Origin of the sequence: Yersinia similis (genome assembly GCF_001053095.1) — a bacterium.
Taxonomy (GTDB): Bacteria; Pseudomonadota; Gammaproteobacteria; order Enterobacterales; family Enterobacteriaceae; genus Yersinia; species Yersinia similis.
The window spans coordinates 57,672-115,342 of record NZ_CGBP01000009.1 but is presented as its reverse complement, the minus strand read 5'-3'; the positions used below and the strand labels follow the sequence as shown (position 1 = coordinate 115,342).

The window sequence follows — 57,671 nt, the reverse complement described above, 5'->3', positions numbered from 1 at the left end:
CTCATCTTTAAGATAAGGGAGTTGGTGGCGAATAATGTCGTCATCTTCAAGCTCAATACCGCTTTTAATGATCTCCAGTCGTTTAATGAGTTTTTTCATAAATATAGGATTTGCTGATAACGTAGACAGAATACAGACATACTAAACAACGGTTTCACATTGTTCCAGATGAATGAAGGGTGAGCCCGCAAGGATGGTGAGATAGTTGAGCCATATAACGATTTCTTGTCCGGTAACATGATTCTTCTGACCCATGATGATGTTTGCCGGTTACTCAGGATCTCGTGGTAGTGCGGTGTTTTTTATGTCAGTACCGGTGTCATAGGCACAAAAAAACCTGCACGGAGGCAGGTTCTTTTTATTCGGTATGAGTTTATTGCTTTGGGCTATCACCTTCATCGCGATTGAAAGTCACACCGAGATATTATTGACTCTTATAGAGCAATAACATTGGCTGCTGAGGGGCCTTTAGCGCCGTTCTCGATAGAGAACTCTACATTTTGGCCTTCATCCAGAGTTTTGAAATCATTGCTTTGGATAGCAGAGAAGTGAACGAACACATCTTTGCTGCCATCAGCCGGAGAGATGAAACCAAAACCTTTACCAGCGTCAAACCATTTTACTAAACCAGTCATTTTATTAGACATAGAGATACTTCCTTCAATAATTTTTAATTGCCGCCACAGGCGACCAGATGGGCTTGGGTAGAACTTATGGGGCACTTAGAAGGAATTTCACGGAGAAGAGGTATCTGTCTGATAACGCTAATACGGGGAACTGCTTTACTAAAACTGCGGACATAAATGTTACGGTCAACCGGGTATAACTTTTTTACGTGGGTGCTGGCAACACTGCTCGGGGTAACCCGTCATCGCTGTCGGTTGCCAACTCCCAGAATCACACTGAATTACAGGGCGATTACATTTACTGCTGAGGGGCCTTTAGCGCCGTTCTCGATAGAGAACTCTACATTTTGGCCTTCATCCAGAGTTTTGAAATCATTGCTTTGGATAGCAGAGAAGTGAACGAACACATCTTTGCTGCCATCAGCCGGAGAGATGAAACCAAAACCTTTACCAGCGTCAAACCATTTTACTAAACCAGTCATTTTATTAGACATAGAGATACTTCCTTCAATTATTTTTGCCACAATAGTGTAGCGAACGTGGTCTGTCTTTCAGAGGATTTCTTACTTGGGCACTTAGGAGGAGACTCACGGAGAAGGGATATCTATGATAACGCTTGAACTGAGAACTGCTTTACTAAAACTGCTTTCATAAGGTCTGTGTTCCAAACCGATGAAGCTATTTAACCACAATACATTCCTTATGGCAACCCCATTCTTGACTAACATAGGTGGTGTGAATGGTTTTTTCATCTGATTTTCTACATTAAAGATCATCTTTAATGTTGTTAAACAGCTTGTTACACCAATTAAATACCTGTGGAAATTTGTGCGATATTTTTAGCGGTGTTGTAAATTACGTTCAGTTGTCAGCCTCCTTCAGGGCGACGCACTTGGTGAATAAGGTGTATCTGATGAATCTCTGAGCCAATCACGCTGCTCAGGGGCCTATTGGCATCTGTGCCTTCTCTTGTACCATCCATACCGCAGCTTCAACCCGTGATTTGAGTTTCATTTTTTTCAGCAGATGTTTGACATGAACTTTGACAGTGTTTTCTGCAATCATTAACTTACGGGCAATGATTTTATTCGGTAATCCTTTGGCGATGAGCTTTAGGATATCGCGTTCACGTGGCGTGAGGGCGTTGATATCACGTGCTGTATCAGGTCGATTCTCTCGTAAGTTAGTCGCCAGTATCGACATCAGCGCATCGCTGAGAACCATCTGTCCTGCCGCCGCATCATATAGCGCGACTAACAAATCTTCTGGATCCATATCTTTCAATAGATAACCATCCGCACCACGCTTTAATGCGCTGATAACATCATCTTGATGATCAGAAACAGTAAAGACCACAACCCGTCCAGATAGCGGTTGTTGACGCAATCGGTCCAGTGTTTCCAGACCATTCATCCCAGGCATATTTAAATCCAGCATGATCAGATCAGGATCAAGTTCGGCGGCCAGAATGACACCTTGTGCGCCGTTACTGGCTTCACCTGCTACGGATAACCCCGGTGCCATACTAATTAACTGTTTAATGCCGTGTCTAAGCATAGGGTGATCATCAATCAGCAGGACGGTTGCAGCTTCTTGTTCACTCATGGCTAATTCCTGTGACAGAGAGGAGAGAAAATATCCCGAATGAGAGGGGGTGATCCGTATTCTTCATCATCCTTGGCAATTACCCCATAACCAATAGGGAGTAATCCCTAATAGCTGGCGGGGGAATAACACGACTCTGGTTAAAAAGAAATAATTATAACTGATTGATAAAAAACTATTTTTTACTAAAAATAGTGATACCCATAAGTGATGCGTGGGTATTGTTGGCTGAAAGTTAACTTCACATCCGCTTGATGTAAATCAACTTTGAAATGACCTCGGGTGCCTAGGGTGGCACATGACTCTCCATTTATGCTCACCCTGACTGAGGTATTAATGCCACACTCTTCAGCCCCATTAACCCACGCCAAATCTCCCACTATCCCGGCAAAATTACCGGGTGGCAGGTCAATACAGCAGTGGCTGCCAGAAGATCCACAATTCTGGCAGCAAGTGGGCTACCGCGTTGCCCAGCGCAATTTGTGGATATCCGTACCGGCGCTGTTACTCAGCTTCTGTGTCTGGATGTTGTTCAGTGCGGTGGCGGTGAATCTGAATAAAGTCGGGTTTAACTTCACCACCGATCAACTGTTTATGCTGACGGCACTGCCTTCGGTATCGGGTGCTTTGCTACGTGTTCCCTACTCCTTTGTCATTCCGGTCTTCGGTGGCCGCCGCTGGACAGCCATCAGCACACTGTTTCTGATCGTTCCCTGCCTGTGGTTAGGCATCGTGGTACAGGACAGCACAACCTCTTACGGCACATTTGTGTTGATTTCGTTGCTGTGTGGTTTTGCTGGTGCGAACTTTGCGTCCAGTATGGCCAATATCAGTTTCTTCTTTCCAAAAGCGAAACAGGGGGGCGCACTGGGCCTCAATGGGGGATTAGGCAACCTTGGCGTCAGTGTGATGCAATTTATTGCACCTATTGCTATCTCTGTGGGCATGTTCGGTGCGTTTGTGGGGAGTGGCTATCCGCAAGCCGATGGTAGCCAGCTCTGGTTACAAAATGCCGCTTATATCTGGATCCCATTCCTGCTGATTTTCAGTGTGGTGGCCTGGTTTGGTATGAATGACCTGTCTGCCTCAAAAGCCTCTATTGCTCAGCAATTACCGGTATTGATGCGGGGCCACTTGTGGATTCTGGCGGTGCTGTATCTGGCCACATTCGGTTCATTTATTGGTTTCTCCGCGGGTTTTGCCATGCTGGCAAAAACGCAATTTCCTGATGTGATTATTCTGCATTACGCCTTCTTCGGCCCGTTGCTCGGGGCATTGGCGCGTCCAGTGGGCGGCGCACTGGCTGATCGCTTCGGCGGAATCCGCGTCACCTTAATCAATTTTATCCTGATGGCAATATTTGCGGTCTTGCTCTTCTTTACCTTACCGGGAGCGAACTCTAACGGCGTTTTCTTGGCCTTCTTTGGCATCTTTATGATGCTGTTTTTGACCGCAGGATTAGGCAGCGGCTCGACATTTCAGATGATCGCGGTGATTTTCCGCAAACTGACTCTCGACCGGGTGATCAACGCTGGCGGCAGTGATAAACAGGCGCAGCAGGATGCCGCCAGAGAGTCGGCAGCGGCGTTGGGCTTTATCTCCGCCATTGGGGCCATCGGCGGTTTCTTCATTCCTAAATCATTTGGTACGTCATTGGCCCTGACCGGTTCACCGGCCGGTGCGATGAAGCTCTTCGTGATTTTCTATGTGGTCTGCGTGTTGATCACCTGGTTTGTGTATGGCCGCAAGCTCCATCGTGGGATGGCGACAAAAAACACGTAATCAGTAGGGTTCGATAAATAAACAACAGCATTGAGCAATGTTAATCCACTTATAAAAATGAACAGGGCCGTTATGTCCCACAATCAGGAGATCTCCGGATGAGCAAATTTCTTGACCGGTTTCGTTATTTTAAACAACTTGCCGAACCTTTCGCGCAGGGCCACGGCCAGACTCTGGATACTAATCGAGATTGGGAGGATGGCTATCGTAGCCGTTGGCAGCACGATAAGGTGGTACGTTCTACCCATGGCGTTAATTGTACTGGCTCCTGTAGCTGGAAGATTTATGTCAAGAATGGTTTGGTGACCTGGGAAACCCAGCAAACCGATTACCCCCGCACCCGCCCGGACTTACCTAATCATGAGCCTCGTGGCTGCCCACGTGGTGCCAGTTATTCTTGGTATCTGTACAGTGCTAACCGCTTGAAATACCCGATGATGCGTAAGAGCTTGATTCAGTTGTGGCGTGCGGCCAAAGCGCAGTATCGTGATCCCGTCGATGCATGGGCTTCAATCGTCGGTGATAGCGTTCAGGCAAAAAGCTACAAACAAGCGCGTGGTCGTGGTGGTTTTGTCCGCTCAAGCTGGCAGGAAGTGAATGAACTGATTGCAGCGGCGAATGTGTATACCGCGAAACAGTATGGCCCGGACCGCATTATTGGCTTCTCGCCGATCCCAGCGATGTCGATGGTTTCTTATGCCGCAGGAGCACGTTACCTTTCGCTGATTGGCGGTGTTTGCCTCAGTTTCTATGATTGGTATTGTGACCTGCCCCCCGCTTCACCGATGACGTGGGGCGAGCAAACTGACGTCCCAGAATCTGCTGATTGGTATAACTCCTCCTATATTATTGCCTGGGGTTCGAATGTTCCTCAGACCCGGACGCCCGATGCCCACTTCTTTACTGAGGTCCGTTATAAAGGCACCAAGACCGTCGCGGTGACCCCTGATTACGCGGAAGTGGCGAAACTGTGCGACCAGTGGCTGAATCCAAAACAAGGAACAGACAGCGCCATGGCGATGGCGATGGGCCATGTGATCCTCAATGAATTCCATCTACAGCGGCAAAGCCATTATTTTGTTGAATACATGCGGCAGTACACCGATATGCCGATGTTGGTATTGCTCGAGCCACGTGACGGAGGTTACTACGCCGCTGGGCGCTTGCTGCGTGCCGCTGATCTGGTTGGTAACTTGGGAGAAGCTAATAATCCTGAATGGAAAACCATTGCCATAGAGGGAAACAGCGGGCAATTGGTTGCGCCACAGGGGTCTATCGGCTATCGCTGGGGTGAAAAAGGCAAATGGAATCTTGAACAGCGTGATAGTCAAACCCACCAGGAAATCTCCTTACAACTGAGCTTGCTAGGGCAACACGATGATATCGCCAGCGTTGGCTTCCCATACTTTGGCGGTGAAATCAGTGAGAATTTCCAAAGTGTGGTACTGGAAGAAGTGCTGCAACATAAGTTACCGGTTAAGCGGCTGCAATTGGCCGATGGCAGTGAGGCTCTGGTTACCAGCGTTTATGACCTGATGATGGCTAACTATGGTCTGGATCGTGGTTTAGATGATGAAAATACCGCCAGCAGTTATGACGATATTAAAGCTTATACCCCGGCATGGGCTGAAAAAATTACCGGTGTCGCGCGTCAGGATATTATCCGCATTGCTCGTGAGTTTGCCGATAATGCCGAGAAAACCCATGGTCGTTCGATGATTATCGTCGGTGCCGGTATCAACCACTGGTACCACATGGATATGACGTACCGCGCCCTGATCAACATGCTGATTTTCTGCGGTTGTGTCGGGCAAAGTGGCGGGGGCTGGGCGCACTATGTGGGGCAGGAGAAACTGCGGCCACAGACCGGTTGGTTGCCATTGGCATTTGGCCTCGACTGGCAGCGTCCACCGCGTCATATGAACGGCACGTCATTTTTCTACAACCACTCTAGCCAGTGGCGTTATGAAACGGTCAGCACCACCCAGTTATTATCGCCGTTGGCAGATAGCACGCGCTTTAGCCCGAGCTTGATTGATCTAAATGTTCGCGCCGAGCGGATGGGGTGGTTGCCCTCCGCGCCTCAACTGAATTGTAACCCGCTGACACTGGCTGCCCGTGCGCAACAAGCGGGTCAAACGCCGATGGACTATACCGTCGATAGTCTTAAAAGTGGGGCGTTGAGATTTGCTGCCGAGCAGCCTGATGACCCACAAAACTTCCCCCGAAATCTGTTTGTCTGGCGCTCCAACTTACTGGGGTCTTCCGGTAAAGGGCATGAGTACATGCTCAAATACTTACTGGGTACGGAAAATGGGATTCAGGGTAAAGATCTCGGCCAGCAGGGCGGGGTGAAGCCGGAAGAGGTGGAATGGCAAGATCAGGGCGGTGAAGGCAAGTTAGATTTGGTGGTGACATTGGATTTCCGCATGTCCAGCACCTGCCTCTATTCAGACATCATTCTGCCCACGGCGACCTGGTATGAAAAAGACGACATGAATACCTCGGATATGCATCCGTTTATTCACCCCTTGTCTGCGGCAGTGGATCCGGCATGGGAATCCAAAAGTGATTGGGATATCTACAAAGGTATCGCCGAAACCTTCTCACGGGTTTGTGTCGGGCATTTAGGTCAGGAAACCGATGTGGTGACCTTGCCCATCCAACATGACTCACCGGCAGAATTGGCGCAGCCGTATGGTGTGAAGGACTGGAAGAAAGGAGAGTGTGAGCTGATACCGGGTCAAACTGCGCCTCACATCATGGTGGTCGAACGTGATTATCCCGCGACTTATGCCCGTTTTACTGCTCTGGGACCGTTGCTGGATAAATTGGGTAACGGCGGAAAGGGGATCAATTGGAATACCCAAACTGAAATCGATTTCCTTAAACAACTGAATCATACCCATGCTGACGGCCCTGCTGCCGGACGGCCGAAAATTGATACGGCGATTGACGCCGCAGAGGTGATTTTATCGCTGGCACCAGAGACTAACGGGCAGGTTGCCGTCAAAGCCTGGCAGGCGTTGGAACAACTGACGGGCCGCGAACATGCACATTTGGCACTGAATAAAGAAGATGAAAAGATTCGTTTTCGTGATATTCAGGCCCAACCACGCAAAATTATCTCCAGCCCAACCTGGTCCGGCCTGGAAGATGAACATGTTTCTTACAATGCCTGTTACACCAATGTTCATGAGCTGATCCCATGGCGCACCCTGTCTGGCCGCCAGCAACTTTATCAGGACCATGAATGGATGCGTGCTTTTGGTGAGAGTCTGCTGTGCTATCGGCCGCCGATCGATACCCGTGCGGCGCAACCATTACTCAACAAAAAGCCGAACGGCAACCCGGAGAAAGCGCTCAACTTCCTGACACCTCATCAGAAGTGGGGTATTCACTCAACGTACAGTGACAACCTGTTGATGCTGACGTTGTCGCGGGGAGGGCCGATTGTCTGGCTGAGTGAAGAGGATGCCAAAGCGCTATTAATCGAAGATAACGACTGGATTGAGGCGTTTAACAACAATGGTGCCTTAACGGCCCGTGCCGTGGTTAGCCAGCGTATTCCATCGGGTATGACCATGATGTACCACGCACAGGAACGCATTGTTAATATCCCCGGTTCTGAAATTACCGGTCAGCGTGGCGGTATCCATAACTCGGTCACTCGTATCAGCCCAAAACCGACTCACATGATTGGCGGCTACGCGCAATTAGCCTACGGCTTTAACTACTACGGCACGGTAGGGTCCAATCGCGATGAATTCGTGGTGGTACGCAAGATGAATAACATTGATTGGCTGGATGACGAGCAGCAGAACGCGGGTAACACCGGGGGTAAACTATGAAAATCCGCTCACAGGTCGGCATGGTCCTGAATCTCGATAAATGCATTGGTTGCCATACCTGTTCGATAACCTGCAAAAATGTGTGGACCAGCCGTGAAGGTATGGAATATGCCTGGTTTAACAACGTCGAGAGCAAGCCAGGGCTGGGTTATCCGCACGATTGGGAAAATCAGAATAAATGGAAGGGCGGGTGGATCCGCAAGATTAGTGGCAAGCTGGCCCCACGTATGGGCAGCCGGGTGGGCGTTCTCTCCAAGATTTTTGCCAACCCGGATGTGCCGGCATTGGATGACTACTACGAACCCTTTGATTTTGATTACCAGCATTTGCATAACGCACCGGCTGGTAAACACCAGCCAGTTGCTCGCCCACGTTCGCTTATTACCGGGCAACGGATGGAGAAAATTGAGAATGGCCCTAACTGGGAAGAGATCCTGGGCGGGGAGTTTTCTAAACGCTCCAAAGACCAGAACTTCGCCCATATCCAAAAAGAGATGTATGGGCAATTTGAACATACTTTCATGATGTATTTGCCGCGTTTATGTGAACACTGCCTTAATCCAGCGTGTGTTGCCACCTGCCCTAGTGGGGCGATTTATAAACGGGCTGAAGACGGTATTGTACTGATTGATCAGGACAAATGCCGAGGCTGGCGCATGTGCCTGACGGGCTGTCCGTATAAAAAAATCTATTTTAATTGGAAGAGTGGTAAATCAGAGAAGTGCATTTTTTGTTATCCACGCATTGAATCTGGCGAACCGACAGTCTGTGCTGAGACCTGTGTGGGGCGCATTCGTTATCTGGGGGTGTTGCTGTATGACGCCGATGGCATCGAACAGGCCGCTTCTGCCATTGATGAGAAGAGCCTTTATCAACGGCAAATGGATATTTTCCTCGACCCCCATGATCCGGTCGTTATTGCTCAGGCAGAGAAAGATGGCATCCCATTGAGTGTGATTGAGGCGGCCCAGCGCTCTCCTGTTTACAAAATGGCGGTGGAATGGAAATTGGCCTTACCGCTGCACCCGGAGTATCGCACGTTGCCGATGGTATGGTATGTACCGCCATTGTCACCAATTCAGTCTGCGGCCGATTCCGGAATGCTGCCCCACAGCGGTGTGTTACCTGATGTGGAAAGCTTGCGTATTCCGGTTCAGTATCTGGCTAACTTATTGACCGCCGGTGATACCCAACCCGTAATCATGGCACTGAAACGGATGCTGGCAATGCGCCACTATAAGCGGGCTGAAACCGTTGATGGCAAAATTGATCTCAGTGCGCTGGAGGCGGTCGGGCTGACCGAAGCGCAGGCGCAGGAGATGTACCGCTATCTGGCGATTGCCAATTATGAAGATCGCTTTGTTATCCCATCCAGTCACCGTGAAATCGCCCGCGATGCTTTCCCTGAAAGCAAAGGGTGTGGTTTCAGTTTTGGTGATGGTTGCCATGGCAGTGATAGCCGCTTCAATTTGTTTAATAGCCGCCGTATTGATGCCGTTGATGTCACTAAGAAGACAGATCAGGGGGGCCAGTTATGATGAGTTTGCGGATCATTTCCCGCTTGCTGGAATACCCGGATGCTGATCTGTGGCAACACCAGCAAGAGCTTATTGAGGCACTGACTGAGGCCAGTGAACTCACGGCTGAACAGTGCCAGACGCTCAGGCAATTTATCAGCACGTTGTGTCATAGCGATCTGCTTGATTGTCAGGCGAGTTATTGCGGTTTGTTTGATCGTGGCCGTGCTACGTCGTTGTTGTTGTTCGAGCATGTGCATGGGGAATCACGGGATCGCGGCCAGGCGATGGTGGATTTAATGGCGCAATATCAGCGAGCCGGATTAGTCCTGGATTGCAAAGAACTGCCGGATTTCCTGCCGCTCTATCTCGAATATTTGGCTAACCAGCCGGTGAAAGAGGTCACCATGGGTTTGCAGGACATTGCACCCATTCTGGCGCTATTAGGTGCACGTCTACATCAGCGTGACAGCCAATATGCTCAGTTATTTGATCTGCTGTTAATCCTGTCAGGCAGCGATATTCGCAGTGAAAACCTTGGCGATAAAGTGGCTGTCGAAACCCGTGATGACACGCCAAAAGCCCTGGATGCTGTGTGGGAAGAGGAGCAGGTGAAATTCCTTGGTGCAGAGGGCTGTTCAACGGCTCAGCAAAATTGTTCATCCACTCAGCAAAGCACGCATCAAAAACGCTTTTCCGGTGCCGTGTTGCCGCAATATCTCAGTGTCCAGTCCGCATCAGAGGCAAAGCAAGCCGTTGTATCCCGTGGGTTAGCGGATAACAAAGGAGCCAGTTTATGATCTTCCTACATCAATTCTTTTTTGATATTTATCCTTATCTGGCATTAGTGATTTTCCTGTTAGGAAGCTGGCTACGCTACGATTACGGTCAATATAGCTGGCGGGCAGGTTCCAGCCAGATGTTGGATAAAAAAGGCGTGCGATTGGCGTCGAATTTATTCCACATAGGGATCTTGGGGATATTCTTTGGTCATGTATTGGGGATGTTGACCCCACACTGGATGTACGAATCCTTCTTACCGATAGACGTAAAACAAAAACTGGCGATGTTTGCTGGGGGGGCCTGCGGTGTCATGGTGTTGATCGGCGGGGCAATGCTGTTGCGCAGAAGGTTGACCAACCCACGGATCAGGGCGACCAGTACGACTGCGGATATCGTGATCCTGGTGTTACTGCTTGTACAGGTCAGCTTGGGGTTACTGAGTATCCCGTTCTCAGCGCAGCATATGGATGGTAGCGAGATGATGAAGTTGGTCGGTTGGGCGCAATCAATTGCCACTTTCCGTACCGGTGCATCAGCCTATCTGACCGATGTGGCATGGGTCTTCAAACTACATATCGTGTTAGGATTGACCTTATTTGTGCTATTCCCCTTCTCACGGTTGGTACACGTTTGGAGCGTGCCTCTTGAGTATTTGACCCGCCGATATCAGTTGGTACGTAATCGCCATTGATCACGAGAAAGGCCGTTTGTATGTTGAAAACCAGAGCGTAGGCGGAGAGGCAGTACGTAGAAAATCAGTCTGTAAGTTGATAGCCAGCACGTAGGCATGACTATCAGCCTACGGACTGGCGGCCGGGATCCACGTGCTCCCGGTGACTACGTTTAGCGCGGAGAAACGGTTACGGTACCGCTACGGTCACTGGCGATCATCACACGTTGGCCAGCACTGAAACGGGTGGGCCCCTGAGCCTGTACGACAACGATATTGCTGCCATCATCACGGCGAATTTCCAGTTGAACACCTTCACTGCGGTTCATCGCACTCTGGATACCCTGGCCTGCTACGCCACCCGCAACGGCACCACCAGCAGTTGCCAAACTATTACCACGGCCACCGCCGATAGTATTCCCCAGGAATCCACCCACCACGGCACCACCAATGGCACCGGCAACATTATTATTATTACCGCCCTGAATGGTGACCGGGCGGGCAGAAACTATCGAGCCGTAAGTGACGGTCTGTACTTGTCGTGCCTGAGAGGCAGTAAAAGTATCACCAGACGCAGTGTTATTGGCACACCCACTTAATACGGTGGTGGCAAGTGCTACGGCAATGACCAGCTTATTCATAATCAACCCCTATCCTCAGTGCAAGTCAGAATTCATTCAGCTTATATATCCGTCATATTTCAAGTCGCCTGTGCATTGGCTGTCTTCCTGCAACTCGAATTATTTGGGGTATAGATAGCTGTTAATAATGACTATAGCGTGATTGCAGTTAATCTGAAGAGATAAATATCATGTTGATACTTAATTCATTGAGACCACAAAGGTCGGGGGGAGCCCATTGGCTCACTTAATGTGGGGCTGATACACGAAAACGGAAGCGACTCCCTGAGGTCCCCCCGTCGCTTATCCCCCCTCAAATGTGGCTGAATATGTGGGTCATATCACTTTTTATATTATTGGTTGATTATATCATCATAGGTTATTTTTTAACCAAACCTATGGCTATAGGTGGATGTGAAGACGTGGCTGTAAAGCGTTATCGGTGAATATTACCCGCATTGGCAGGCATCGGTCGTTTGACATGGAGAACGACCGATGCCTGCATCCAATGATAATGCCCGGATTTTTGCTATCAAATACGCTCATCACCACCGGCTAGCCCGTGATAACTTTCTTGGTGGTGACCCACACGACGGGCCGATGCCGATTGGCTATTTTGTCTGGGCTATCGTAGGGGCTACACGCACGATTATGGTTGATACCGGATTTGATGCTGCCATGGCCCGTCAGCGTGGCCGGACAATCACGCATTGCATTGAAGACGGTCTGAGCCAACTTGGCATCGGATGCCACGCATTTCTACGCCAATATTCAGCAACGCCGGCCTTATCCAATCCTTTATAACGTTGGCGATGTCTTGGAAGGCTACAACATGCTCTATCGCTGGGCCGATTCATTCGACCATATTATTCCCGGACATGATCCGATGGTGTTGCAACGTTACCCTGCGGGTACGCCGGAAACGGCCGCATGGATCGCTCAGGTTGATGTTGCTCCCCTCACTCAATGGACGTGAAATGTATTTCAGCCGAACGGATTAAGCGAGTGCTCTGGCGACCAATAACGATTAAGGGGGTCAGATGAAACAACCGCAACGTATTGGTTTTATTGGTTTGGGGAAGATGGGAACCCCTATGGTGCAGCGCCTGGTAAAGGCGGGTTTTGAGCTGTATCTCTGTGATGCAGATATCACCAAGGTGCAAATACTGACGGCAGAACTCAACGCTGAACCACTCACGGTAGATAATGCGGCATCTTTAGATGCATTGATCACCATGTTGCCCAACTCTGAGGCTGTTGAACAGGCATTGCTGGGAAGTGACGGGATATCGGGATGGGTTGCACAGCTATCTAAAGCGGCAGTGGTGATCGACATGAGTTCCTCCGATCCTGAACGCTCACGTCGTCTGGCGATCTTGCTGGCTGTATGGGAACTGGATTATCTGGATGCCCCCGTCTCTGGTGGAGTAAAAAAAGCCCAGAGCGGGACATTATCGATCCTGACTGGGGGCGAGGATAGGGTACTTAAATCTTGTTATACCGCTTTGGCTGCAATGGGGGAACAGATCCTGTTTGTTGGCCCTGCGGGGAGTGGCCATGCGGCCAAGGCATTGAATAATTATGTATCAGCGACGGGGCTGTTGGCGACAATCGAAGCACTGCATATTGCCCAACGGTTTGGGATCGAACCCGAGGTGATGACCGATGTGCTCAATACCTCCACTGGCCGGAGTAATACTTCAGAAAGCACAGTGCGCCAATTTATGCTGAACGGCTCGTATGCCTCCGGCTTTGCGCTGCAATTGATGAATAAAGACCTGCATATCGCACGTAATTTGGCACAACGGCTTAATTACCCAATGAAACTGGGCACGCACTGTGTCGATGTTTGGAATGAAGTTTCTCGGCGTGCAACACCAATGACGGACCATACCGAGATGTACCGGCTGTTGATCAACAAGGAGCCATAGCTCCATAAATTCTGTGACTGTTCCTTACAATTACTAGACGCATAACCATTAAAAAATTGGTTTTTTTGGGTGAAGTGATGGGTTTTTGTTGCTGATATCTTGAGTATACAAAGCACCGTGTATCACGTGCTGCATCACGAATAATAAAAAAGGCGCTAACCAATTAAGGATAACGCCTTTTTAAACAACACCTTAACTGACTAGTATCAGTTCATGCCGTATTTTTTCAATTTCTTACGCAGCGTACCGCGGTTGATGCCCATCATCAGGGCTGCACGGGTTTGGTTGCCACGGGTGTATTGCATCACCATGTCCAACAATGGCTGTTCAACTTCAGCCAGTACCAACTCATACAGGTCACTTACATCTTGACCATTCAGTTGAGCAAAATAGTTCTTCAGTGCTTGTTTAACCGAGTCACGCAAAGGCTTTTGAGTTACCTGGTCCTGTGAGTTTACGGTTGCAACGGTCAGTACGTCAGAATTTACGCGTTGTTCGAACATAGTTCTGTCAGCTCTTTTTTCTGTTTACGCAAGATTTTCGAAATATGCCTCCAACGCCTCCAGCTGTTCGCTGGCATCCTCAATGGCGTTGAATGTGCGCCGAAACTGGTCGTTAGGGGCGTGCTCTTGGAGATACCAAGAGACGTGCTTACGTGCAATACGAAATCCCTTGCCTGGACCATAAAAGTCGTGCAATTCCCGTATATGCCCGTCTAACAAACGCTGCACTTCGCCAAGTGGCATCGGTGGCAGCAGTTCCCCAGTGTCCAGATAATGCTGGATTTCCCGGAAGATCCACGGTCTTCCCTGAGCGGCACGGCCTATCATCAGAGCATCTGCTCCAGTGTAGTCGAGTACCGCTCTGGCTTTATGCGGGTCAGTGATGTCACCATTCGCGATAACGGGAATGGAAACAGTCTGCTTAACTGCTCGAATACTGTCGTATTCCGCCTCACCATTAAACAGGCAAGAACGGGTTCGGCCATGAATCGTCAGGGCTTGTATACCACAATTTTCGGCCAGTTGGGCAATTTCTATACAGTTACGGTGTTCTGGTGACCAACCCGTCCGGATCTTCAACGTCACCGGCACATCTACCGCATTAACCACTGCGGAGAGGATCTGTTTGACCAGATCAGGATGCTGCAATAATGCAGAACCCGCCAGCTTGCGGTTCACTTTCTTGGCCGGACACCCCATATTGATATCGATGATTTGGGCACCACTCGCCACATTGATTTTGGCGGCTGCTGCCATCTCATCTGGATCGTTACCGGCAATTTGCACGTTACGAATCCCGGGTTCATCAATATGGACCATGCGTAAACGCGACTTATCCGTTCGCCAAACCTCTGGATTAGAGGAGAGCATTTCAGATACAGCCATCCCAGCCCCCATACCATGACATAGCGCTCTGAAGGGGCGATCTGTGATGCCCGCCATCGGGGCGGCAATCAGGCAATTTGTAAGCTGGAAGTGTCCAATACGCATAGACAAAGAATGACCACACTGTGTCCGTAAGGGCGCGTATATTACGCATTTTTGCGCCCAGATGAAAGGCCAAACTTTGACCAATTGATGAAAAAATAGCAATGAATAATAGGCTAACGTTGTATTTTTAGATATTTAATTATAAATAACATCACGTTACGCTTATCTGGTTGAATTGTGCGCTTTGGTATTTTCTGTCAAACAACATAATTATCAACTGGGAAAGTATCAAAAACAGGGTCGATAGTGCTGTTTTATTCATCAAATCAAAGATAAAGAGTAGAAATATATCTGTCACACATCTCGTTGCAATTAAAAAGAATATGAGATAAAGGGCGGCTAAAAGCCAGAAACCCTATCGTTATTCCATAGTAAAATCATGGGTATGCCGTTCTCACCTGACGGTGCGATGCTGTTGATACTGAAATATTATCGATACAGAAATATTGTTGATGATGAAAGGTGGCTGGCGTTGAAAGGTTAATAGTGACGCACACGGACTCAAGTCCGTGTGCGTCTGGCGGTGACACCAAATATTTTGGGTGTGTCGTGAGTTAAAGCAAAATTATTTTTTGATACCGGTGATGCGGCACCATTCTTCTTTCTCGGCGACCGGGTCGAGGATGAATTTATCCTCATAGGCCTGTGCGACTCCCGCCGCTTGCGTTGCCAATACCCCAGACAACCCAAGATGGCCGCCCGTCGTCGGTAAGACGCTAATCAGGGGGGCCAGTTCCCGTAATGGGCCTGCCAGAATATTAGCCACGACCACATCAGCAGATAGTTCTGTGGGCTGGTCTTTTGCCAGATACAGCTCCAAACGCTCTGAAACGCCGTTACGCTGCGCGTTATCGCGACTGGCTTGAATGGCCTGCGGATCGATATCAATGCCAATAGCGCGCGCTGCACCGAGTTTTAGCGCGGCAATCGCCAGGATGCCAGAGCCACAACCGAAGTCGATGAGGGTTTTACCATTGAGATCGAGGCTATCCAGCCATTGGAGGCACAATGCTGTGGTAGGGTGGGTACCCGTACCAAAGGCTAAGCCGGGGTCGAGCATAACGTTAACTGCCGTTGGATCTGGCACATCACGCCAGCTTGGGCAGATCCACAGGCGCTCACCAAAACGCATCGGATGGAAGTTATCCATCCATTCACGCTCCCAATCTTTATCTTCCAACTGTTCAATTTTATGGATAAAGCCTTTGCCGATCTGCGGGTGGCATTCCAACATAGCGACCACTTCAGCCATATCGGTTTCTGCATCATACAGACCAATGACATCGGTATCGCCCCACAGACGGGTTTCACCTGGCAGTGGCTCGAAGACCGGATTATCGTGGGTGTCCTGAAAAGTGACCGACACAGCACCACTTTCCACCAGAACGTCCCCTAGGGATTCGGCTTGGTTGCCGGTGGTGTTTAATTTTAGTTGGATCCAAGGCATAGCAATTCTCTCAAGTGCCGGTATCGGGGCCATAACCACGATACCGGCTGATGTGTTGATATAATAATAGTGATTTTAATCGGCACTGACGATGGCGGGTTGTCGTACCCGCGCTCTGTCACCAAATAGATTACCGATATAAAACGCCAACAGATTAAGCGCAAGTGACGGCACAATGGGGTGCAGGCCGGCTATCTTTATGTCGAAGCTGGCTAATACCGTATAGCATACCGCACCGACGATCATTGAGCTAAGGGCGCCGTGGGCATTGGCCCGCTCCCAGTATAACCCCAGCACCAATGGCCAGAGGAATACCGCTTCCAGTCCGCCAAAGGCCAGTAGGTTCAACCAGATAATCATTTCAGGTGGTCGCCAGGCGGCCAAGAGCAATAACAGCCCAAGGATGAGTGTGGATAAGCTGGAGATACGCGCTAGCTTGCGCTCATTCTTTAACTCTGCTGGCCGCAGATTGAGATACAAATCTTTCACAATGGTAGCAGAAGATTGCAGTAACTGAGCATTGATGGTCGACATGATCGCCGCCATGGGGGCTGCCAGGAAGATCCCCGCGGCAAACGGAGGTAGCACGGTGATCATTAGTGTCGGGATCACTTGATCTGGAATTTTCAGATCAGGTAACACCGCCCGCCCCAGCGCGCCGGCCAGATGCATTCCGAACATCAGGATCGCCACCACGATGGTGCCGAGGATAATACCGCGATGTACGGCTTTACTGTCACGATACGAAATACAACGTACGGCGGTGTGTGGCAGACCGATCACCCCAAAGCACACCAGGATCCAGAACGAAGCCATAAACGGCACGTCGAGGATCTGATCGCCACCTTGCGGGGAAACCAGCGCCGGATCGATATGTTGCAGCGTCTCGACGGCTTTATGTAGGCCACCTGCCGCGTGGATCACGGCGACTAACAGCAAAATGGTCCCGACCAGCATGACCAGCCCTTGTAGGGCATCATTCAGTACACTGGCCCGGAATCCACCAAATGAGGTGTACAGAGCGATACTGATACCAAAAATTAATAAGCCAGTGTCGTAAGGGACACCTGCCGCCGTTTCCAACAACCGTGCGCCACCAATAAATTGCACGGTCATGGCACCGACAAAGGCCACCAGCAGGCTGAGGCTGGCTAGCCACACCAGTAAACGGCTCTGATAGCGGGCATACAACATATCGTTGAGGGTCACGGCATTATAGCGACGTGCCAGAATGGCAAACTTCTTACCTAGGACACCGAGGGAAAGCCAGACCGCAGGCAATTGGATCATCGCCAGCAGAACCCAGCCAAGGCCGTATTTATAAGCGGCACCTGGTCCACCAATAAACGAACTGGCGCTGATATAGGTGGCGGTCAGGGTCATCGCCAGTACGAAACCACCCATCGAACGGTTGCCGATAAAATATTCGTTGAGAAAATTCCCGGTTTGGCGGCGAGTATAAGCATAAATAGATAGGCCAAAGACCAACACCAGATAGCCGACTAATGGCAGAACGACATCAGTTTGCATCGTCATCCTCCAGTGGGATATCGCGGAATATCAGCCGTACCATCAGAATACACAGCACAATAAACAGGAGTGGTAATGCAATACAGGCTGCTTCAAACCAGGCAGGTAGGCCGCTTATTCCGGGAAGATTACCCGGTAAGTAAGCGGTTATTATCCACCCAGCAAGGTAGGCCAGTGTTAGGCCAAAGGCCCAGCGTGCTTCTTTGTTTGCCTGTAGGAACCTTGTTTCCATATGTTCTCCCCATACCCTTCGTATTTGGCGCTACAGCGTTGTTAGCGGCACTCACCCACCCGAATCGCTTACTTGAGTAAGCTCATCGGGATGTATTTTTTTGCTGCCTGGCTGTAACACCAACTCCATTGGGTAACCTTTTCGTATTTGGCGCTACAGCGTTGTTAGCGGCACTCACCCACCCGAATCACTTACTTGAGTAAGCTCATCGGGATGTATTCGTTTGCTGCCTGGCTGTAACACCAACTCCATTGGGTAACCTTTTCGTATTTGGCGCTACAGCGTTGTTAGTGGTACTCACCCACCCGAATCAACTCATCGGGACTTGTTCATTTACTGTCTTGCTTTGGGTATATCCGTTGCAGAAAAGAAAAAACCGGTCGGAATGATATTTCATAAACAGCCCATTGTTTAGCTGAAGCTAACGGTTTAGATAAAATATTCTAAGGCCATCTATTTTCTTGTCTCAATCACCTTGGAAATTCAAATGTTGTTTTCAGTCAGTTTGGAGACGGCTGGTTCCTGACGACAATAGCACAGGCACTATTTTGTTAAGCATGAGTATATTAATAATACTGCTTTTAATACTCACTCCACGGAATAACCGATATTATCTGTAATAAATATTATTTTATATATTTAATGTTGAATTTTTATTATAACTTTTTCCTAAAATATATTTTTCATTGACGCTGTTTATTTTTGGCCTTTGTTATATATGAAATTGGGAAAAACAATTCAAGTATTAGACCAACTGATGGCATGATTATTAATCATTAATAACATGAAAAAATAATAAATTTAATTGATTGGATTTGTTCTTTTTAATATTGTTTTGGTGGTAGGAAATTACATTGTAAAAATAACTGTATTTACTACTGATAAATTACTTTTATCAATATAAACATTAACTTAAAATTTTATAGGAATTTACCCATGAAAAAAATCGTTGCCTCTCTTCTATTAGTCTGTGCCAGTGCTTCCATCGCTCCAGTATATGCATCTGGCATTAACTGGCATTTAGATAGATGCCCACAAGGCGGAGGCGCAATGGTCTCATACGATGAAAATGGAAAGGAAAATTTTTTCCGATGCATGTCAAGAGCAAATTAAAAACTTTCAGCTTAAATAAACTGACGGTAAGATATTCGGCTGTTTAAATTAACAAGATTTTGGGTTGTTTAAATTAAGTAGCCATCAAGGCCTGAATTCCGCACTCTACAGAATTCAGGCTTTTTAACTTCAGTTTATGCCATAAAAAACTGCCCCTCCAAATATCGGGTTGTTATCCAATATTTGGGGGGCAACTCAATTAACTGGACCTGCTATAACAGCTAAAATGATGTACGAAAGGCGAAATATCAGGTTTCTTGCAACCCGAGTTTTTTCTCCAGATAGTGGATATTAGTCCCACCGTGCTGGAAGTTCTCGTCATTCATAATGCGTTGCTGTAACTCAACGTTGGTTTTGATGCCATCGATAATGAGCTCTGCCAAGGCATTTTTCATTCGAGCAATCGCCACATCACGGTTTTCACCGTAAGTGATCAGCTTACCAATCATGGAGTCATAATACGGAGGCACAGTATAGCCTGCGTAAATATGAGATTCCCAACGAACACCGAAACCACCCGGCGCATGGAAGCGGGTAATTTTACCCGGACTTGGCAAGAAGGTATTTGGATCTTCGGCGTTAATACGGCATTCAATGGCGTGGCCATGCACTTTCACTTCATCTTGTTTGATGGAGAGAGGTTGGCCAGCCGCGATACGTAGCTGCTCTTTGATCAAGTCAATACCGGTGATCATTTCGGTAACCGTGTGTTCAACCTGAATACGGGTGTTCATTTCAATGAAATAGAACTCACCGTTTTCATACAAGAACTCAAAGGTACCGGCACCGCGATAACCGATTTCCATACAGGCTTTCGCGCAGCGTTCACCGATATAACGGCGCATTTCGCTGGTGATACCCGGTGCAGGTGCTTCTTCAACCACTTTTTGGTGGCGGCGCTGCATAGAACAGTCGCGCTCGGCCAGATAGATAGCATTACCCTGACCATCAGCCAAAATCTGAACCTCGATATGGCGTGGGTTCTCAAGGTATTTCTCCATATAAACCATATCGTTATTGAAAGCAGCTTTCGCTTCCGCACGGGTCATGTTAATGGATTCTTCCAGATCCTTGTCGTGACGAACCACACGCATACCACGGCCACCGCCGCCGCCAGATGCCTTGATAATGACCGGATAACCGATACGTTTGGCAAAGGCTTTGTTCTTAGCTGTGTCGTCGCTTAATGGGCCATCAGAACCGGGTACGCATGGCACACCGGCTTTCTTCATTGCGCTGATCGCGGAAACTTTATCGCCCATCAGGCGAATGGTTTCGGCTCGTGGGCCAATGAAAATGAAACCAGAACGTTCTACCTGTTCGGCAAAATCAGCATTTTCAGACAGGAAACCATAGCCGGGGTGAACAGCCACCGCGCCGGTGATCTCAGCAGCCGAAATGATTGCCGGGATGTTCAGATAGCTTTTAACTGAAGGCGCGGGACCAATACAAACAGTCTCGTCAGCCAGTAATACGTGTTTCAGGTCACGATCCGCAACAGAGTGAACGGCGACAGTCTTGATCCCCAGCTCCTTACAAGCCCGTAGGATACGCAGCGCAATCTCACCGCGGTTAGCGATTACGATTTTATCAAGCATGGAACGCCTCGTTATTCGATGATGACAAGAGGCTCGTCGAATTCAACCGGTTGGCCGTTTTCAACCAGAATGGCTTTTACAGTACCGGATTTATCTGCTTCGATTTGGTTCATCATTTTCATCGCTTCAACGATGCAAAGAGTATCACCAACAGAAACTTTCTGACCGACTTCAACGAAGGCTTTGGCATCTGGGCTAGGGGTGCGGTAGAACGTACCGACCATTGGAGAACGTACGATATGACCACTTATCGCTGCCGGTGCGGCTTCAGCAACTGGTGCTGGGGCGACAGCGGCTGCCAGCGCTGGCTGCTGTTGTGGTGCCGCAAAAGCATAAGGCTGTTGCATCATTGGGTAGTTCGGTGCGGCAGGAGCACGACTGATACGTACTGACTCTTCGCCTTCTGAGATTTCCAGCTCTGAAATACCAGACTCTTCAACCAGTTCGATCAGTTTCTTAATCTTACGAATATCCATAAGTGTGATTCCGTACTCTTTTCGTGTTGCAATTAGTTGGGTTTTGACAAGCGATTTACCGCTGCCTGTAAAGCAAAGTTGTAGCCATCTGCGCCAAGTCCGCAGATTACGCCAACCGCGATGTCGGAGAGATATGAATGATGACGGAAAGGCTCCCTGGCATGCACGTTAGACAAGTGGATCTCGATAAATGGGATCTGCACGCCTAGCAACGCATCACGCAGTGCCACGCTGGTATGCGTAAACGCTGCGGGGTTAATCAGGATAAAATCGGTATTACCCCGTGCCTGGTGAATTCTATCGATCAGCGCATGTTCTGCATTTGACTGCAAATGGGAAAGCGCGACATCCATTCCCTGAGCCTGAATCTCTAACTGACTGACAATTTCAGCCAGCGTGGTGTAACCATACTTTTCTGGTTCACGCGTTCCAAGCAGATTCAAGTTAGGGCCATTCAGAAGCAAAATGTGAAACTTATCCGACATTGTGCTGGTATCTCCGGCAATTAGTCCATCATCGTAAAAAATAACCTGCTGCTACCGATTTGTCACCTTTTTACGACGAAATTGACACAGCGATCGGCACTAAGGTTGGGCATTATAATGATATCGTAGCAATTAGCAGCTAAATACTGGTCTTATCAGCGAAGATATTCAATAAAAAAAATAGCGAACTGTGCGTTCACTCATCGATTTCTACCCTGCACACGGGATGTTGCAGGGTAGATGTAATAAACAGTTCGGGCTTTTAGCGGAACCATTGACGAAATTTTTTATAACGCGGTAGCAGTAATTTATAACGTAGTAACAGTAATAGCGCTGCTATCACCGCATAGATAATGGGCCAGGGTGAGAGTGTTTTCACTGACCAAAGATAATGAATAGGGGCTAAAATGGCGACAACATACACCCAATTATGTAGTTTTTGCCAGAGCGGTCCCATTTTTCGTTGTGCCCACCGGGTGGAGGTGAGTGCCAGCGCCAGTAACACCAGCCAACTGATAATGCCCAATGTCAGATAAGGGCGGTTAATCAACTCACGCCCCAACAGGCCAATATTACTCAGCCCCAGTTCCAATATCGAGTAGCTGAGTAAATGTAGTGTTCCCCAAGCAAAACACCATAGGCCTAATAAGCGGCGACAGCGCAGTAACAACGGTTGTTTACTGTAGCGAGCCAATGGCGAGACCACTAAGGTTGCCAAAAGTAATTTAAGGGCCATACGCCCGGTAAAATGTTGAATATCTTTGGCGGGATCAGCACTTAGCCTCCCCAGATCGATCGATAATACGAGCCACAGAAGCGGTAATGCTGCCGCCAGCCAAATGGCGATTTTTAGCCATGTGATGTGTCGTAAACTGAGCCGCATTAGAAATTCTTCCGTAAATCTAAACCACGATATAGCGATGCCACTTGGTCAGCATAGCCGTTAAATAACAAGGTGGGCTGGCGTTTTACATCCAGAATACCGCCAGAACCGATAACGCGCTCGGTGGCCTGTGACCAGCGGGGATGATCGACGTGCGGGTTCACATTGGCATAAAAGCCATATTCGTTGGGGGCGCTCAAATTCCAGGTGGTTGGCGGCTGCTCATGTGTCAGGCGAATATGCACGATGGACTTAATGCTCTTAAAGCCATATTTCCACGGTGTCATGAGCCGTAGCGGTGCACCATTTTGCGGTGGTAGGGTTTTGCCATACACGCCAACAACCATAAAGGCCAGTGGGTGCATAGCTTCATCTAACCGCAGCCCTTCGACATAGGGGTAGTCCAGCCCCCCACCAATAAAGCGGTTTTTCTGCCCGGGCATTTGATCTGGGGCATACAATGTTTGGAACGCCACATAGCGGGCATTACTGGTCGGCTCTGCTAATTTCAGCAGTTTCCCTAACTCAAAACCGATCCATGGTACGACCATAGACCACGCTTCGACGCAGCGTAGGCGATAGATACGCTCTTCAAGGGGAAAGCGTTTCATCAGATAATCCATATCCAGCGTCATGGGCTTAACGACATCGCCGTCAATCTTAATCTGCCAGCCTTCTGTTTTCAGTGTGCCAGCATTCGCGGCGGGATCAGCTTTATCCAACCCAAACTCATAGAAATTATTGTACCCAGTCACTTTGTCTTCTGGCGTTAAAGCCAAGTCTGGGTGGTAAGCGGCTGATGGGGTGAACGTCAATGGTTGACCTGAGGGCGCTTTGGGCGGCTCGTTACCTTTAAACCAAGCCAGTAAGTCGGCTTGTGCTGATGCTGGCAGAGCCAATGTGGCTGCGGTGATCCCCAGAGCCTGCAACACCTTACGTCGTTGATAAAAAATACTCTCTGGCGTGACGTCTGCCTCAGTCAGTTTACGTGGCTTCTTGAGACTTACTGCATTGCTTTTCGTCTGAGAACAGTTGTTTTTAGCATGAGTGTTGTTCTTAGCATGAGTAAACGTGTTTTGCATAGCAATGACTCCATCGAACAGTTGCCTCTGATGTAGTTAATCATGGTGGCAAATAGGAACAAGTGCGAAGGTTCTAAGAAAAATATGAAATTTCAACCACCGAGGCAAGTGTGAAACTTATCTCGGTGGTTGCTGTAACGATTAATTAGTGGAAGTGAGTGCCGCCAGTGAATAAGGACAAATCAGCGGACTTTGACTAAGGTACGCCCGGTGACTTCATTTGCCAGTAACCTGGCCGCAATGGTGGGTGTATCAGCCAGCGTGATGGCTTGTGATGCTTGCTGATAGAAACTTTCAGGCAAAATTTTCTGTAATCGCTGCCAGGTTTGCAGGCGGCGAGGAGGTGGCGTCATCACTGAATCCACGCCCTGTAGGCGAATATTACGCAGAATAAATGGCATGACGGTGGTTGGCAGATTATAACCTCCCGCCAGGCCGCATGCTGCGACGGCACCGTTATAATTCATCTGGGCCAGTATTTTGGCCAACATGCTATCACCCACGGTATCAATCGCTCCTGCCCATAGCTGTTTTTCCAGTGGCCGTGAAGCATCAAGATAATCACTGCGCGGTAATATCCTATGTGCGCCCAGGCTCTTTAGATAGTCACTGTTACTGTCACGGCCAGAAATAGCGACAATCTGGTAGCCTAACGCTGAAAGTAAGGCAATTGCCGTGCTACCAACGCCACCACTGGCCCCGGTTACCACCACTTCACCGCTTTTTGGGGTCACGCCACCGTCTTCCAGTGCCATGACGCACAGCATGGCGGTAAAACCTGCGGTACCAATGATCATCGCTTTACGTGCATCTAGCCCGTCTGGCATGGGGACTAGCCAATCGCCATTCACTCGTGCTTGCTCGGCGAGTCCTCCCCAATGGTTTTCGCCTACCCCCCAACCGGTTAACAAGACCGATTGGCCGATATGAAAACGTGGATCTTCGCTGCTGTGTACTGTTCCGGCGAAATCAATACCCGGTACCATAGGAAATTGGCGGATAATCTTCCCCTGACCCGTAATCGCCAATGCATCTTTATAATTCAGGCTGGACCAATTGACGTCTACAGTGACATTACCAGCAGGCAGTTGTGAGGACGAAATTTGGCGTACTTCTGCGGTGGTGCGTCCTTCAATTTGCTCAAGTATCAGTGCTCGCATGTCGTGCTCCCTAATTACCGAGGTTATTGACAAAGTGCCCGCGACGGAGAGAACAGGCAGATCGTAAAGACGCCGTAAATACATCCATGTAGGCTCGAGCCGCGCCATCCTTGGCGCGGACGCTTTACTCCTCTGCCTATCCTCACCGTTCAAGATCGCGTCATCGGGGTTTGTCAGCAGTCTGACCCCTTCTTACTTAACTTTGCCGCCGTGTCAGCCGCTCTCGCTACTCTGCCGATTGGTGATTCGTTTGCTGCAATGTCAATAACGTTGGGTATCAATGGTGAAAAGACAGAAATAAAAAACCTGTGTTAAGGGTGAGCCAATATAGCGGTTACAGCAAATTTCTAGGCTGATCGGGGACAAAAATCATGCTGTTAGTGATTATCAGGGGCTATGCTTATTAGAGGGATAGGCTGAACGTCAGGGAAAAGGACTAAATTATTGTGTATTTGTCGTATTCTGCAGTAAAAAATCAGCGTTACGGGTTCTTTTTGTCATATAGTACTTGCCCCCATGAATTTGAGGGACTCTATTCATTTAATTGCACTAGGCAAGGCTAAGTAATGCGATTTACAACCAAACTTTCTGCGTTTATGACGCTGCTGGTCGTATTGGCTATGTGTTTAGTCTTACTGGGCAGCACGATCAGCTTCTTCTATTTATGCCAGAAGAAGATGGAGCAACGGCTCCAAAGTATTGTGACCGCTTACGATCAGTCACTGCTACTGCAACCCATCAATAAAAAACGTGAATGGCTGCCACTGATGATGCAGGCCCTTGGTGTGGTAGATGTCAGTATCAAAAATAGCACTAGTACCCTCTATCAACTCCATACTCCAGCGGTTTATACGCCTTGGAACAGCAACAGTAGCTACCGCCAGATGGTATTGCCTCTGTTGCATCAACCAGGGACGGATATGCATTTCAACTATATTGACCCGCTGGGCAGCTATGCCCGTTCTATTTATGCCGCGGCCATTTTATCGCTGGTGGTGGTGGTCATTGCGTTAACGTTGTTGTTGAGTTTTCGCTGGCTACGTGACCAGACCGTCGGGCAGGAAAAACTTGAACGGCGGGCAAGGCGTATTCTCAGTGGTGAACGTGAGCATGCGGTGCGCAGCGAGGATTACGAATGGCCACCTTGTGCCAGCAGGGCTATTGACCATTTATTATCTGAGCTGATGGAGGTGCGGGCAGAACGCAATCGGGTAGATACGTTAATCCGCACGTTTGCGGCTCAAGATGCTCAGACTGGCCTCAGTAACCGCCAGTTTTTTGATAACCAACTGACCACGCAACTTGAAGAGACCGGTGCGCACGGTGTGGTCATGATGGTGCAACTGCCCGATTTTGAAGCCTTAAATGAAACCCACGATCACCAGCAAGTACAGGAACTGATGGGGTCACTGGTTAACCTACTGTCAACTTTTGTGGCCCGCTATCCCTCCGCACTCCTGGCCCGCTACCTTAATAGTGACATCGCGATATTACTGCCCCACAAAACGTTGAAAGATGCCGATGTGATGGCCGCACAATTGGTGAATGCGGTGAGAACATTACCGGAGCCTCATATTATAGATCGCGAATCACTGTTACATATTGGCATCGTGGCTTACCGTAGTGGTGAGTCAGCCGAACAAATTATGGACAATGCAGGGCAGGCGACCAAAAATGCGGCGCTGTATGGTGGGAACGGTTGGTATGTGTACGATACTCAGGTACCGGAGCGTGGGCGTGGCAGTGTTAAATGGCGCACATTGCTGGAACAGACTCTGGCGAGCGGAGGCCCAAGGCTTTATCAAAAACCGGTTATTACTGTGGATGGCAAGATAAGCCACCGTGAAATAATTAGCCGCATATATGATGGTAAGCAGGAACTACTGGCGGCCGAATTTATGCCATTGGTGCAATTGCTCGGATTGGGTGAACGTTATGATAGGCAAAAGATTGATAAGATAATTCCTTTATTATCTTTATGGCCGGATGAAACACTGGCATTTTCTATCAGCGTTGATTCATTATTACATCGTCCTTTCCAGCGCTGGTTGCGTGACACGCTATTACAGTGCAAAAAATCTGACCGAATGCGAATTATCTTTGAACTTGCAGAGGCAGATGTGTGTCAACATATCGAAGAAATCCGCCAAATGGTCCGTTTATTGCGTGGCCTAGGCTGCAAAGTGATGGCATCACAGGCTGGATTGACGGTTGTCAGCACCTCATATATTAAATCTTTGCAGGTTGAAATGATAAAGCTTCATCCCGGCGTGGTAAGAAGCATTAATTTTCGCTATGAAAATCAGTTATTTGTGGAAAGTCTGACTGGTGCCTGTGCAGGGGCGCAGACGAAAGTTTTTGCGGCAGAAGTTCGTACCCGTGAAGAATGGCAAACGCTGCAAGAGAAAGGCGTTTACGGTGGGCAGGGTAATTTCTTTGCTCCACCGACCCCATTAAACTCCGGAAAGAAAAAATATTCGTAATAGGGCCATGTTAGCCTGATCGTTGAGCAAAAATTAACGTAGAATGTGTCAGTCATTACCGTGAATCGTTGGTGTGCACTTACTTTCAACGAGAATCAGGTTAAATGTTAGATTTTATGTGCTGTGTTACGTCTGCCGTGCTAGCAAATCTGTGTTGTGCAGAGGATTTATTTAACCTTTTCAAACAAGACAGATTTTGACTGGAACGAGATATGACTGACGCAGCTACTTTTTCACCGAGTCAGGACGTTTTTGCGCCTTGTCGCTGATTCGTGTGGTTGGTAAAGTAGGCGGATTTTATTTTTCGCCCCCAGCTTGCAGGATTATCCTTTCGTTATGTTTAAGAAATTTCGTGGCATGTTTTCCAACGACTTGTCCATCGACTTGGGTACCGCCAATACCCTTATTTATGTTAAAGGACAAGGCATTGTACTGAATGAGCCTTCAGTGGTGGCTATTCGTCAGGATCGTGCCGGTTCACCAAAGAGCGTTGCAGCGGTTGGCCATGATGCCAAACAGATGCTGGGGCGTACTCCTGGTAATATCGCGGCTATTCGTCCAATGAAAGACGGCGTTATCGCCGATTTCTTTGTCACGGAAAAAATGCTGCAGCACTTTATCAAGCAAGTTCACAGCAACAGCTTCATGCGTCCGAGTCCGCGCGTGTTGGTATGCGTGCCGGTCGGGGCTACTCAGGTTGAGCGCCGTGCGATCCGTGAATCTGCCCAGGGCGCAGGTGCCCGTGAGGTGTTCCTGATTGAAGAGCCAATGGCTGCGGCCATTGGCGCGGGCTTGCCTGTTTCTGAAGCAACCGGTTCAATGGTTGTGGATATTGGTGGCGGTACCACAGAAGTGGCCGTCATCTCTCTAAACGGGGTGGTTTACTCTTCTTCTGTGCGTATCGGTGGTGACCGCTTTGATGAAGCTATCATTAATTATGTCCGTCGTAATTACGGTTCATTAATTGGTGAGGCAACAGCCGAACGTATCAAACACAGCATTGGTTCTGCTTATCCGGGCGACGAAGTGCTGGAGATCGAAGTGCGTGGTCGTAACCTTGCTGAGGGGGTACCACGTGGCTTTACGCTGAACTCCAACGAGATCCTTGAAGCGTTACAAGAACCGCTGACAGGTATTGTGAGCGCGGTTATGGTGGCTCTGGAACAGTGCCCACCAGAATTGGCTTCTGACATCTCTGAGCGCGGTATGGTATTGACCGGTGGTGGCGCATTACTGCGTAACCTGGACCGCCTTCTGATGGAAGAGACCGGCATCCCCGTCGTGGTCGCAGAAGATCCATTGACCTGCGTTGCACGTGGTGGCGGTAAAGCGTTGGAAATGATCGACATGCATGGCGGCGATTTGTTCAGCGAAGAATAGTCAGCCAAAGAAGAGATCTAGGTCGGTTGAGTCTATACCCAAAATTAATTGGGGTTGCAGCAAGTGAGCGAATCCCGATGAGCTGATTCAGGTCAGTGATTCGGGCGAATGAATAACGCTAACACCGCTGTAATTTCAAATGAGGAGGTATTTATACTCACCCGATTTAGCGTCTCCTCTTGTCGTCGAGGAATACGCATAATTTATGAAGCCGATTTTTAGTCGGGGTCCATCCCTGCAACTACGACTCTTCTTTGCCATTATTGCGGCCATTGTACTGGTTATTGCTGATAGCCGGTTGGGTACGTTCGTTAAAATACGGACTTACATGGACACCGCAGTTAGCCCTTTCTATTTTCTGGCCAATGGGCCACGTAAACTTCTCGACAACGTTTCTGATACGCTAGCCACTCGTGAACAATTGGAGTTGGAGAATCGTGCGTTACGTCAAGAGCTGTTACTGAAAAATACCGATCTCCAATTACTGGGGCAGTTCAAACAGGAAAATAACCGTTTACGGGAATTATTGGGTTCTCCTTTGCGTCAGGATGAGCAAAAAATGGTGACTCAGGTCATGTCCAGCGGGACCGATCCTTATAGTGACCATGTTGTGATTGATAAAGGCTTGAACAGCGGCGTTTATGAGGGCCAACCGGTCATCAGTGATCGCGGTGTCGTAGGCCAAGTTGTGGCAGTGAGTAAATTTACCAGCCGCGTATTATTGATTTGCGATGCTTCCCATGCACTGCCTATTCAGGTGCTGCGTAATGATATTCGGGTTATTGCTGCCGGTAGCGGTTGTAGTGATGATTTATTATTGGAACATTTGCCCAGCAATACAGATATTCGTGTAGGCGATGTGTTGGTGACGTCGGGCTTGGGTGGGCGCTTCCCTGAAGGCTATCCTGTTGCCGTTGTCTCTTCGGTTAAAGTCGACAACCAGCGCGCTTATACGGTTATTCAGGCTCGGCCAACCGCAGATTTACAACGCTTACGTTACCTACTGTTGTTGTGGGGCGCTGATCGTAATGGTGATATGCCCATGCCGCCGGATGAGGTACGCCGGGTCGCGAATGAACGTCTGGCACCGATGATGTCTCAGGTGTTGCCTTCTGCTGATGCCATGGGGCCGCCTGCGCCTGCCGCATCCACGCCCGCAGTTGTCACTCCAGGAGTTTCGCCGTGAATCGTTACAGTAGTCATGGTCGCTGGGTTATCTGGCTATCATTCCTGATTGCTATGGTGCTGCAAATTATGCCGTGGCCTGAACAGATCTATATGTTTCGGCCCTCATGGTTAGCCTTGGTACTCATTTATTGGGTGATGGCCTTGCCACACCGGGTGAATGTTGGCACGGGGTTTATTCTGGGGCTGATTATGGACCTTATTTTGGGATCGACTCTGGGAGTCCGGGCGTTGGCACTCAGTATCGTCGCCTATCTGGTGGCCTTTAAGTTCCAATTATTCCGTAATATGGCATTGTGGCAACAGGCTCTTATCGTCATGCTGCTTTCACTGACGATGGATGTCGTGGTGTTTTGGTCTGAGTTTTTGGTGATTAATGTCGCATTCCGCCCAGAAGTTTTCTGGAGTAGCGTTGTCAACGGCATTCTCTGGCCATGGCTGTTCCTGCTAATGCGTAAAATTCGCCGTCAATTTGCGGTGCAATAAGGATTTAATGCCCATGACGGCTCTGTATCTTGCTTCTGCTTCTCCACGTCGCCGTGAATTACTGGCCCTGCTGGATTTACCGTTTGAGGTATTGAAAACCGAGGTTGAAGAACAGCGTAACCCCGGCGAGAGTGCGCAGGTGTATGTCCAGCGTTTGGCGCAGGATAAAGCACAGGCAGGTGTGGTTGTCGCACCGCAGGATTTACCGGTATTGGGTGCCGATACCATTGTGGTGCTAAATGGGCAGGTTTTAGAAAAACCACGGGATAAGGAACATGCACAACAAATACTGAGTGCATTGTCCGGCCAGCGGCATCAGGTGATGACAGCCGTGGCGTTGGCCGATCGGCAAAGCATGTTATCGGCCATGGTTGTGACAGATGTGACATTTCGCGTGTTATCTCAGTTAGAAATCAGTGACTATATTGCTACCGGTGAACCCATGGATAAGGCGGGCGCTTATGGTATTCAGGGGAAAGGTGGTTGCTTCGTCAGGGCCATTGCAGGCAGTTATCACGCAGTGGTGGGCCTGCCGTTAGTTGAAACCCATGAATTACTAAGCCATTTTATTGCGCAGCGTAATGTGAGAGGAATACATGACAGCTGAATTACTGGTCAATATTACACCGTCTGAAACTCGGGTGGCTTATATTGATGGCGGCATCCTGCAAGAAATACATATTGAGCGTGAAGCCAAAAGAGGGATCGTTGGCAATATTTATAAAGGGCGAGTCAGCCGGGTTTTACCGGGTATGCAAGCTGCTTTTGTTGATATAGGTCTGGATAAAGCCGCCTTCCTCCATGCTTCCGATATCATGCCCCACACCGAATGCGTGGCCGGGGATGAACAGAAAAACTTCAATGTACGCGATATCGCTGAACTGGTCCGTCAGGGGCAGGATTTAATGGTACAGGTGGTGAAAGATCCCTTGGGTACCAAAGGCGCACGTTTAACGACCGATATCACCCTGCCTTCTCGCTATCTGGTGTTAATGCCAGGAGCTGCCCATGTTGGTGTTTCCCAGCGGATTGAGAGCGAAGCAGAGCGCGAACGCCTAAAAAAGACGGTTGCGACTTATTGTGATGAGCAGGGCGGCTTTATTATCCGTACTGCCGCTGAAGGGATTGGTGAAGAAGAGCTATCTGCCGATGCCGCGTTCCTTAAACGTTTGTGGACCAAAGTTCAGGAGCGTAAGAAGCGTAATATCACCAAATATAAGCTGTATGGTGAAATGGCGCTGGCGCAACGCGTATTGCGTGATTTTGCTGGTGCGGCGCTGGATAAAATCCGCGTTGACTCAAAATTGACTTACGATTTACTGGTGGAATTCACCCGTGAATATATTCCAGAAATGACTGACAAGCTGGAGCTGTACACTGGGAAGCAACCCATTTTCGATCTCTATGATGTTGAGAATGAAATTCAGCGTTCACTGGAACGTAAAGTTGAATTAAAATCAGGTGGTTATCTGATTATCGATCAGACAGAAGCGATGACGACCGTGGATATCAACACTGGGGCGTTTGTCGGGCATCGGAATCTTGAGGAAACCATTTTCAATACCAATATTGAAGCGACTCAGGCCATCGCTCGCCAATTGCGGATGCGTAATCTGGGTGGGATTATCATTATTGATTTCATTGATATGAGTAATGAAGACCATCGCCGGCGGGTATTGCATTCATTGGAACAAGCACTGAGTAAAGATCGCGTAAAAACCAGTATTAACGGTTTCTCTCAGCTAGGCTTAGTCGAAATGACGCGTAAGCGTACGCGTGAAAGTATTGAACATGTTTTGTGCCATGAATGCCCGACCTGCCGTGGCCGTGGCACTGTAAAATCAGTAGAGACCGTGTGCTACGAAATCTTGCGTGAAATTGTCCGTGTCCACCATGCTTATGATTCTGACCGTTTCCTGGTCTATGCTTCTCCGGCTGTAGGTGAGGCGCTGAAAGGTGAAGAGTCACATGCACTGGCCGAGGTGGAAATCTTCGTTGGTAAGCAGGTAAAAGTTCAGATAGAGCCACTGTATAACCAAGAACAGTTTGACGTGGTGATGATGTAAGAGCCTCCCTGTGTTGTTGGCGAAGGTTCTAAGACGGTTCCGCTGTGGCCCTTGCAGCGTAATGGTCTCACCGCGGATTGAAAGGAGAAAGGCGTGAGGCGACTGCCCAAAATAATGTTTGCGACAGGCGCCACAATCATTGTTGTGGTGGCGCTGTTGGTCAGTACGCTACGCATGATGCTGCCTCTCATTAATGAGTATCGGCCGCAAATTGTGGCTAAGGTCCAGTCGGTCAGTGGTATCCCACTGGACGTCGGGTTTATGCAGGGAACATGGGAAACGTTTGGTCCGGCTTTGGAACTACGCGATATTCGCGCCCAAATGCCGAAGGCTGACTTGCAGATTCAACGGGTGACGCTGGCACTGGATGTGTGGCAGTCACTGCTGCACTGGCGTTGGCAATTCCGTGATTTGACCTTCTATCAGTTGCAGTTGGATCTGCACACTACACTGGATGTGAAGCAGAATAACGGCAGTAACCTTGAAACCAGTAATTTTTATAATATCTTCCTGCGCCAGTTAGATCGTTTTGATCTGCGTAATAGCCGCATCTCGTTTCTGACGCCATCTGGCCCCCGTGCTGAACTGGAAATTCCACAACTCACCTGGCTCAATTCTAGCACCCGTCATCGTGCCGAAGGGCAAATTAGCCTATCGACTATTAATGGTCAGCATGGTGTGGTGCAGGTACGTATGGATCTGCACGATAATCAGGGCATTCTGAATAATGGCACGGTATATATGCAGGCCGATAATATCGACCTTAAGCCGTGGATTAGCCGTTGGTTGCAGAATAATACTGGTCTGGATAATGCTGAATTCAGTTTGGCGGCTTGGCTGAGCATTAAAAGTGGTGAAATTTACCGGGGCAATGTGCTGCTCAGTCAGGGGCAGGCCAATTGGACGGTAGGCAGTAATTCACATCAATTATCTGTCGATAATTTTGTGCTGGAAGGCCGCCGCCAGGGCAATGGTTGGCAAATTGACGCGCCAGTACTGAACCTAAAAACCGATGGTCAAGCCTGGCCGGAAGGGCGCTTGTCGGCACTTTGGCTGCCGGAGAATACCCAATTTCTTGGCCCTGAGCAGCGTCAGGAATTACGTATTCGAGCCAGCAATCTTCAGTTGGAACGGATTGGGCCACTGTTACCCACCCTGTCACCTTTTACCCCAGAACTGCTGGCCCGCTGGGTAGATCTACAACCACAAGGGTATGTCGATGCACTGGCGTTGGATATCCCTATCAGCCAACTGGAGACAACCCGTTTTCAAGCCAAATGGCACGATGTTAGTTGGCAGTACTGGGGCCAACTACCCGGAGTTAATAATCTCGATGGCGAGTTGAGTGGGTCAGCACGTCTTGGGCGTTTGAACATCAACCTTAAAAACAGCCTATTGCCGTATGGTGACATGTTCCGCGCCCCGTTGGAGGTAAGCCAGGCGAGTGGCGCGCTAAACTGGCGTATTGATGATAAAGGCTGGGCGCTGTGGAGTGATCAACTGGATGTCCAAGCTAAATCGTTGTGGGGCAACGGCAGTTTTTATTATATGCAGCCTAATAAAGATCCGTCGCAGCTTAATCAAGCCCAGCCGTGGCTGAACATACTGGCGGGCATCCGCCTGTATAATGCCGCCGATGCCTGGCGTTACTTCCCGGTCTCGCTTATGGGGGAGAAACTGGCCGATTATCTGACGGAGGCGCTACAGGGGGGGCAGGTAGAGAATGCGACACTGGTATATAACGGTAATCCTCATGATTTTCCTTATAAAAATAAAGAGGGTCAGTTCCAGGTCTATGTCCCGCTACGTAATGCGGTTTTTCAGTTTCAACCGGACTGGCCAGCCTTAGATAATTTGGCCATTGACCTTAACTTCCTCAATGAAGGCTTGTGGATGAATGCGCCACACACCCTGTTGGGCAAGGTTACTGGCAGCAATATCAGCGCCATCATTCCTGATTACTTGAAAGAAAAACTGTATGTCGATGCGGATGTCCTCGGTGAAGGGCGCGATGTTCATGACTACTTTACCGCGACGCCACTTAAGGATTCAGTGGCCGAAACGCTGGATGAATTGCAGGTGGGTGGAAAAGTTAGTGGGCGCTTACACCTAGATATCCCGCTGGAAGAAGAGAGCATCACTCATGCTAGCGGTGAAGTGACTTTGAATAACAACAGCCTGCTGGTTAAGCCACTGCAAAGCCAACTGGAAAATATCAACGGTAAATTCCGCTTCTATGATGGCAACCTTGAGAGCGACACGTTATCTGCCAACTGGTATGGGCAGCCATTAACAGTTAATTTCACCACGAAGGAGCAGCCAAAGGACTTCTTGGTGAATGTCGGGCTACAGGGCGATTGGCTACCCGCTAAATTGCCCGGTGTACCGGATTCTCTTGCGAAGAGGCTCAGTGGCAGTGCCAATTGGCAAGGTAAAGTTGCGGTGAAACTACCCCAACACGGTAAGCCAGATTATCAAGTCGATGTCAGCGCAGACTTAAAAAAAGTAAGCAGTCACTTACCCTCTCCGCTAGATAAAACTAGCGGTCAGGTATTGCCACTGCATGTCCAGGTGATCGGTGGGCTGGAGGCATTTACCCTCTCTGGCAGCGCGGGTAACAATAATGCCTTCAACAGCCAGTGGTTATTGCAAGACGAGAAAGTTGAACTAGCCCGAGCCATCTGGCAAACCGACAGTAAAAAAATTCCATCTTTGCCTGATGATAAAGCGTTGGTATTCAAATTACCGGCCATTGATGGTGAGCGTTGGTTGGCACTATTGGCCCCCGAGCTGACGATGGCCGCTTCGCCTTTTGCGACATCCTCCACTCAACCGAAGATCAAAGGCAGTAAAACCAATGTCATCTTACCGAATCGGCTGACATTACAAACCCCCGAACTGTTGGTGGGTGGGCAGGCCTGGAACCAACTGACTTTACAGGCAGATCCCCTGCCAAGTGGTATGAAAATCACCGCGAAGGGGCAAGAGGTGGACGGTAGCCTGTTAATGGCAGACTATGGGCCATGGCATGCTGATCTCAATTATCTTTATTACAACCCACAATGGGGTAGCAGTGAGGCAAATAACCCGCTGGCGCAAGCGGTATCGCAGAAGCCACAACCTCCCAGCGGTATATCATTCAGTGATTGGCCTGTGCTGCAATTGCGCTGCAAGGCATGTTGGATACTGGGGCAGAATATCGGCCGGGTTAACGCTGACCTGACGCCCAAAGGCTCGTCTCTGGTACTGACGAACGGCTTAATTGAGGCCGGAAATGGGCGGGCCAATATTACCGGTCAGTGGCAGCAAGATAGCGCTGGCGATAAAACCATACTAAACATCGGTTTGAACGGGCCAAGAATAGATGAAACTCTCTCATTCTTTGGCCTGACCACCCTGATAAAAAATGCCTCTTTTGCTATTAACGCCGATATAAACTGGCGCGGCGTCCCTTGGGAGCCACAGATGAATACCCTCAGTGGGACGCTAAAGGGGCGGTTAGGCCGAGGGCAGCTCACTGATCTTGGTGGGGGCCGTGCGGGCCAGTTACTGCGTCTGGTCAGTTTTGACGCACTATTACGTAAGCTTCAACTCGACTTTAGTGATACGTTTAGTCGTGACTTCGCATTTGACTCTATTCTGAGTACGGCCACCCTTAAAAATGGGGTGATGAGTACCCATGACTTAGTGATTGATGGGCTGGCGGCAGATATCGCCATGAATGGCAATGTTGATCTGGTTAAGCGAACAATCGCCATGGAAGCCGTCATCACACCTGAGCTTTCCGCCACTGTAGGTGTTGCCACCGCCTTTGCGATCAACCCAATAGTTGGGGCGGCGGTATTTGCTGCCTCGAAGATTTTAGGGCCGTTATGGAGCAAGGTCTCGCTGATCCGCTATCAGATTAGCGGTAATCTGGATCAACCGACCATCCATGAAGTGTTACGTCAGCTAAAGGAGAATGAGGCACCATGAAAAATGCCAATGTTGCATTATTGCAGTTGTGCAGCGGTGAAAATACCCGTGACAATCTGGCTCAGATTGAGCAGCAGATCAAACAGTTAAATTCAGGTGTCAAATTGGTTATGACGCCTGAGAATGCGTTGTTATTTGCTAATGCTGCCTCTTATCGTCACCATGCGGAGCAACATAATGACGGGCCATTACAGCAAGAAGTGCGTGAAATGGCACGGCGCTACGGGGTTTGGATACAAGTTGGTTCCATGCCTATGGTGAGCCGTGAATCACCGGAGCGGATCACCAGCAGTAGCTTGTTATTTGACGATCAAGGAGAACTTAAAGCCCGTTACGATAAAATTCACATGTTTGATGTCGATATCAATGACATCCATGGCCATTACCGTGAGTCTGATACCTATCAGCCGGGGCAGCAGCTGACTGTAGTTGATACCCCGGTTGGCCGCTTGGGCATGACCATTTGCTATGATTTGCGTTTCCCTGGCTTGTTCCAGGCTTTGCGAGCGCAGGGGGCTGAAATCATTTCTGTTCCGGCGGCCTTTACCAAAATGACGGGTGAGGCGCATTGGGAAACATTGCTCCGTGCACGGGCTATCGAAAACCAGTGCGTGATATTGGCTGCTGCACAGGTGGGGCGTCACGGTGCTACCCGCCGGACGTGGGGTCATACCATGGCGGTCGATGCTTGGGGCAAAATACTTGGGCATAACCCAGATGTGGTGGCGGCACTAAAAGTAAGAATTGAAACCGCAGGTTTGAAGACGATTCGCAATCAAATGCCGGTCATGCAGCACAATCGCTTTCAGGCGACGCTAGAGCCGACATTGAATAAACCATCATCTAATTAAGAGTAAAAACTATGAGCCTCTCATTTGTCAGTGAGCAGTTACTCACTGCTAACAAGTTGAACCATCAGGACTTGTTCTCAGTGTTGGGGCAGCTAACTGAACGCCGCCTCGATTATGCTGACCTGTATTTCCAGTCCAGCTATCACGAGGCCTGGGTGTTGGAAGACAGCATCATCAAAGACGGCTCCTACAATATTGATCAGGGTGTGGGCGTACGTGCGGTAAGTGGTGAAAAAACCGGTTTTGCCTACGCTGACCAAATCACGTTGAATGCGTTGCAGCAAAGTGCCCATGCCGCCCGCAGTATTGTTCGTGACACTGGCAACGGCAAAGTACACACCTTGGGTGAGATTGCCTATCAAACCTTGTACCCGTTGCTAGATCCATTACAAAGCCTGTCGCGGGAAGATAAAATCGCCTTGTTACACCGGGTCGATAAAGTGGCTCGCGCCGCCGATAAACGGGTGCAGGAAGTTAGCGCCAGTCTGACCGGCGTGTATGAACAGATTCTGGTGGCTGCGACTGACGGTACCTTGGCCGCCGATGTGCGTCCGTTGGTCCGCCTTTCGGTCAGTGTACTGGTGGAAGACAACGGTAAACGTGAACGCGGTGCTTGCGGTGGCGGTGGCCGTTTCGGTTATGACTATTTCCTTGAAACCGTTGATGGCGAAGTGCGGGCAGATAATTTTGCTAATGAAGCGGTCAGAATGGCGCTGGTTAATCTTTCGGCTATTGCCGCTCCAGCGGGTGCGATGCCGGTAGTATTAGGCGCAGGCTGGCCGGGCGTGCTGTTACATGAAGCGGTTGGTCACGGGCTGGAAGGTGATTTCAACCGTCGAGGCAGTTCGGTATTCAGTGGGCAAATGGGCAAATTGGTGGCTTCAGAACTCTGTACGGTGGTGGACGATGGCACTATGCAAGGCCGCCGTGGCTCACTGGCTATCGACGATGAAGGGGTACCGGGTCAATATAACGTGTTGATCGAAAATGGCATTCTGAAAGGGTATATGCAGGATAAACTGAACGCGCGCCTGATGGGGGTAGCTCCGACCGGTAATGGCCGTCGCGAATCCTATGCGCACCTGCCAATGCCACGCATGACCAACACCTATATGCTGGCAGGGCAATCGACACCTGAAGATATCATCGCCAGCGTGGAGTACGGCCTGTATGCGCCAAATTTTGGTGGCGGTCAGGTGGATATCACCTCTGGCAAGTTTGTGTTCTCAACGTCCGAAGCGTACTTAATCGAAAAAGGCAAAATCACTCATGCGGTGAAAGGGGCCACCCTGATTGGCTCTGGCATTGAAGCGATGCAGCAGATTTCCATGGTCGGCAACGATCTGGCGCTGGATAAAGGCGTTGGTGTTTGTGGCAAAGAGGGCCAAAGCCTGCCGGTGGGTGTCGGCCAACCCACGTTGAAGTTGGATAATTTAACTGTGGGCGGCACGGCGTAGGTTTGCCAGAGAATACAATATTGGCATTAGGATTTGTTAGCACTAAATCTGATACTAAATTTAGTGCTAACAAAGCATCGGTATATTAGTTCAACCTATTCTCGCCAATGCTGCTGTCAGTATCAGCGATTTTAAAAAATCACCCAATGCCAGACTCAAAAAAACGAATGGGCAGCCCGTTGCAGTACTGACAAACAGGCATATTTCGGGTTATTACGTTTCGCCAGAAACATGGGAAACATTATCTGAGTATCTGGAAAATATTGAATTAACTGAGATTTCCCGCTCAAGAGTAGGAGAGAATCGCATTAGGGTTACACTGGATGAGCTATAAGCTGGAATTTGAAGAGAATGCCTTAAAATAATGGAATAAATTGGCTCATCCAATTTACGAACTGTATAAAAAGAAATTGATCGAGTATTTAGCAGGGTCCATGTTTCATCTTCCCATTCATCTGGAACCAAAGCCAACAGATATAAAGTTAAGTTATGCAATGTGGGTTATAAATTGGTTTATCAGGTTGAAGAGAATGAGGTTATTGTCGGCATGGTGGGAGAAAGTGATGGTAATGAGGTTTATCAAGCGACTGAAAAGCGTTGATTAAATATTGGGTATTGGTACTCGATTTTTTGTATATACCCTAAGTAATTCGAGTTGCAGGAAGGCAGTAAGCGAGAGAATCCCGATGAGCTTACGGTAGTGATTCGAGTGATTGAACGTAGCCAACGCACGTGCAACTTGAAGTATGACGGGTATAGACACCTTCCCTACTCAAATAGGGAAGGTGTTTTGAATTAATAAATTATAATGATGTTGAGTGTTGCCTTGTATATAATAAATAGGAGTAGTCATATAAGGCAGAAACATCCTCATTACGCTCTACTGCTTGAGGATTTGTTTTCCTGATAATGCCAACCGCACTGGCTGTTACAATATCAACCTGATATGTATCTTTATTCCCAGGCATTGTTCCTCCTAATGGATGAGTTACATTAAAACTACTTACTTCATTTGTTGCATACAGTTTATTAATGGCTAATGCCGATGCAATAATTCCACTTCTTCCATTACCCGCCCCACAATGAACGCCTACAATAGCACTTTCTTGTAGCTTTAATATTTTATTTACTGTGATATCTATTTGTTCAGTTGATAATCCCCCTTCGTTGAAAAAGTCTTCTATTTCATATTTTCCTTTAGTGATATAGTCAATTCCTTCATCGGCAAGCGCTGACTTATACGATTGGAGGTTTTTACTGGTCAAGTCCAAACCTATTAGAACTTCTATATGACTATTTTCTTTTAGCTCTGCTGCAGCATACATTATTTCTTCACTAGAGACTTTTTCTATTGGATAGGGGCGGTGCATAGTCGCTAAATTAATATCTTCAAAGAAATGATAATTTTTTATTGGACTAATGTAACCTGAATCAATGCTTCGAGTACTCCCAGAGCTTGAGCTATTTTCAGAAAGGGACGTAGCTGATGAACTTGATGATCCAGACTGCGTAAACATTGGCATATTCAAATATATTTGGTCTTGCTCCTCTTCACTTAAACCATAATTTAATAGTTCACTTTTTAATTCATCATCATTCTTTAAGCCTATATAGCTAAGCATGTTGACGTACATACTAATTTGTTCTTCAGTTAATAACCCATTGCTATCACTCCATCTAACCGGGTTATTCCTCACCATTCGGTATAAATTCAGTCCGTCTATAGTGCCAGCGGGGTCGGCGCTTAACCATCGGCCCAGCCATGGAATATAATAACGGTAACCGTAATAATACAGCCCGGTAGCGTCACGCTCTTTACCGGAATAACGTATGGTTTTATATTTAGCTTCCACGGTATTACGGGAGGCTAACACCGCGGTGCCGCCAAATGGGTAATATTCTTCCTGGCTGATAATATCACCGTCGCTGTCTAATTCGATTAACGCCGAGCCAAGGTGATTATCGAAACTGTAACGCAGTTGGTCATTGACGATATCAGCGGGTTGGCCGCGCTCCCAGTGTAATACCCGTACCTGAGCACGGCCCGCGGCACCCACGGTCATCACCTGAAAATCTTCTGTCAGATTATTGCCATTATATTGGCTACGCAGTTCCAGTCCCGCTAAATAAATGACTGAACGGGTTTGGATGGCGTTATGGGTTTTATGGAGACTGATTTTGACCACCCGGCTACCGCTGCCATCATAGAGATAGTTTTCGCTGTCACTGATGCCGTCGTTGCGGGGCACGGGCTCCACTTGCTGTAACTGATTGCGGCTGTTCCAGCACAGGGGTTGACCGGGTTGCAGTTGTCGCTGATTACCCGCCGCATCAAACTGGGAGCGAATATCACGGGCAGTGATGCCATCTTGTTGCTGAATGCCGTGATTGGACGAATCGGACACCGTGATATGGGTACTGTATTGGCTGGCACCGGTATGCTGAATTTTTAGCAGGTTACCGGCGCGGTCATAGTGGTAGCGGCGGGTATAGTTGACGAACTGGTTGCTGTCGTTCAGTGACGCCAGCGTGGGCAACTGGCTGTTTTGTATGCCGTTGGTATCGGCTTCACGGCCGGTGGCCTCAATAAGCTGATACAGTGCATCGTAGCGGTAAGTGGTTTCCGGCACGATTTTCTGATTACGGTAGAAGCGGGTGGCCTCGGCATCGTTATGGATGGCGAGAATATTCCCGACCGGGTCATAATCATAACGCAGGTCTTGTAACAGGGTCGGGCGGTCTTTCTTCGCTGGCCGGGTGGTTTTAATGGCGATTAAACGCTGGGTCTGGGGTTCATAACGGTATTCGGTAATCACCCCGTTGCCACTCTCTTCGCGCAGTTTTTGCCCGGCGGCTGAATAGGTGAGTGAGTATACAATGGGCTGCTCCACGCCATTTTTTACCGTTAACCACGAACCGATAAGTTGCCCGGCACGGTTGTAGGCCATGCGCTGGATATGGCCTTTGGCATCGGTTTGCGTGATTAACTGGCCGAGAGCATTGGTGGTGCTATGGCTAACAAACGGCGATTCACTCAGGCGAGTGCCCCAGTTCTCCTTTTCGCCAAACCAGTCAACCGGGCCTTTGGTATCCGTTAGCAGACGGCGCTGTTGCTGCAGTGGTATACCAATAATCGACTGGCTAATCAGTGCCTGTAAACCGGCGCTGTCGTAATGGCGCACGCATGTACCGTTGAGATTACAGCCTTTATCCTGTTCGCTATTTTCGCCATAGAAAAAGCGGTCGGTAACTGTTTTCAGGCCGCCGTTGGCTTGCTCGCGGTAACTTAGCGGGCGGCCTAAACTGTGCTCACCGGTCTCATATTCGACCCAGCGGCGGGAGTGGTGTGCATCCAGCGTGAACACCGTGCGGCCAGCACTATCAGCCAGTTGCAGTGTGCTGCCGCCATCGACGCTGTCGGTACGCAGGGGAACACCGCTGAGGCTGTATTGATAGCGGAAATTATCCACCTCAAGGCGTGGATCACGGCTGGCCGCTAGCAGGCTAAGGGCATTATAGTGGTTGCGATTAATGAGCTGTTCAGGCGCTTGGTGGGTATTGGTACGATTATAGGTCAGTGCGATGATAGCGAATCCCCGGTTATCGCGGATGGTGATACTGGGGGTGTTGGCGCACAGATCTGTGGGTAATGTATTGAGCATAAAAGGATTCCTTAACGAGTTATTTTACTGTGGTGACATCTGTTTTTATAAAGCCTGTTTTTATAAAACCTATCGTTGTGAAACCTGTTGCTGTAAAAAACGTAACGCGGATTCACGGTTAGCATTGCAGCGCACCATTGCCAGGCGAGCACGCTCCACATAATGTGGATAATCTCCCCAGGTTTGCACATCAAACGTCGGCATCTGACACGGTGAGAGCAGAACTTCAGGAAAAGGCAAACACTCATTTACCGTCACTGAAGGACTGCTGCTGCATGCGGATAACAGCAGCAGGCACAGGCTCCTCAGCACAGCGGTTACCTTTTTGCGCCAGTCGCAAGCGTTTTTGTAGTTCACTGCTTTTTTCTCCTTCCAGACGCTCTTGTTCCTGAGCTTGCTTGAGCTGAACCGTAGTAGCCTGAATATGCTGTGTGAGCTGCTGATTGATTTGCCCAATACGCGTCAATTGCGTGGTCAATTGCACATTCTCCTGATTGAGCCTATCCAGCGTTCGGCTGGCTTTCACACCCCAAACAATGGCGACAATACCGGCCAGTAGCATCATGGATTTACCCAGACCGAATAAGGTGCTCAAGCTGATCATGGGTAGCATTCTCTAGGGAGCTCAAAATGCGGGCCATCGCGAAAATTTTTCCAATCGCCCCCCCAGAGCAATGGCAGTTCCATCACCTTGGCGGCTTGCTTCATCGCCTTGGCAACATGTGCAAAAGCATGCCAGTCATCCCAAGGGATTCTGTTATTCACCATTGGCGCCAGATCAACCGCATGGCCAGTGAGATGGCGGCTGTTCATGGTTTTACTGTGGCCATTGAGTACCATTTGCCGCTGGCGTTCAGGGGTGCGTATCCCTTCGATTACCCTAAAATCAATATGGGATAAGGTGAGTGCGCGGCGTACTATCAGGACTAAGTCGGGATGAACATGGTGTAAGTTATGTTCACTTATTTGGCTTAGGCGAAACGTGGGTTTGTCATTCATCATAGGGTCCACCTGTTATTTACTGTGGCTAAAAAAGCGCTGCCAGAGATGTTTCAGTGCGGTGTTACCCATCGCGCCGAATAAGCCTGCGATTGCAAACGTGATATAGCGGCTACTCCCTGTTTCCAGGGTGAACAGGCTGCCTATCAAACCCGTAAAAGCAGAAACAATGACCTGGCAGAGAACACCTACCCAGCTCCACTCTTCATATTCGTTGTTTTGATCGACGATATAGCGCACTAATCCTCCCCAGGCCGAAAATGTGCCAATGATCACCCAGGTTATAAAAAAATCATCGATGGGTACCTGGACGTGCATTTTGTCAATATCCTCTGTGTATACCCGCCATCTTTCATGTTGCAGGTGCAGAGGTTGAGCACCTTTCTGCGCCTTAAGATGACTGGGTATAGAGCCTGACCGGGAAGGGGCCGGTTAGGCTCTGCGGCTAATATTAGGGATTCGGCGTGATTTCTGACGCCGTGTCATTTTCATCCTCGCTGATAACACACCACGGGAAATAGTGTGCTCGTCGCAGATAACCTTTGGCGGTGATCACTTTTATTTCTCGCCCGAGTGGGTCGTAAATATGGGTGTTGGCCCAGGACTCTTTGCGGGCGTTGTCATCAGCGATATAATGCCAGCCATCGAGGAAATAGGGTTGATAGCGGCGGATGGGCAGACCTTTATTGTCGTACTCGGTACGGCCAGAAACTGCCCAGCGTTGATTGCTCTCGTCTTGGGTGAGATGACCTTGTTGATCCATCTCCAGACCGCCCTCTCCTGTGTGTAAATAAGCGGTTCCTGCCTCCACCCGTTGCGCGCTTTGCAACACGCGGCCAAAGCCGTCGCTGAAAGCGAGAGTTTGTTGATGTTGTTGTGGCTCAGAAGCAGAAAAGTAGTTATCTACCGTTACGGTTAATACATGGGGGGGCTGGCGCACGGGATTTTCTAATGCCAAGCCAACATCTTCAGTGATGAGCAGGTTTTTTTGTCTTACCCAACGGCGTAGCGCAAGAGGGCAAAGATAATAGTTATCGATCAGAATATGATTCTGAAATAGAGACTCTAGAGTCAGGTTATTGGTTTCAGAAAATATTTCAATGTCACCAAGCTGTAACGAAATCATCCAGCTCTGAGGTTGATAGACAGAGAATTGCGCGACGGGAACGCGGATATTCTCCATGCTGATAGCGTCATCAACTGAATTGGGTACGGTAAAGGGGTGCTCAGCGATTAAAGGGAAACCGGTTGTGCTGACCTCACCGGTTTGTGAGTTAAGCTCGGTGCCCCAAAAACGGCTGGACGTAACGCGCCCGAGTGCATCCAGTTCAATGTGACGGGAGTTATCGTTGATATCAGTGAGTTGATAGGGGGTGATAAAACGATAATCATATTCAGCCTGGGTGGTACTGCCATCAGCCAATATCATTTTGGTAATAGCACAGCTATTTTTATCCCACTCTAAGGCCGTTTTTCCTACCAATAGTGAGCTACGTTGACTGATCGGACGGTAGAAACGAGATGCATCGCCATAGTCAGTAAACCCACGTTGGGCGATCCAAATATCCGTTTCTCCGGGGCGAGCAAACAGACGCGGTACCGATTGATAACCCGCATCAATGAGATGTTGTCCTCGTCCCTCCACGGGGAGCAGTTCATCCAGTGCGCTCAATGCTTGATCGTCAAATTCCGCATATTGGCTATAGGCGTTCAGGCCCGGAATGGTGTCCGAGGTATAGAAAACTTCCTGCTGTCCGGCAAAAGTTCGCTCTGCTTTCGTGCCGAGCAGGCCCTCTGGCTGCTGTAATTCTTCCCAATTAATCCCCTCTGTAGGCACGAAATTGTCGGGATAGGTCAGCACATCACTGCGCTGCCCGGCAGGTAGGCCCAGCACATAGAATTTATCACTTATCTCATGGTGATAAGATTGTTGGCTTTCAGTGATGCGCAACTGTTGCTGTTGTTCATCAAAATGGCTGTTCCAATGCTCATTTGCCAGCCAGGAGTATGGCGTGATACTGGCTTTATCACGACGTGGATAATGAATTGTCGCACTGTGCAGTGGGTGACCAAATTCATCGCAACGTAGGACAATCTGTTGGCTGCATTGCGGGTCTTGTACTATGCGTTCGTAGTGATAGTTGAGTTGCTCCAGCATCATCGGTAATGCTACCGGGGATGTTATTTCATCCGTAGAGGATTGAATTTGCCGCACCTGATAGCGAGAGTTGTTGACGCTATAAGGTTGTGTGGCCAGTTCGCTGTCGTCCAGACCATAGAGTTCGCTGCGCAACAATGAACCTTTCAGCGCACGGTGCAACCAATAAGCTTGATTATCATTGACGTCGCTTAAGGTTCCATCACCTTGTATTTCTTCGGTAAATTTCGTCAGACGGGAGGGTGGCAGCCCGTAGGCTTGGCTATCACCCTGCCAATATTCATGGAGCCAAAGCTGTTCATTGTCAGGTTGCCCGGTATGGAACCACTGGCAGGTCTTGGTTGGGGAAGTACGTTCTTGAGCGGACCCCTGTGCCGAGGTATCGGTATCCAGCGTATCAACACGGCCAAAGCCACAGAATTCCCGTTGTATGCCATCATAGAAACCATGATAGTAGCTGGCTTTTTGTGTCAGGCTGTTACCGGTGATTTCATCTAATTGCGTGGTTTGTGCTAATAGATGGATCGGGAAAGGCAAGTGGCACACTGGCTGATAGCCCTGTTTAGCCGCCAGTGCTTTTTCATCTAACCAGAACTGGACTGAACTGCGGTAGGACAGTTGGCTCTCTGCGCCCATATTGTTATTGGTAGTGCACAGTAAATAGGGTTTGCTGGCGACAAAATCATAGCGCCAGTGCTGTGGGGCCGGGTGTGGAACACTCAGGATGATGCTGGCAACACCCAGTCCTTGAATATCCGCCAGTGATAATTGGCAGCTATTATCAAAGCGAATACCTGCAGGCAGTGTGACTTCAACCGGTTTGGCAAAACGGTTACCACTCTGGTTACGGTAAATCAGTAATTGGTGTGCAGTGGCATAGATCAGGTCAATGGTGCCGGAACCATCAATATCTGCCAGATGGACCGCCAGCGGATTAAACTGCTCAATAGGCTGGTTAAATCCTGGTAAGGAGATGGGGTTACCAAAACGCCCATGGCCCCTATTCGGCCAGCAGGTGACGCTATCGTGGCGTACCCGAACAAGATGTTGTTGCCCGGAGCCAATGAGATCACTGAATGCCACCAGTTCACTGTAGTGCGCTCCCGGCAGGGGGAGCGTGATATTACCTTCTTGTGCTACTTGGGTTGCGGTAGCAAAACCATCTCGCTGATTGACATACAAGCGGACACTTTTTGGCCCAATCAGGGCGAGATCAGATAATCCGCTGCCGATTAAATCGGCCAGTTGCGCCTGTGGGTGGAAATACTCTGCTGGCAGAGCAGACAGCGGGGTAAATTGTGTCCAGCTTTGGTCGGGGTCACGGCTAAAGTAGCCTGCCAACCCCGGTTGGCTAATCACCCAATCCAGTTTGCCGTCACCATTGATATCCATCAAGGTGGCGTTTTCCCCCATGGCTGGCAGGGTTGGCAACGATTGGGCAGGACCGAAGGTGATGCCATTAAGGGTGCCAGGCTGACGAGCCGGTGGGCGATAACACCAATGGCCTCTGTCCTGATATAGCATCCCCGGTATCCCTTCGCCGTTCAGATCCACCATTTGGTACTGGTGGTTAAATTCTGCCCAATCCTCTAATGGCTGCCAATTGGCGGATAAATCCTGATCATCCGATTCTGTCGGATTGATTTCCTCTAATCGTTGCCGCCAATAGGGTTTCTCGTTATTGTCCGGGAATGTCTGATAATCAAATTCTAATGGTGGCAAGCTGCATGTTTTACCCTTTGGCTCGTGGGCTAAACGTTGGCAACCCACCAGTTGCGTGGCATAAACATCGTGCTGATAGTTCAACCGTAAGCGGCTGACCAATGTCGGTTGTTGGTCTGGTTCATTACCGGCCAGCGCTGACAAATTATGGTACATCAACACTTGCTGACACAGGCGGCGGGTACGGATTTCAAAGCCATAGTTAAAGTGAGAGAAGGCATCCTGACGGTAAGTCCAGGATTTGCCCTCTTCGGCTATCGGAACCTGATCGGCGATATTACTGTATTCGCCATGATCGAAAATCAGGCTAAATAACCAGCTTGTCTCCGTGGGTTGCTGAGTCAGACAATAGAGTTCATGAGCCACTTCTCTATTGCCATAAACCACGGTGCTTAGATAGCGTTGCGCACTGGCTGCGGGATGATTTTGTTTTTCATCCTCGTCAATACCTTGTTCATCTTCTGCCTGATACAGGTAGCAGATATGCTCGCCGCTCAGAGACACCGACTCTTCCAGCAGCCATTCAGCAATATGCTCAGGGTGCTGTGGATCGGCAATTCGGGCTGAGGCGGAATACCCCAAACAGTGTTTTTGACCATCTGAACCGTGGACTACCCAAAATGGTGCCTGGCTGTTATCTACCCTGGGTTGCCAATACTCAATGCGATTAAAGCTGCCTTCAATACGCGGCAGATAACGAATTACGCTGAATTGCTCCCCTTTTAATGATTGCTCAGTGCGTTCGATATTTCCCTGTTGATCAATGGCAACGACTAATACTTCACCACTCGGTGCCAGAAATTCATCATGTTCATCGTAGTGAGGCACTCGCTTGCTGGTTCGGCGGCAGATGGCCATGGTGTTAAGTTGCCAGCCAAGGCCAAACGGGCCGTTGCCATTGCCGCTACTGTAATTGAGTGCCAGTGGCGGGGCATAACCGCGGCCTGCGGAGATAGGCAGGGGTAGCGTCAGTGTTGCCATGCCACTGGGGCCGATAGCGCCTAAACTATCGCCCATACCGGTAATCGCACCGCCCCCTTTAGGGAGCGACAAGGGGGCAACGGCCACTTGCTGTTTACTGTTTTCCATAAAGGACTCTCCTATCAGACCCCATGTCGGGGCCTGTTGACTGAGGTAACGGCGTTATCAGGAACGGATGGTGTAGCGAATATGCAAAATGATGTCGCTCAGGCTTTGCAGCAGCAGTTTTTGTTTGCCGGTTGCATTGGGGAAGCGAAGCACCAATGTGCCCTTGTCGCTGATATCAATTCCTTCAAACGGCAGGTATTTACCGTCGTTAAAGTCCAGTTGGAACTGGCCGCTATCGTTCATCCCACGAGAGATCGCCAGGGCAGAGCATCCTTTCGCCAAGTGGGTATTTTTACCTGCATAATCGAGGGTGGCTTGAATATCCTGATATGGTCCTAACAGCGCAGGTAAACTTACGCTTATCTGCTTAATACGGCGGATATCGCCTAAATGCATGGGTGCCGGATAATCCTCGATCAGATTCAGGCCATTGATGCTGAGGGAGACAATTAAAGTGCCATCTTTTAATTCCACACCGTCTTGTTCATTACCGGCTTTTTCAGTTTTATCTTGCGCCATATAGCCTGTGACGATTTCTGCCAGATCGAACTTATGGTCACCTAATTGCTGATAATGCTGAGCCAATGAGACGGTGCGTTCCACTTCCAGCCCCCGCTGTTCTTCCATCAGCCACACATTTTCCAGTTTTTGTAGATTGAGTTGCAGGTCTTCACCCGCCAGTAGCCCCTGATAGAGATCATTCCAACCGGAGCGAATAAATAAGCCATCGGTTTTCGCTTTATCGACCTCTTTTTCCAGTGCCGCCTTTGCCATTAAACACAGGGGTTGAGTGGCATCAAACAGTTGGAAATAGAGGCCTGAGAGGCGGCCTGCCATCCAGTTGTATAACTCTTTGCCAGTAAAACGGGTGCTTTGCATCTGATACAGTGCATCGGCATGGCCTTGCTCTAACTCAGCTAAATTGAGCTGTTTTTGCGCCATATTGAGCTGCTCCTGCACGCTGGTATATTGGTGCGCTAACTGTTCAGCGTCTTTATCAGCCTGATTTTTTTGCAGCGTCCACTCTTGTACACGGCGGTCATAATTGGCTTTGATATCATTAATATTGGCACGGCTTTCTGTTAAACCAGCACTGATTTGTAGTGTTGCAGAAGTCGCGTATGGCACTGCTCCCCAGTGAGAACCGCCGTCAGCCAAACCAAAAACATTGGGTGCGGTATCTAAAGCGGCAGCGAGCATTAAGGGTGCGACTGATGCAATATTGACCGCTCCAGCGTCAATACGGAGATCAAGGCCACTTTGTTCACGGCTGGAAATGCCGTTATCCAGTAACTCCTTGTAGTGTTTGCTGCGTTGTTCTGCGGCACTTTTCAGTGAACTTGTTGCATTCAGGCTAGCTTGTAATACGAGGATATTGTTGTTTTGAATATTTTTAGTGTGCTGCAATACTTGCTGTTGTTGTTGCTGGAACAATAGGGTCATGGCTTCGTTATCCTGCCTCTCCAGCACGTTTTGCAGGCTGTTACCGAACTGAATCACCGAACTGACAGCACTTTTTGCCCGCTCAATTAACAGTGGAAAGCGATACAGCGAGGTTTGCGCTGTTGCCATTTGCTCACCACTATTGATGCCATTACCGACCCCGTGTTGACGCTGTAATGCTTTAGGATCCACTGGTGTGGCAAAGAGTGGTAAATGTAATGGTTGACCATCCAAATTTAGATTATGGCGCAGATTATATAAGCGAATTTCCAGTTTATCCCAATAGGATAATAATAGTTCGTTATACGGCGGCAGGAAATGACCATTCTCCGCTTGGCGACTTTCTTCGGCTAATTTTATATTTTCCCACTGATGACCACGAGTAAGATCTGGCCGTGGCCCCAATAATTGACTGGCTTGAATATAATAGATTTTAGCCTCTGCCAGTGTATCTCGTTCTAATTGGCGATAAGCTTGGTCTCCTTGGCTAATAATTAAGTCTAATGTACGCATAAAGATCGCCAACTTATATTGCATCGGATCTTGCATGGCAATAACATCGGGGTCGTCAGTTTCTTGGATGAGAGTGTTGTTGTCCCAATCGGTATCATGTTGCAGTGGCAGGCTATTCCAATAAAGGATATTATCGCCTTCCTTTAGCAAACTACCATTCTCATCACGATAACCGGCACTATTAAACAGATATTTTAACCAATGCTGTGCCAGATCAAAACGCTGTTCATTTAGGAACCGCATAGATGCCAGTAACGGAATATGGAAGAACAACTCCCATAAATAAATACCGTAGGAGCCATTGAATGCGTCTAATCCTACTTTATCTTTTTGGGTGCTATAACTGAGCAGTTCATCAATTGACTTTTGAAGTTTTTCTTTTAATGGTAGACTATTCGGTGATAGTAAAGAAATTTTATTTTCCAATTCATTTATTATTTTTTTTTCAGGTTTTATTCTATTGAATACAATAGAACTGGCTACTAATTCATTATATGGAAATATTTTAATTTCAAATTTATCTATTAACTTTATTTCTTTCTTTTCCCCCTTTTCATTTTTTATGATGAATATCTCTTTCCCATCCTCAATTAATTTAATGTCGTTGATTGTTCCATTATTTCCATTGATGAGTTTTTCCGCTATTTCGAACGATATGTTATCTTCATTACATAATATTTTAATGTCACCATTGATATAGCCATGAGTACGTGACTCTATTTTTTTTATGCTAGTTCCATTAGTTAAAAATAAATTTTCAACTTCTTCTTTAGAGTTTTGATCACCTTGATTTATAAAGAAAGGAGGCAATGTTACAACCTCGGTTGAGGATCTAAGTTTAAATCCTATATCCATATTAATAATGAGTTCAGACCAAGTGTTATCATCGTTTTTGTATACACGATTGTAATGGTATTTCTCTGTGGTTTCATCTTTATTGGCCTTGATGGAAAATTTATTAATCCAGTCAATATAAAGGCCACTTCGATGCCAACTAAGATTAATAAAGAATTTTTCTTCTGTACCATTGATGTTGCAATTAACTTTTCTCCATTCAGACCAGTGTAGATTATTACTATCATTAGACAATTTTTTACCACTACGCCAATAATATTGGCAAGGTGATTCACGGGTTTTACCGAGGAAAAAATGAGTCTTAATGTTTTCTATATATAACTCTTTGATAGTGTCTATTTGGGACAGCTTTTCATAGCTGATTAAATAGCTTTGCAATGCTGATTTTACTGATTTTTCCGTCAATTTGCTGTTATTAATGCTTTGCTCAAAGGTATTAAATAGCTCAGTTTTATTATAGCGTAAAGTGGGGTCAATATAGTCAGCCGCATAATACATCAGCTTCTCTTTACCCGCCCAGCGTGCATAGCGTTTATTATAAACATTCCAGTTATGCAAGAAATTATCAGTGCTGAAATGTTTACTGATGCTTTTTTCATGAAGATCAGTTTCTTCTCCATCAACACAACGATTAATATAAATTTGTAGACTACTGATCGCTTCGGCAATAGGTGAGGTTTTTACTTTATGGCTAATTTTAGTATCTAATAATAAATATTGATACAGTTGTTCTGCGGTTTTAATTTCCTCATCGCCGCTGACATTTTTAGCAAGATAGTAGTTAACCAATGCGTCGCGGCGCGATTCGTTAATTTTATTTAATACAGTGCTAGTAGGCATAATTATTATTCCTATTAAATTGGGGTGTGATAACGTTTTTTAAAGATTAACTATTAGCTTGTTGGCGATATCCTCTAACTCGTTATTCTTATCATCAAAAATATAGTTTTTTATTTTAATTAGGGTCCCAGGATGGACTTTTAATTTTTCAGCGATATAAATATTATTTTTCAATGATACGATTGATTCAAACCCATTAGTTAATTTTTTATCAAAACTATACATTGGTTTTTGTTCAAAACGATAACCATAGTGTTCTTCATAATGGTAATCATCTTTATTCTCATAATGGAAAATGAAATTTGTTCTTTTGTCAAAAATAAGTATAAACATATTATTAGCAATGTTTATATCCCAATGGTATAACTCTGCCAAACGTATGATTATTTCACTGTCCCAATCATTAATTAGTGACTTTATATTGTTTTTGGCCTGTTCTAGTTTTATCTCTTCTTCTTTCTTTTTATCTTTTAACTGAATTTTTGACTTTTCAAGGTTTGATATGTCAAGTTTAAGTGCTTTATACATGGGGTGTTCTGGGGAGAATAGTGTTGCGCTACCATTTCTAATATTTATGGTTGAATCAGCTCTATCTATATCGCTATCTATATCGCCAATATTTTTTGCTATTGATCTTAGTACTTTTTCGGCTGCATTTCTTAAATTTTCTTGTTTTTCATTTGTACCAGTAATCAGCTGTTGCATAATGTCGAATAATTCGCTTTGCGACACCTCAGCCTCATGTTGCCATCGCTTAAATTCAGACAGTAATTTTAACAGCGTGATACTTGGGGATGGGGCACTACCTCTATTATCAATGCCATTGGGTAATAAGATTAATTCTATCTCTTGTTCTGACAACTCTGCCCATTGCGCAATTAATACGTATTGGCTCAGTTTTTGGCATTGGATAATCAAGGGCTGATGAACTTCCAGTTGGTGCAATGACGACTCTTCAGCAAAGGTCATGGCAATATTTTGCCAAAAGCTTTCTAAGGTAAATTCAGTGTCATTTTTTGCTAACCAGTTAACCAGCCCTGCGACCACCTTAGCTTTTAGGTGGAACCCGTTTGCCAGGCTGCGATACAGATTAGGTTTGAGCGATTCGGAATAAACTTGCTTACCTAAGGTTTGATAAATGTTGGATAAGAAATTAAATAATTCAGGGGTCGCTGCCGTGCTGTATTGCTTGGTAAGCATAGCTTGCAGTGTGGTCACATCAAGTTTCTGCTGACTCATCCATTGAAGGGTATCTTCTAGCACAGTAATGGCATTAATAATGGTCATAGCCTTGCCTTGAGCTATTCTTTCCATAATATTCTCATCTGGCTTGCTATATAACTGCCAGAGATATTCAGCTTGCGAGAAACTCACACCAAGTGTGCGGGGGATTATTGCCATACGGTATAATTGGCTGAATTTTTTACTATTCATCTTTACGTTGCTAATTGAACTCTTACCAAAGCAATATTCTGCAATACGTAACAGTTCTTCGGCAGTAATGCCCAATGCCTTGCGGATAATAACTTCCCACGAACCCTGATCACGGAAGTTAAATCCTGTATCTACATCAAGGGTAGAGAAAACTTGCTGGAAGAAACTGGTTTTATTTTCGTTGGTATGGGTGTTAACGGCATTAATAATGGCGATAAACGGATCGACAGACAGGCCGTAACGTTGATTTAAACGGCGATACTCGGAGATGATCGTGAGTATTTCAGGTCTGAGGGGGCTATCTTTATTACTGCTACTTTCAATGGCATTTTTATTAAGCCATTGCAGTTGTTCAACGCTGAGTTGTGTGGCATGTGCCAGACGTTTGGCGCTGTTATCATCCAATGGGGATTTTATGTCAATTAATGCATAGCTGGCCGGGTTCAGCCCGAGTTGTTCTTGTACTAACGCGGGGGTAATGGGATTAGCCCATGGATCATTATTCTCCGCTAGCAGGGCTGCAATTTCTCGTAGGCTAGTAGATTTATCCTGTAGCACCTCATTAATAACCGTTAGGTTATCGTCATAAGGCAGGGTGAAAGAAACGTCATTTGCGTGTGCCTCGGTATCTTTAGTCAGCTCAGCCAGAGGTGCCTTCGTTTGTAGTACATTCAGTAAGATATCCAGTGAAGAGACTTCTTGGTTCATATTGCTATCACTGAGCACCAAATCTTTTAAATCAGGGCGGCGTTGATCGATATGCAGTTTGTTTCCATCTTCATGTAACTCTTTTGCCACATTATATAATTTGCATAAATAGCGACCTGGAGAGAACAATGATTGGATGGATGCCGGATCGGTATATTCTTTTACCCGCTCCGGTATTTCATCAACTAGTGAATGGGCCATTTTGGCTCGGGGTTTTACTTGTAGTTTTGCTATTGGTATTTCTGGCTCAGTTGGAAAGGCTAATTTGTTGATGCGACTGAGTACCGGATCCTGACGCAACTGTTTTGCTCGTCTGGCGGCCTGGTGGTGAGCTACCTCCGCTTTAGCCCGTTGATAGAGAGTTTTGGCTTTTTCAGTTAATTCAGGTTCTGTTGCTCCTTTTTTATCATCACTGGCGTTAACCACCTTTTCAATGAATTGCGCTTCACTTTCAGCCGCGACATCAAAAATAGTATTGAGGTTAGTGATTTTTAGCTGATGGATCGCATTATCAGTATCCGTGATAACGGATGCAGTATGGCCGATATTCTCTTGCATAATTTACCTCTATATTTAGGGATATTACCTTGGAGCTTTAAGTCGCGGGTGTTCATTGTATATATTCACCCGAATAACTTGGCTGTGTAAGCTCCTTGGGATCCATTTATTTTGCTGAAACTCCAGCGGTTTTGGCTGTGAAAAGACCCTGTATCATTTCTGTTTGGTATTTTTTCGTTTAGCTACATTTTGTTTAACTGCATATCAGTTAACTACGTGCTGTATCTAACTCATTTTTTCTGCTGTTTCCTGCCATTTCAGGAGTGAGTTTTTCATGATGTGTTGGGTGAAAAATTCTTTGTTAATCACTGCGCTTTTAAAGTAAATATAATAGGTAATGTTAAAACTAATATCTGATGAAACACTTATCTCGCTAGAGTGGTTTGTGCTTTTATTGTCAATAGAATAGTTTTTTGATAGAGAAATCCCCGCCCCTTTTCTAATTAGATCATGACGAACTCGAGGATCATCAACATGTAATATATTCCCTGAATAACCTTGTTGCCTTAGACTGTGTAAAATTTTCTTAAAGCAGCAGGAAGAACAAAAGATGCCACTTTGTATAAAGGGAAGTTTTTTTAAGTATTCTTTTTTATCAGGTGAATTATTTAAATATGTTGCATACAACAAATTTGTTTCACAATTGGCAGTTAGCTCAACATCGAAATCATAGCCTTTTATCTCTTTGGTACTGATGACGATATCCATTTGACTAACATCACCAATATTTTCTCTTAACTCTATGTTTAAATTTCCTTTTTTTATAAAGTAATCACATATAACACCAGCGTGTAATGAATTCATCTGATAGGTAGCGATATGTATAATGCCATTTTTGTTTTTTTTATAATTTTTTGTTATTTCGGTTAATCGTACGTAGGTTGGATAAATTTCTTGATAAAAAGCAGCGCCTTCCAATGTCAGCTTTAACCCTGATGTTGTTCGCGTAAATAATTTGAAACCCAGTTCCTCCTCCAGTATTTTTAAGCTTCTACTCATGGGTGGAGGCGTTGTGAATAGTTTCATCGCTGCATTAGTCAACGATCCCTCTTGAACAGTAGTAAAAAATACGAGTAAATTTTTTGATATAAACATATTCACCACTTAGTTACTATTAGTTGTCGTGATATGTAGATATACAATATATATCTATAATATAATTTAAGTCTATTTCATATATTGGAATGATTAGCGTTGTTCTGGTCAACTAAGTAGGAGATTTCGCAAGAAAGGCCGTATGTTAGGTAATGGTATTTTTTACGTGAAATAGCACGAGAGGTGTCTTATTTAACAGTTATTTTTATTTTAAGATGATTTAAAATCACTAGGTTAGCTTATATATTCGATATGACATATTGTCAGCGATAATCCTGATAAACTTCAGATACCCGTTTGAAATACTCGGTTAGATAATCAATACAGACCTGAACTTTCAGTGGCATTTTATCTTTTTCGGTATAAAGCGCATATACCGGGCGCGGGTCTGAGTGATAGTGTTTAAATAGAATCTCAACCTCGCCACGTTTAATCTCATCAATCACCCACATTAAGGGAGCATATGCGATACCCGCCCCGGCCTTTAACCAGCGGATCATTGTTTGTGAGTCATTGGTGACAAAACGACCCTGTGGTGATATTTGGGTGGTGATACCTTCTGGTGCGATCAGCTCAAAATTGCTGTCTGGGCGTACGCTATATTCTAACCAGGAAAAGTTGGCCATATCACAGGGTTTTTCTGGCGTGCCATATTGCGACAAATAGCTTTTTGCTGCACACACCACCATGGGCATGGCACCGAGGCGGCGCGAAAACAGCCCTGAATTTTGCAAAGCGCCGACGCGGATCACCACATCCAGGCCATCAGCTATCAGGTCCGGCGCAGGAATGCCGGCAACCAGATTTACTGATAAACCGGGATAGGCTTTCAGCATGTCTGCTGTCATGGTGGCGAGCACATTTTGCGCCATGGTGGAGGAGCAACCAATGCGCAATGTGCCGGTAGGGGTATTGTTAAATGCATACAATTGCTCATGAACTTGCTGTACCTCCTGCAACATACGTCGACAGCCCTGATAATAAATCCGGCCCGCTTCGGTTAAGCCAATGCGGCGAGTACTACGATTCAGTAGCTTAACGTTAAGCTCGTTTTCCAGTTTTGATACAGTTTGGCTGATGGAAGAGACACTGTTCTCCAATCGTCGTGCTGCGGCAGTAAAAGAACCGCACTCCACCACTTTCGCAAAAACAGACATCTGTTTTAATCTTTCCATTACTTATTCCATCCGTATTATTAACTCTGGCTTAATTGTTAACTCTGGCTTAAAAGTGATTTAGATCACACATCGTAGATAACTTGATAATAAGCAGGCTAATATACTGTTGTCGGGAGAATAGCCTCAAGTTCTGCTCATCGGTGCGAAGGCCGCACCACGCCGAATCGTTATCATGCTTTATTCAATTCAATAGCTTCAGTTTAACCCATAAGGCTGCATTATGGCTTTTGCTTTGGGTACCCAGTAGGTAAGTTGAGTGGGTAAGGGCATTAACGCAGGCTAAATGACCCGAACCTTAAACATAAAGGATTTAAAGAATGAGTTTGCTTCCGGTGATGGTGATTTTTGGCCTCTCTTTTCCACCGATATTCCTTGAGCTGCTGATTTCATTGGCTTTGTTTTTTGTTGTGCGCCGCATCCTGCAACCAACCGGTATTTACGAGTTTGTTTGGCACCCGGCTCTTTTTAATACGGCGCTGTATTTTTGCCTGTTTTATTTAACATCCTGTCTTTTTTCCTGAGGTCACCGTGAGTACATTTTCATTAAAAATAATCCGCGTTGGCATCACCGTCTTGGTGGTCATACTGGCTGTCATCGCAATTTTCAACGTGTGGGCCTTCTATACTGAATCGCCGTGGACTCGTGATGC

Annotated in this window: 44 protein-coding genes and 2 pseudogenes (2 of these 46 cut by a window edge); 19 read left to right on the top strand and 27 right to left on the bottom strand. The window is 47.6% G+C overall.

Annotated features, from left to right (window positions below; genetic code table 11):
* From AC971_RS09160 to narL, 4 genes are all read right to left on the bottom strand, one after another.
* A protein-coding gene (locus tag AC971_RS09160) for a DNA repair protein (protein ID WP_025381658.1) crosses the window boundary here: on the bottom strand, positions 1 to 99 show its 5' end (the start). Its footprint begins 1,077 nt before the window's first position; the window shows 99 of its 1,176 coding nt (coding positions 1-99); its start codon is at positions 97 to 99; its stop codon lies off the left edge, out of view.
* Between the two features lie 335 nt (positions 100 to 434).
* Positions 435 to 647 (bottom strand): transcription antiterminator/RNA stability regulator CspE, encoded by a 213-nt coding sequence (cspE, locus tag AC971_RS09155; protein WP_025381657.1) that lies wholly within the window; start codon positions 645 to 647, stop codon positions 435 to 437.
* Positions 648 to 907: 260 nt separating this feature from the next.
* On the bottom strand, positions 908 to 1,120 hold the full coding sequence (gene cspE / locus AC971_RS09150; RefSeq protein WP_011193172.1) for a transcription antiterminator/RNA stability regulator CspE: 213 nt from the start codon (positions 1,118 to 1,120) through the stop codon (positions 908 to 910).
* A 445-nt stretch (positions 1,121 to 1,565) separates the two neighbouring features.
* Complete coding sequence (gene narL, locus AC971_RS09145) at positions 1,566 to 2,231, bottom strand: two-component system response regulator NarL (protein WP_025381656.1); 666 nt, start codon at positions 2,229 to 2,231, stop codon at positions 1,566 to 1,568.
* 336 nt (positions 2,232 to 2,567) lie between these two features.
* On the opposite strand from narL, the gene AC971_RS09140 reads away from it, so the two are divergent.
* The 5 genes from AC971_RS09140 to narI all read left to right on the top strand — a co-directional run bounded on the left by AC971_RS09140 (position 2,568) and on the right by narI (position 10,855).
* On the top strand, positions 2,568 to 4,013 hold the full coding sequence (locus tag AC971_RS09140; protein WP_025381655.1) for a NarK family nitrate/nitrite MFS transporter: 1,446 nt from the start codon (positions 2,568 to 2,570) through the stop codon (positions 4,011 to 4,013).
* A gap of 98 nt (positions 4,014 to 4,111) precedes the next feature.
* The gene (locus AC971_RS09135; protein WP_025381654.1) at positions 4,112 to 7,864 is read left to right on the top strand and encodes a nitrate reductase subunit alpha; all 3,753 of its coding nucleotides are present in this window, start codon (positions 4,112 to 4,114) and stop codon (positions 7,862 to 7,864) included.
* Positions 7,861 to 9,402, top strand: coding sequence for a nitrate reductase subunit beta (narH, locus tag AC971_RS09130; RefSeq protein ID WP_025381653.1), 1,542 nt, complete (start codon positions 7,861 to 7,863; stop codon positions 9,400 to 9,402). The genes AC971_RS09135 and narH overlap by 4 nt, the downstream gene beginning before the upstream one ends.
* On the top strand, positions 9,399 to 10,181 hold the full coding sequence (gene narJ / locus AC971_RS09125; protein ID WP_025381652.1) for a nitrate reductase molybdenum cofactor assembly chaperone: 783 nt from the start codon (positions 9,399 to 9,401) through the stop codon (positions 10,179 to 10,181). Before narH ends, narJ begins: the two co-directional genes overlap by 4 nt.
* Entirely contained in the window at positions 10,178 to 10,855 is a 678-nt protein-coding gene (narI, locus tag AC971_RS09120) for a respiratory nitrate reductase subunit gamma (protein WP_025381651.1), read from the top strand. Before narJ ends, narI begins: the two co-directional genes overlap by 4 nt.
* Before the next feature lie 152 nt (positions 10,856 to 11,007).
* Here the strand turns inward: narI and AC971_RS09115 are convergent, their stop codons facing one another.
* Positions 11,008 to 11,475 (bottom strand): outer membrane lipoprotein, encoded by a 468-nt coding sequence (locus AC971_RS09115; protein WP_025381650.1) that lies wholly within the window; start codon positions 11,473 to 11,475, stop codon positions 11,008 to 11,010.
* Between the two features lie 474 nt (positions 11,476 to 11,949).
* Between AC971_RS09115 and AC971_RS09110 the strand changes: the two are divergent.
* Positions 11,950 to 12,430, top strand: a pseudogene (locus tag AC971_RS09110) (MBL fold metallo-hydrolase).
* A gap of 64 nt (positions 12,431 to 12,494) precedes the next feature.
* Positions 12,495 to 13,385, top strand: a complete 891-nt coding sequence (locus AC971_RS09105) for an NAD(P)-dependent oxidoreductase (protein ID WP_025381648.1) — start codon at positions 12,495 to 12,497, stop codon at positions 13,383 to 13,385.
* Positions 13,386 to 13,591: 206 nt separating this feature from the next.
* On the opposite strand, the gene fis is transcribed toward AC971_RS09105, so the two are convergent.
* The 12 genes and pseudogenes from fis to AC971_RS25105 all read right to left on the bottom strand — a co-directional run.
* Positions 13,592 to 13,888, bottom strand: a complete 297-nt coding sequence (fis, locus tag AC971_RS09100; RefSeq protein ID WP_002210061.1) for a DNA-binding transcriptional regulator Fis — start codon at positions 13,886 to 13,888, stop codon at positions 13,592 to 13,594.
* Positions 13,889 to 13,912: 24 nt separating this feature from the next.
* Positions 13,913 to 14,878, bottom strand: a complete 966-nt coding sequence (gene dusB, locus AC971_RS09095; protein ID WP_038402040.1) for a tRNA dihydrouridine synthase DusB — start codon at positions 14,876 to 14,878, stop codon at positions 13,913 to 13,915.
* Between the two features lie 565 nt (positions 14,879 to 15,443).
* Positions 15,444 to 16,325 (bottom strand): 50S ribosomal protein L11 methyltransferase, encoded by an 882-nt coding sequence (prmA, locus tag AC971_RS09090; RefSeq protein WP_025381646.1) that lies wholly within the window; start codon positions 16,323 to 16,325, stop codon positions 15,444 to 15,446.
* A gap of 75 nt (positions 16,326 to 16,400) precedes the next feature.
* Positions 16,401 to 17,855 carry a sodium/pantothenate symporter gene (gene panF, locus AC971_RS09085; RefSeq protein ID WP_025381645.1) on the bottom strand — a complete coding sequence of 485 codons (1,455 nt, stop codon included), beginning with the start codon at positions 17,853 to 17,855 and terminating at the stop codon, positions 16,401 to 16,403.
* Complete coding sequence (locus AC971_RS09080; protein WP_025381644.1) at positions 17,845 to 18,087, bottom strand: YhdT family protein; 243 nt, start codon at positions 18,085 to 18,087, stop codon at positions 17,845 to 17,847. Before AC971_RS09080 ends, panF begins: the two co-directional genes overlap by 11 nt.
* Positions 18,088 to 19,448: 1,361 nt before the next feature.
* Positions 19,449 to 20,798 carry an acetyl-CoA carboxylase biotin carboxylase subunit gene (gene accC / locus AC971_RS09075; protein ID WP_025381643.1) on the bottom strand — a complete coding sequence of 450 codons (1,350 nt, stop codon included), beginning with the start codon at positions 20,796 to 20,798 and terminating at the stop codon, positions 19,449 to 19,451.
* An 11-nt stretch (positions 20,799 to 20,809) separates the two neighbouring features.
* Positions 20,810 to 21,274 (bottom strand): acetyl-CoA carboxylase biotin carboxyl carrier protein, encoded by a 465-nt coding sequence (accB, locus tag AC971_RS09070; protein WP_025381642.1) that lies wholly within the window; start codon positions 21,272 to 21,274, stop codon positions 20,810 to 20,812.
* A gap of 32 nt (positions 21,275 to 21,306) precedes the next feature.
* Complete coding sequence (gene aroQ, locus AC971_RS09065) at positions 21,307 to 21,759, bottom strand: type II 3-dehydroquinate dehydratase (RefSeq protein WP_025381641.1); 453 nt, start codon at positions 21,757 to 21,759, stop codon at positions 21,307 to 21,309.
* Between the two features lie 262 nt (positions 21,760 to 22,021).
* Complete coding sequence (msrQ, locus tag AC971_RS09060) at positions 22,022 to 22,642, bottom strand: protein-methionine-sulfoxide reductase heme-binding subunit MsrQ (protein WP_025381640.1); 621 nt, start codon at positions 22,640 to 22,642, stop codon at positions 22,022 to 22,024.
* A complete protein-coding gene (gene msrP / locus AC971_RS09055) occupies positions 22,642 to 23,724 on the bottom strand; it encodes a protein-methionine-sulfoxide reductase catalytic subunit MsrP (protein WP_025381639.1) in 1,083 nt (360 codons plus the stop codon). The genes msrQ and msrP overlap by 1 nt, the downstream gene beginning before the upstream one ends.
* A gap of 182 nt (positions 23,725 to 23,906) precedes the next feature.
* A complete protein-coding gene (acuI, locus tag AC971_RS24235; protein ID WP_025381638.1) occupies positions 23,907 to 24,884 on the bottom strand; it encodes an acrylyl-CoA reductase (NADPH) in 978 nt (325 codons plus the stop codon).
* Between the two features lie 19 nt (positions 24,885 to 24,903).
* Positions 24,904 to 24,972, bottom strand: a pseudogene (locus AC971_RS25105) (gluconate 5-dehydrogenase); the annotation flags it as partial.
* A gap of 478 nt (positions 24,973 to 25,450) precedes the next feature.
* On the opposite strand from AC971_RS25105, the gene csrD reads away from it, so the two are divergent.
* The 10 genes from csrD (at position 25,451) to AC971_RS25605 (ending at position 39,101) form a co-directional block, all read left to right on the top strand.
* On the top strand, positions 25,451 to 27,367 hold the full coding sequence (gene csrD, locus AC971_RS09045; RefSeq protein ID WP_025381637.1) for an RNase E specificity factor CsrD: 1,917 nt from the start codon (positions 25,451 to 25,453) through the stop codon (positions 27,365 to 27,367).
* Positions 27,368 to 27,703: 336 nt separating this feature from the next.
* Positions 27,704 to 28,747 (top strand): rod shape-determining protein MreB, encoded by a 1,044-nt coding sequence (gene mreB / locus AC971_RS09040; RefSeq protein ID WP_002228205.1) that lies wholly within the window; start codon positions 27,704 to 27,706, stop codon positions 28,745 to 28,747.
* 205 nt (positions 28,748 to 28,952) lie between these two features.
* Positions 28,953 to 29,933: a rod shape-determining protein MreC gene (gene mreC, locus AC971_RS09035; protein WP_025381636.1), complete on the top strand. Its 981-nt coding sequence runs from the start codon at positions 28,953 to 28,955 to the stop codon at positions 29,931 to 29,933.
* Positions 29,930 to 30,418, top strand: coding sequence for a rod shape-determining protein MreD (gene mreD, locus AC971_RS09030; protein ID WP_025381635.1), 489 nt, complete (start codon positions 29,930 to 29,932; stop codon positions 30,416 to 30,418). The genes mreC and mreD overlap by 4 nt, the downstream gene beginning before the upstream one ends.
* A 13-nt stretch (positions 30,419 to 30,431) precedes the next feature.
* On the top strand, positions 30,432 to 31,025 hold the full coding sequence (locus tag AC971_RS09025; RefSeq protein WP_025381634.1) for a Maf family protein: 594 nt from the start codon (positions 30,432 to 30,434) through the stop codon (positions 31,023 to 31,025).
* Positions 31,015 to 32,484 (top strand): ribonuclease G, encoded by a 1,470-nt coding sequence (rng, locus tag AC971_RS09020; RefSeq protein ID WP_025381633.1) that lies wholly within the window; start codon positions 31,015 to 31,017, stop codon positions 32,482 to 32,484. The genes AC971_RS09025 and rng overlap by 11 nt, the downstream gene beginning before the upstream one ends.
* Positions 32,485 to 32,577: 93 nt before the next feature.
* Entirely contained in the window at positions 32,578 to 36,459 is a 3,882-nt protein-coding gene (gene yhdP / locus AC971_RS09015) for an AsmA2 domain-containing protein YhdP (RefSeq protein WP_071825439.1), read from the top strand.
* Positions 36,456 to 37,310 (top strand): deaminated glutathione amidase, encoded by an 855-nt coding sequence (gene nit1 / locus AC971_RS09010; RefSeq protein WP_025381631.1) that lies wholly within the window; start codon positions 36,456 to 36,458, stop codon positions 37,308 to 37,310. The genes yhdP and nit1 overlap by 4 nt, the downstream gene beginning before the upstream one ends.
* An 11-nt stretch (positions 37,311 to 37,321) precedes the next feature.
* Complete coding sequence (gene tldD, locus AC971_RS09005) at positions 37,322 to 38,767, top strand: metalloprotease TldD (RefSeq protein ID WP_025381630.1); 1,446 nt, start codon at positions 37,322 to 37,324, stop codon at positions 38,765 to 38,767.
* An 82-nt stretch (positions 38,768 to 38,849) separates the two neighbouring features.
* Positions 38,850 to 39,101: a type II toxin-antitoxin system Phd/YefM family antitoxin gene (locus AC971_RS25605; RefSeq protein ID WP_071825542.1), complete on the top strand. Its 252-nt coding sequence runs from the start codon at positions 38,850 to 38,852 to the stop codon at positions 39,099 to 39,101.
* A gap of 469 nt (positions 39,102 to 39,570) precedes the next feature.
* On the opposite strand, the gene AC971_RS09000 is transcribed toward AC971_RS25605, so the two are convergent.
* The 10 genes from AC971_RS09000 to aaeR form a co-directional block, all read right to left on the bottom strand.
* Positions 39,571 to 42,429, bottom strand: a complete 2,859-nt coding sequence (locus AC971_RS09000; RefSeq protein WP_025381629.1) for an RHS repeat protein — start codon at positions 42,427 to 42,429, stop codon at positions 39,571 to 39,573.
* Positions 42,430 to 42,498: 69 nt separating this feature from the next.
* Positions 42,499 to 42,687 carry an Rz1-like lysis system protein LysC gene (lysC, locus tag AC971_RS08995; protein ID WP_038402038.1) on the bottom strand — a complete coding sequence of 63 codons (189 nt, stop codon included), beginning with the start codon at positions 42,685 to 42,687 and terminating at the stop codon, positions 42,499 to 42,501.
* A complete protein-coding gene (locus AC971_RS08990; RefSeq protein ID WP_038402037.1) occupies positions 42,674 to 43,033 on the bottom strand; it encodes a hypothetical protein in 360 nt (119 codons plus the stop codon). The genes lysC and AC971_RS08990 overlap by 14 nt, the downstream gene beginning before the upstream one ends.
* The gene (locus tag AC971_RS08985) at positions 43,030 to 43,431 is read right to left on the bottom strand and encodes a M15 family metallopeptidase (protein ID WP_012104403.1); all 402 of its coding nucleotides are present in this window, start codon (positions 43,429 to 43,431) and stop codon (positions 43,030 to 43,032) included. The genes AC971_RS08990 and AC971_RS08985 overlap by 4 nt, the downstream gene beginning before the upstream one ends.
* Positions 43,432 to 43,443: 12 nt before the next feature.
* Positions 43,444 to 43,746, bottom strand: a complete 303-nt coding sequence (locus AC971_RS08980) for a phage holin family protein (protein WP_002214300.1) — start codon at positions 43,744 to 43,746, stop codon at positions 43,444 to 43,446.
* A gap of 133 nt (positions 43,747 to 43,879) precedes the next feature.
* On the bottom strand, positions 43,880 to 48,397 hold the full coding sequence (locus tag AC971_RS08975; RefSeq protein ID WP_025381627.1) for a SpvB/TcaC N-terminal domain-containing protein: 4,518 nt from the start codon (positions 48,395 to 48,397) through the stop codon (positions 43,880 to 43,882).
* 57 nt (positions 48,398 to 48,454) lie between these two features.
* Positions 48,455 to 52,048: a Tc toxin subunit A-related protein gene (locus AC971_RS25600; RefSeq protein ID WP_038402036.1), complete on the bottom strand. Its 3,594-nt coding sequence runs from the start codon at positions 52,046 to 52,048 to the stop codon at positions 48,455 to 48,457.
* A gap of 39 nt (positions 52,049 to 52,087) precedes the next feature.
* Positions 52,088 to 54,748: a Tc toxin subunit A gene (locus tag AC971_RS08965; protein WP_025381626.1), complete on the bottom strand. Its 2,661-nt coding sequence runs from the start codon at positions 54,746 to 54,748 to the stop codon at positions 52,088 to 52,090.
* 225 nt (positions 54,749 to 54,973) lie between these two features.
* Positions 54,974 to 55,843: a LysR family transcriptional regulator gene (locus AC971_RS08960; RefSeq protein WP_025381625.1), complete on the bottom strand. Its 870-nt coding sequence runs from the start codon at positions 55,841 to 55,843 to the stop codon at positions 54,974 to 54,976.
* 263 nt (positions 55,844 to 56,106) lie between these two features.
* Positions 56,107 to 57,018: an HTH-type transcriptional activator AaeR gene (aaeR, locus tag AC971_RS08955; protein ID WP_025381624.1), complete on the bottom strand. Its 912-nt coding sequence runs from the start codon at positions 57,016 to 57,018 to the stop codon at positions 56,107 to 56,109.
* A gap of 320 nt (positions 57,019 to 57,338) precedes the next feature.
* On the opposite strand from aaeR, the gene aaeX reads away from it, so the two are divergent.
* Both aaeX and aaeA read left to right on the top strand, forming a co-directional pair.
* Entirely contained in the window at positions 57,339 to 57,542 is a 204-nt protein-coding gene (aaeX, locus tag AC971_RS08950) for a p-hydroxybenzoic acid efflux pump operon protein AaeX (RefSeq protein ID WP_025381623.1), read from the top strand.
* A 7-nt stretch (positions 57,543 to 57,549) separates the two neighbouring features.
* Positions 57,550 to 57,671 carry the beginning of a p-hydroxybenzoic acid efflux pump subunit AaeA gene (gene aaeA, locus AC971_RS08945; RefSeq protein ID WP_025381622.1) on the top strand. It continues 814 nt past the right edge of the window, so the window shows 122 of its 936 coding nt (coding positions 1-122); its start codon is at positions 57,550 to 57,552; its stop codon lies off the right edge, out of view.

Coding starts and splice junctions, on each gene's coding strand:
- cspE (WP_025381657.1), bottom strand. CDS start 647: ATGTCTAATAAAATGACTGGTTTAGTAAAATGGTTTGACGCTGGTAAA.
- cspE (WP_011193172.1), bottom strand. CDS start 1,120: ATGTCTAATAAAATGACTGGTTTAGTAAAATGGTTTGACGCTGGTAAA.
- narL (WP_025381656.1), bottom strand. CDS start 2,231: ATGAGTGAACAAGAAGCTGCAACCGTCCTGCTGATTGATGATCACCCT.
- AC971_RS09140 (WP_025381655.1), top strand. CDS start 2,568: ATGCCACACTCTTCAGCCCCATTAACCCACGCCAAATCTCCCACTATC.
- AC971_RS09135 (WP_025381654.1), top strand. CDS start 4,112: ATGAGCAAATTTCTTGACCGGTTTCGTTATTTTAAACAACTTGCCGAA.
- narH (WP_025381653.1), top strand. CDS start 7,861: ATGAAAATCCGCTCACAGGTCGGCATGGTCCTGAATCTCGATAAATGC.
- narJ (WP_025381652.1), top strand. CDS start 9,399: ATGATGAGTTTGCGGATCATTTCCCGCTTGCTGGAATACCCGGATGCT.
- narI (WP_025381651.1), top strand. CDS start 10,178: ATGATCTTCCTACATCAATTCTTTTTTGATATTTATCCTTATCTGGCA.
- AC971_RS09115 (WP_025381650.1), bottom strand. CDS start 11,475: ATGAATAAGCTGGTCATTGCCGTAGCACTTGCCACCACCGTATTAAGT.
- AC971_RS09105 (WP_025381648.1), top strand. CDS start 12,495: ATGAAACAACCGCAACGTATTGGTTTTATTGGTTTGGGGAAGATGGGA.
- fis (WP_002210061.1), bottom strand. CDS start 13,888: ATGTTCGAACAACGCGTAAATTCTGACGTACTGACCGTTGCAACCGTA.
- dusB (WP_038402040.1), bottom strand. CDS start 14,878: ATGCGTATTGGACACTTCCAGCTTACAAATTGCCTGATTGCCGCCCCG.
- prmA (WP_025381646.1), bottom strand. CDS start 16,325: ATGCCTTGGATCCAACTAAAATTAAACACCACCGGCAACCAAGCCGAA.
- panF (WP_025381645.1), bottom strand. CDS start 17,855: ATGCAAACTGATGTCGTTCTGCCATTAGTCGGCTATCTGGTGTTGGTC.
- AC971_RS09080 (WP_025381644.1), bottom strand. CDS start 18,087: ATGGAAACAAGGTTCCTACAGGCAAACAAAGAAGCACGCTGGGCCTTT.
- accC (WP_025381643.1), bottom strand. CDS start 20,798: ATGCTTGATAAAATCGTAATCGCTAACCGCGGTGAGATTGCGCTGCGT.
- accB (WP_025381642.1), bottom strand. CDS start 21,274: ATGGATATTCGTAAGATTAAGAAACTGATCGAACTGGTTGAAGAGTCT.
- aroQ (WP_025381641.1), bottom strand. CDS start 21,759: ATGTCGGATAAGTTTCACATTTTGCTTCTGAATGGCCCTAACTTGAAT.
- msrQ (WP_025381640.1), bottom strand. CDS start 22,642: ATGCGGCTCAGTTTACGACACATCACATGGCTAAAAATCGCCATTTGG.
- msrP (WP_025381639.1), bottom strand. CDS start 23,724: ATGCAAAACACGTTTACTCATGCTAAGAACAACACTCATGCTAAAAAC.
- acuI (WP_025381638.1), bottom strand. CDS start 24,884: ATGCGAGCACTGATACTTGAGCAAATTGAAGGACGCACCACCGCAGAA.
- csrD (WP_025381637.1), top strand. CDS start 25,451: ATGCGATTTACAACCAAACTTTCTGCGTTTATGACGCTGCTGGTCGTA.
- mreB (WP_002228205.1), top strand. CDS start 27,704: ATGTTTAAGAAATTTCGTGGCATGTTTTCCAACGACTTGTCCATCGAC.
- mreC (WP_025381636.1), top strand. CDS start 28,953: ATGAAGCCGATTTTTAGTCGGGGTCCATCCCTGCAACTACGACTCTTC.
- AC971_RS09025 (WP_025381634.1), top strand. CDS start 30,432: ATGACGGCTCTGTATCTTGCTTCTGCTTCTCCACGTCGCCGTGAATTA.
- rng (WP_025381633.1), top strand. CDS start 31,015: ATGACAGCTGAATTACTGGTCAATATTACACCGTCTGAAACTCGGGTG.
- nit1 (WP_025381631.1), top strand. CDS start 36,456: ATGAAAAATGCCAATGTTGCATTATTGCAGTTGTGCAGCGGTGAAAAT.
- tldD (WP_025381630.1), top strand. CDS start 37,322: ATGAGCCTCTCATTTGTCAGTGAGCAGTTACTCACTGCTAACAAGTTG.
- AC971_RS09000 (WP_025381629.1), bottom strand. CDS start 42,429: ATGCTCAATACATTACCCACAGATCTGTGCGCCAACACCCCCAGTATC.
- AC971_RS08990 (WP_038402037.1), bottom strand. CDS start 43,033: ATGATCAGCTTGAGCACCTTATTCGGTCTGGGTAAATCCATGATGCTA.
- AC971_RS08985 (WP_012104403.1), bottom strand. CDS start 43,431: ATGATGAATGACAAACCCACGTTTCGCCTAAGCCAAATAAGTGAACAT.
- AC971_RS08980 (WP_002214300.1), bottom strand. CDS start 43,746: ATGCACGTCCAGGTACCCATCGATGATTTTTTTATAACCTGGGTGATC.
- AC971_RS08975 (WP_025381627.1), bottom strand. CDS start 48,397: ATGGAAAACAGTAAACAGCAAGTGGCCGTTGCCCCCTTGTCGCTCCCT.
- AC971_RS25600 (WP_038402036.1), bottom strand. CDS start 52,048: ATGCCTACTAGCACTGTATTAAATAAAATTAACGAATCGCGCCGCGAC.
- AC971_RS08965 (WP_025381626.1), bottom strand. CDS start 54,748: ATGCAAGAGAATATCGGCCATACTGCATCCGTTATCACGGATACTGAT.
- AC971_RS08960 (WP_025381625.1), bottom strand. CDS start 55,843: ATGTTTATATCAAAAAATTTACTCGTATTTTTTACTACTGTTCAAGAG.
- aaeR (WP_025381624.1), bottom strand. CDS start 57,018: ATGGAAAGATTAAAACAGATGTCTGTTTTTGCGAAAGTGGTGGAGTGC.
- aaeX (WP_025381623.1), top strand. CDS start 57,339: ATGAGTTTGCTTCCGGTGATGGTGATTTTTGGCCTCTCTTTTCCACCG.